This is a genomic window from Pseudoduganella sp. GW821-FHT12E03 (assembly GCF_058807115.1).
Genome location: NZ_JBXAQJ010000002.1, coordinates 459291 through 516787 on the forward strand (window position 1 = coordinate 459291; position 57497 = coordinate 516787).

Annotated in this window: 48 protein-coding genes and 1 pseudogene (2 of these 49 cut by a window edge); 25 read left to right on the forward strand and 24 right to left on the reverse strand. The window is 64.6% G+C overall.

Annotated features, from left to right (window positions below):
- Positions 1-499 carry the 5' end (the start) of a S10 family peptidase gene (locus AC1RRC_RS05745; protein ID WP_493054305.1) on the reverse strand. Its footprint begins 1061 nt before the window's first position, so only the first 499 of its 1560 coding nucleotides appear in the window; the start codon lies at positions 497-499; the stop codon falls past the left edge of the window.
- A 154-nt stretch (positions 500-653) separates the two neighbouring features.
- Here AC1RRC_RS05745 and AC1RRC_RS05750 point away from each other — a divergent pair, with 154 nt between their 5' ends.
- From AC1RRC_RS05750 to AC1RRC_RS05775, 6 genes are all read left to right on the forward strand, one after another.
- Positions 654-1223 (forward strand): DUF6622 family protein, encoded by a 570-nt coding sequence (locus tag AC1RRC_RS05750; RefSeq protein ID WP_493054306.1) that lies wholly within the window; start codon positions 654-656, stop codon positions 1221-1223.
- A gap of 43 nt (positions 1224-1266) precedes the next feature.
- A complete protein-coding gene (locus tag AC1RRC_RS05755) occupies positions 1267-1515 on the forward strand; it encodes a hypothetical protein (protein ID WP_493054307.1) in 249 nt (82 codons plus the stop codon).
- Between the two features lie 52 nt (positions 1516-1567).
- The gene (gene trxC, locus AC1RRC_RS05760; protein ID WP_493054308.1) at positions 1568-2023 is read left to right on the forward strand and encodes a thioredoxin TrxC; all 456 of its coding nucleotides are present in this window, start codon (positions 1568-1570) and stop codon (positions 2021-2023) included.
- Between the two features lie 261 nt (positions 2024-2284).
- The gene (locus AC1RRC_RS05765) at positions 2285-4279 is read left to right on the forward strand and encodes a TonB-dependent receptor plug domain-containing protein (RefSeq protein WP_493054309.1); all 1995 of its coding nucleotides are present in this window, start codon (positions 2285-2287) and stop codon (positions 4277-4279) included.
- The gene (locus tag AC1RRC_RS05770) at positions 4279-4842 is read left to right on the forward strand and encodes a YfiR family protein (RefSeq protein WP_493054310.1); all 564 of its coding nucleotides are present in this window, start codon (positions 4279-4281) and stop codon (positions 4840-4842) included. Before AC1RRC_RS05765 ends, AC1RRC_RS05770 begins: the two co-directional genes overlap by 1 nt.
- The gene (locus AC1RRC_RS05775; protein ID WP_493054311.1) at positions 4839-6719 is read left to right on the forward strand and encodes a putative bifunctional diguanylate cyclase/phosphodiesterase; all 1881 of its coding nucleotides are present in this window, start codon (positions 4839-4841) and stop codon (positions 6717-6719) included. The genes AC1RRC_RS05770 and AC1RRC_RS05775 overlap by 4 nt, the downstream gene beginning before the upstream one ends.
- 218 nt (positions 6720-6937) lie before the next feature.
- On the opposite strand, the gene AC1RRC_RS05780 is transcribed toward AC1RRC_RS05775, so the two are convergent.
- The 7 genes and pseudogenes from AC1RRC_RS05780 to mdcA form a co-directional block, all read right to left on the reverse strand.
- On the reverse strand, positions 6938-7912 hold the full coding sequence (locus AC1RRC_RS05780) for an acyltransferase domain-containing protein (protein ID WP_493054312.1): 975 nt from the start codon (positions 7910-7912) through the stop codon (positions 6938-6940).
- Positions 7909-8808: a triphosphoribosyl-dephospho-CoA synthase MdcB gene (mdcB, locus tag AC1RRC_RS05785; protein ID WP_493054313.1), complete on the reverse strand. Its 900-nt coding sequence runs from the start codon at positions 8806-8808 to the stop codon at positions 7909-7911. The genes AC1RRC_RS05780 and mdcB overlap by 4 nt, the downstream gene beginning before the upstream one ends.
- 2 nt (positions 8809-8810) lie before the next feature.
- The gene (gene mdcG / locus AC1RRC_RS05790) at positions 8811-9476 is read right to left on the reverse strand and encodes a malonate decarboxylase holo-[acyl-carrier-protein] synthase (RefSeq protein WP_493054314.1); all 666 of its coding nucleotides are present in this window, start codon (positions 9474-9476) and stop codon (positions 8811-8813) included.
- A complete protein-coding gene (gene mdcE, locus AC1RRC_RS05795; protein ID WP_493054701.1) occupies positions 9460-10323 on the reverse strand; it encodes a biotin-independent malonate decarboxylase subunit gamma in 864 nt (287 codons plus the stop codon). The genes mdcG and mdcE overlap by 17 nt, the downstream gene beginning before the upstream one ends.
- Positions 10312-11190: pseudogene (locus AC1RRC_RS05800) on the reverse strand (biotin-independent malonate decarboxylase subunit beta); the annotation flags it as partial. The pseudogene AC1RRC_RS05800 and the gene mdcE, both read right to left, overlap by 12 nt.
- Entirely contained in the window at positions 11187-11540 is a 354-nt protein-coding gene (gene mdcC / locus AC1RRC_RS05805; protein ID WP_493054315.1) for a malonate decarboxylase acyl carrier protein, read from the reverse strand. The gene mdcC and the pseudogene AC1RRC_RS05800, both read right to left, overlap by 4 nt.
- A 5-nt stretch (positions 11541-11545) precedes the next feature.
- Positions 11546-13219: a malonate decarboxylase subunit alpha gene (gene mdcA, locus AC1RRC_RS05810; protein WP_493054316.1), complete on the reverse strand. Its 1674-nt coding sequence runs from the start codon at positions 13217-13219 to the stop codon at positions 11546-11548.
- 146 nt (positions 13220-13365) lie between these two features.
- On the opposite strand from mdcA, the gene AC1RRC_RS05815 reads away from it, so the two are divergent.
- Genes AC1RRC_RS05815 through AC1RRC_RS05825 form a run of 3 tightly spaced genes read left to right on the forward strand, consistent with a single transcriptional unit; the run spans position 13366 to position 15573 of the window.
- Positions 13366-14616: an MFS transporter gene (locus tag AC1RRC_RS05815; RefSeq protein ID WP_493054317.1), complete on the forward strand. Its 1251-nt coding sequence runs from the start codon at positions 13366-13368 to the stop codon at positions 14614-14616.
- 15 nt (positions 14617-14631) lie between these two features.
- Entirely contained in the window at positions 14632-15258 is a 627-nt protein-coding gene (locus AC1RRC_RS05820; protein WP_493054318.1) for a helix-turn-helix transcriptional regulator, read from the forward strand.
- Between the two features lie 60 nt (positions 15259-15318).
- Positions 15319-15573 carry a hypothetical protein gene (locus AC1RRC_RS05825; RefSeq protein ID WP_493054319.1) on the forward strand — a complete coding sequence of 85 codons (255 nt, stop codon included), beginning with the start codon at positions 15319-15321 and terminating at the stop codon, positions 15571-15573.
- A 37-nt stretch (positions 15574-15610) separates the two neighbouring features.
- Here AC1RRC_RS05825 and AC1RRC_RS05830 read toward each other — a convergent pair whose 3' ends face one another.
- Positions 15611-16243: a succinate dehydrogenase/fumarate reductase transmembrane subunit gene (locus tag AC1RRC_RS05830; protein ID WP_493054320.1), complete on the reverse strand. Its 633-nt coding sequence runs from the start codon at positions 16241-16243 to the stop codon at positions 15611-15613.
- Between the two features lie 116 nt (positions 16244-16359).
- Here AC1RRC_RS05830 and AC1RRC_RS05835 point away from each other — a divergent pair, with 116 nt between their 5' ends.
- Positions 16360-17211, forward strand: a complete 852-nt coding sequence (locus AC1RRC_RS05835) for an AraC family transcriptional regulator (protein WP_493054321.1) — start codon at positions 16360-16362, stop codon at positions 17209-17211.
- A gap of 29 nt (positions 17212-17240) precedes the next feature.
- Here AC1RRC_RS05835 and AC1RRC_RS05840 read toward each other — a convergent pair whose 3' ends face one another.
- On the reverse strand, positions 17241-17792 hold the full coding sequence (locus AC1RRC_RS05840; protein WP_493054322.1) for a DUF1877 family protein: 552 nt from the start codon (positions 17790-17792) through the stop codon (positions 17241-17243).
- A gap of 21 nt (positions 17793-17813) precedes the next feature.
- Positions 17814-19001 (reverse strand): multidrug effflux MFS transporter, encoded by a 1188-nt coding sequence (locus tag AC1RRC_RS05845; protein ID WP_493054702.1) that lies wholly within the window; start codon positions 18999-19001, stop codon positions 17814-17816.
- A gap of 144 nt (positions 19002-19145) precedes the next feature.
- On the opposite strand from AC1RRC_RS05845, the gene epsC reads away from it, so the two are divergent.
- Together epsC and AC1RRC_RS05855 are read left to right on the forward strand one after the other, a co-directional pair.
- Positions 19146-20075, forward strand: a complete 930-nt coding sequence (gene epsC, locus AC1RRC_RS05850) for a serine O-acetyltransferase EpsC (RefSeq protein WP_493054323.1) — start codon at positions 19146-19148, stop codon at positions 20073-20075.
- Between the two features lie 111 nt (positions 20076-20186).
- On the forward strand, positions 20187-20753 hold the full coding sequence (locus AC1RRC_RS05855) for a YceI family protein (RefSeq protein WP_493054324.1): 567 nt from the start codon (positions 20187-20189) through the stop codon (positions 20751-20753).
- Between the two features lie 109 nt (positions 20754-20862).
- Here the strand turns inward: AC1RRC_RS05855 and AC1RRC_RS05860 are convergent, their stop codons facing one another.
- Positions 20863-21438: a chromate transporter gene (locus AC1RRC_RS05860; protein WP_493054325.1), complete on the reverse strand. Its 576-nt coding sequence runs from the start codon at positions 21436-21438 to the stop codon at positions 20863-20865.
- Positions 21435-22016 (reverse strand): chromate transporter, encoded by a 582-nt coding sequence (locus tag AC1RRC_RS05865; RefSeq protein ID WP_493054326.1) that lies wholly within the window; start codon positions 22014-22016, stop codon positions 21435-21437. The genes AC1RRC_RS05860 and AC1RRC_RS05865 overlap by 4 nt, the downstream gene beginning before the upstream one ends.
- An 84-nt stretch (positions 22017-22100) precedes the next feature.
- Here AC1RRC_RS05865 and AC1RRC_RS05870 point away from each other — a divergent pair, with 84 nt between their 5' ends.
- Positions 22101-22325: a hypothetical protein gene (locus AC1RRC_RS05870; protein ID WP_493054327.1), complete on the forward strand. Its 225-nt coding sequence runs from the start codon at positions 22101-22103 to the stop codon at positions 22323-22325.
- 336 nt (positions 22326-22661) lie between these two features.
- Here AC1RRC_RS05870 and AC1RRC_RS05875 read toward each other — a convergent pair whose 3' ends face one another.
- Both AC1RRC_RS05875 and AC1RRC_RS05880 read right to left on the reverse strand, forming a co-directional pair.
- On the reverse strand, positions 22662-23372 hold the full coding sequence (locus AC1RRC_RS05875) for a response regulator (RefSeq protein WP_493054328.1): 711 nt from the start codon (positions 23370-23372) through the stop codon (positions 22662-22664).
- A 412-nt stretch (positions 23373-23784) separates the two neighbouring features.
- Positions 23785-24384 (reverse strand): phosphohydrolase, encoded by a 600-nt coding sequence (locus AC1RRC_RS05880; RefSeq protein ID WP_493054329.1) that lies wholly within the window; start codon positions 24382-24384, stop codon positions 23785-23787.
- Positions 24385-24562: 178 nt separating this feature from the next.
- Here AC1RRC_RS05880 and AC1RRC_RS05885 point away from each other — a divergent pair, with 178 nt between their 5' ends.
- On the forward strand, positions 24563-27673 hold the full coding sequence (locus AC1RRC_RS05885; protein ID WP_493054330.1) for an NAD(P)-binding protein: 3111 nt from the start codon (positions 24563-24565) through the stop codon (positions 27671-27673).
- Between the two features lie 15 nt (positions 27674-27688).
- A complete protein-coding gene (locus AC1RRC_RS05890; protein ID WP_493054331.1) occupies positions 27689-28078 on the forward strand; it encodes a DUF1801 domain-containing protein in 390 nt (129 codons plus the stop codon).
- A 135-nt stretch (positions 28079-28213) separates the two neighbouring features.
- Here AC1RRC_RS05890 and AC1RRC_RS05895 read toward each other — a convergent pair whose 3' ends face one another.
- Positions 28214-28498 (reverse strand): hypothetical protein, encoded by a 285-nt coding sequence (locus AC1RRC_RS05895; RefSeq protein ID WP_493054332.1) that lies wholly within the window; start codon positions 28496-28498, stop codon positions 28214-28216.
- Positions 28495-28869 carry a YbaN family protein gene (locus AC1RRC_RS05900; protein ID WP_493054333.1) on the reverse strand — a complete coding sequence of 125 codons (375 nt, stop codon included), beginning with the start codon at positions 28867-28869 and terminating at the stop codon, positions 28495-28497. The genes AC1RRC_RS05895 and AC1RRC_RS05900 overlap by 4 nt, the downstream gene beginning before the upstream one ends.
- A gap of 137 nt (positions 28870-29006) precedes the next feature.
- On the opposite strand from AC1RRC_RS05900, the gene AC1RRC_RS05905 reads away from it, so the two are divergent.
- Positions 29007-29933 (forward strand): NAD-dependent epimerase/dehydratase family protein, encoded by a 927-nt coding sequence (locus AC1RRC_RS05905; protein WP_493054334.1) that lies wholly within the window; start codon positions 29007-29009, stop codon positions 29931-29933.
- Positions 29934-29946: 13 nt separating this feature from the next.
- Here the strand turns inward: AC1RRC_RS05905 and AC1RRC_RS05910 are convergent, their stop codons facing one another.
- Entirely contained in the window at positions 29947-30273 is a 327-nt protein-coding gene (locus AC1RRC_RS05910; RefSeq protein WP_493054335.1) for a hypothetical protein, read from the reverse strand.
- Between the two features lie 86 nt (positions 30274-30359).
- Positions 30360-33374, reverse strand: coding sequence for a hybrid sensor histidine kinase/response regulator (locus tag AC1RRC_RS05915; RefSeq protein ID WP_493054336.1), 3015 nt, complete (start codon positions 33372-33374; stop codon positions 30360-30362).
- 102 nt (positions 33375-33476) lie between these two features.
- On the opposite strand from AC1RRC_RS05915, the gene AC1RRC_RS05920 reads away from it, so the two are divergent.
- Complete coding sequence (locus tag AC1RRC_RS05920; RefSeq protein ID WP_493054337.1) at positions 33477-34106, forward strand: LysE family translocator; 630 nt, start codon at positions 33477-33479, stop codon at positions 34104-34106.
- Here AC1RRC_RS05920 and AC1RRC_RS05925 read toward each other — a convergent pair.
- Positions 34103-34729, reverse strand: coding sequence for a YceI family protein (locus AC1RRC_RS05925; RefSeq protein WP_493054338.1), 627 nt, complete (start codon positions 34727-34729; stop codon positions 34103-34105). The genes AC1RRC_RS05920 and AC1RRC_RS05925 overlap by 4 nt on opposite strands.
- A gap of 568 nt (positions 34730-35297) precedes the next feature.
- Between AC1RRC_RS05925 and AC1RRC_RS05930 the strand changes: the two genes are divergently transcribed.
- Genes AC1RRC_RS05930 through AC1RRC_RS05940 form a run of 3 tightly spaced genes read left to right on the forward strand, consistent with a single transcriptional unit; the run spans position 35298 to position 37344 of the window.
- Positions 35298-36023 (forward strand): ribonuclease T2 family protein, encoded by a 726-nt coding sequence (locus AC1RRC_RS05930; RefSeq protein WP_493054339.1) that lies wholly within the window; start codon positions 35298-35300, stop codon positions 36021-36023.
- Positions 36020-36724, forward strand: a complete 705-nt coding sequence (locus tag AC1RRC_RS05935; RefSeq protein ID WP_493054340.1) for a glutathione S-transferase family protein — start codon at positions 36020-36022, stop codon at positions 36722-36724. Before AC1RRC_RS05930 ends, AC1RRC_RS05935 begins: the two co-directional genes overlap by 4 nt.
- Complete coding sequence (locus AC1RRC_RS05940) at positions 36721-37344, forward strand: glutathione S-transferase family protein (protein ID WP_493054341.1); 624 nt, start codon at positions 36721-36723, stop codon at positions 37342-37344. Before AC1RRC_RS05935 ends, AC1RRC_RS05940 begins: the two co-directional genes overlap by 4 nt.
- A gap of 113 nt (positions 37345-37457) precedes the next feature.
- Here AC1RRC_RS05940 and AC1RRC_RS05945 read toward each other — a convergent pair whose 3' ends face one another.
- The 3 genes from AC1RRC_RS05945 to AC1RRC_RS05955 all read right to left on the reverse strand — a co-directional run bounded on the left by AC1RRC_RS05945 (position 37458) and on the right by AC1RRC_RS05955 (position 45565).
- Positions 37458-38303, reverse strand: a complete 846-nt coding sequence (locus AC1RRC_RS05945) for a CheR family methyltransferase (RefSeq protein WP_493054342.1) — start codon at positions 38301-38303, stop codon at positions 37458-37460.
- Positions 38304-38328: 25 nt separating this feature from the next.
- Positions 38329-43224, reverse strand: a complete 4896-nt coding sequence (locus AC1RRC_RS05950; protein ID WP_493054343.1) for a HAMP domain-containing protein — start codon at positions 43222-43224, stop codon at positions 38329-38331.
- A 319-nt stretch (positions 43225-43543) separates the two neighbouring features.
- Positions 43544-45565 (reverse strand): prolyl oligopeptidase family serine peptidase, encoded by a 2022-nt coding sequence (locus AC1RRC_RS05955; RefSeq protein ID WP_493054344.1) that lies wholly within the window; start codon positions 45563-45565, stop codon positions 43544-43546.
- Between the two features lie 225 nt (positions 45566-45790).
- Here AC1RRC_RS05955 and AC1RRC_RS05960 point away from each other — a divergent pair, with 225 nt between their 5' ends.
- Positions 45791-47863: an NHL domain-containing protein gene (locus tag AC1RRC_RS05960; protein WP_493054345.1), complete on the forward strand. Its 2073-nt coding sequence runs from the start codon at positions 45791-45793 to the stop codon at positions 47861-47863.
- Positions 47864-48123: 260 nt separating this feature from the next.
- On the forward strand, positions 48124-51384 hold the full coding sequence (locus AC1RRC_RS05965) for a CHASE domain-containing protein (protein WP_493054346.1): 3261 nt from the start codon (positions 48124-48126) through the stop codon (positions 51382-51384).
- Positions 51385-51410: 26 nt separating this feature from the next.
- On the opposite strand, the gene AC1RRC_RS05970 is transcribed toward AC1RRC_RS05965, so the two are convergent.
- Entirely contained in the window at positions 51411-52043 is a 633-nt protein-coding gene (locus tag AC1RRC_RS05970) for a LysE family translocator (RefSeq protein ID WP_493054347.1), read from the reverse strand.
- A 104-nt stretch (positions 52044-52147) separates the two neighbouring features.
- Here AC1RRC_RS05970 and AC1RRC_RS05975 point away from each other — a divergent pair, with 104 nt between their 5' ends.
- The 3 genes in view from AC1RRC_RS05975 to recB are tightly spaced (at most 60 nt apart) and all read left to right on the forward strand, a layout consistent with a single transcriptional unit that may run on beyond the window.
- Complete coding sequence (locus AC1RRC_RS05975; protein WP_493054348.1) at positions 52148-53092, forward strand: LysR family transcriptional regulator; 945 nt, start codon at positions 52148-52150, stop codon at positions 53090-53092.
- 60 nt (positions 53093-53152) lie between these two features.
- Entirely contained in the window at positions 53153-56629 is a 3477-nt protein-coding gene (gene recC / locus AC1RRC_RS05980; RefSeq protein ID WP_493054349.1) for an exodeoxyribonuclease V subunit gamma, read from the forward strand.
- On the forward strand, positions 56626-57497 hold the start of the coding sequence (gene recB, locus AC1RRC_RS05985) for an exodeoxyribonuclease V subunit beta (RefSeq protein ID WP_493054350.1). The gene runs 3031 nt beyond the window's last position; the window shows 872 of its 3903 coding nt (coding positions 1-872); it begins with the start codon at positions 56626-56628; its stop codon lies off the right edge, out of view. Before recC ends, recB begins: the two co-directional genes overlap by 4 nt.

A 57497-nucleotide genomic window follows, 5' to 3' on the forward strand; every position in this document is an offset into this window, starting at 1 on the left:
CGATGAACAGGATGTCGGCCACGTCCAGGATCGAGTGCGGGTTGTCGCGCACGCCGTACGGTTGCAGCGGATAGCCCTCGTCGTCGATGTTCAGCATTTTCGGGCCGGTGTAGGCCACGTGCATCCACACCGAGGCCGAACCGGGGCCGCCATTGAACGACAGCACCAGCGGGCGCTTGCCCTTGTCCGCCACGTCGCTGCGCTGGTAATACGTGTAAAACAGCGATGCGATGACCTTGCCATCCTTGTCCCAGACCGGCTGGGTGCCGGCCGTGACTTTATACGGCACCACCTTGCCCTTGATGGTGACTTGGGCGGTTTTCGTGACGGCCGATTCCGCCTTCAGCGCCCGTTCGAACGGCGCCGCTGCGGCCGGCTTGGCGTTGGCATCGGCCTCGGCCTTGGCCTTGGCGTCAGGCTTGGGTTCGGCGGCTTGCTGCGCATGGGCGCAGGACAGGGCCAGCAGCAGGATCGGGGCGACGCGGGCAATTGGTTTCATCGGCGGACAACTTCAAGTTGGGAAGCTGCGTAGTATTTCATAACAGAAATGCCGAAGGATGCCGATTTACACACCCGATACAAATTTGTTGTATCGCCAACGCGCCGGGTTTCGCTCCCTGTTTTCCCGGTTTCGTCGCATCCGGGTGGCCGCAATGGCCGGCCGCGGGCAAAGTGTCTCCATCGCAACCAACACCACGGAGCACGCCATGCTGCAGCAAATCGTCAGCCACACCCCAATCTATGTCTGGATCATCCTCGGTGTCCTGGTGGTGCGCGGCGTGGCCCTCAGCCGTGGCCGCGTGGTGTCGTACCGTAGCCTGTTCATCATGCCGGCCGTGATGCTGGCGCTGGGTTTGACCAGTGTGGCCGGGCGTTTTGACGGCGGCGGCATGCTGGCCGTGACGTGGCTGGCGGCCATGGTGGCGGGGGCGGCGCTGGCCTGGCGCTGGTCCGATCACCAGGTGGCCGGGGTGGACCGCGCCGCCCGCACCGTGCAATTGCGCGGCAGCTGGACCCCGCTGGCGCTGATGATGGCGGTGTTTGCCGGTAAATACGTGGTGGGCGTCGCATTGGGCGTCAATCCGGCGCTGGCCCACAGCACCGGCTTCGCGCTGTCGGCGTGCGCCTTGTTCGGCCTGTGTAATGGCGCGTTCAACGGCCGCCTGCTGCGCTGCATCGCGGATTACCATGGCGCCGCGGCGCCGGTGGCGCGCGCTGCATGACCGGATGAACCGCTAGACTTGCCGTCAAACCAAGGGGGCGGCGATGGCGGAGGGACTGGAATGGTTACAATGGCCGGCAATGGCGGCGTCCTTGCTGGCGGCATGGCTGGTGGCGTCCACCGTGGCGCGGCGGCGAATGGCGGGGTTCTGGATTTTCCTGGCCAGTAACGCCATGTGGATCGCGTGGGGCTGGCAAGATGGCGCCTGGGCGCTGGTGGCGCTCAATGCCTGCCTGGCCGCCACCAATGTGCGCGGTATCGTCAAGAATGACGCGGCAGGCCAGCGCTGCTGAAATAACATTTCTGTTACATTGGCGGCATTTTGTAACAGGAAGCCGATCCATCATGGAACCCCAAGTCCCCGAGAATGTGCACATCGTTTGCCCCCATTGCGATGCGGTGAACCGAGTCCCTGCCGTGAAACTGACCCACACGCCGGCCTGCGGCGCCTGCCACCGCGAACTGTTTGCCGGCAAGCCGGTGGATTTGAGCAGCGCGCGCTTTGACAAGCACATCAGCCGCAGCGACTTGCCGGTGCTGGTGGATTTCTGGGCGCCGTGGTGCGGCCCGTGCCGCCAGATGGCGCCGTTCTTCGAACAGGCCGCGATGGGGCTGGAACCGATGTACCGCGTGGTCAAAGTCAACACCGAGGAAGCGCAAGACCTGGCCGCCCGCTATGCGATCCGCAGCATCCCCACGGTGGCGCTGTTCAAGGGCGGGCGCGAAGTGGCGCGCCAGCCGGGCGCGATGGATGCGCGCAGTATCATGACCTGGGCGCAGCAAGCCAACCGGACCCAGTAACGTCCTAGCATATCCGGGTCGGAAATGCATCTTTGCCACAGTACCGAGGGTAATTGGATGCTTGCAAGCAACACTTGACACCATTTCCACGCGTTCCCGTGTAACATGCATTCGCTTGCGGCGGTCCGGCCTGCAGCCCGGCCGCCGATGCGACGCTGCATCGTGAAGACACCTGCGGGGCGCGCCCAGGGCCGCCAGCTTTCCGCAAACCCTGAAAGAATGGTCATGGTCACGAGGTTGCATTCATGGCGGGCCGCCCACTTGGCGCTCGCGCTTACCGCCTGCGCGGCCGCCACGTGCGCGGCGGCGGTTGCCATTCCCCCGCAAAAAATCAATCCCGACAGCGGCAGCGATGAACTGGCCGTGCTGCCGCTGGAACAATTACTGGAATTGCAGGTCGTCACCTCCGCTTCGCGCTTTGCCCAGGCGATCGCCGAAGCGCCTTCGGCGGTGGTGGTGCTGACGGCGCAGGATATCCGCGACCATGGCTGGCGCACCTTGGGCGATGCGCTGGCGTCGCTGCCGGGCCTGTATGTGACCAGCGACCGCAATTACTCTTACCTGGGGGCGCGCGGTTTCCTGCGTCCCGGCGATTACGACAGCCGTTTCCTGCTGCTGATCGATGGCATGCGTATCAACGACGCGGTGTATGACCAGGCGCTGGTCGGCACCGACGGCGTGCTCGATATGGACCTGGTGCAGCGCATCGAATATGTGCCGGGGCCCGGTTCGGCCATCTATGGCGCCAATGCGCTGTTTGGCGTCATCAACGTGATTACCCGCACCGGCAGCGGCAAGGCGGGGACGCAGGTGGCGGTGGCGGCGGCCAGCCATGGTGAAAGGCGGGCCCGCGTGACGCAGGGCTGGCATGGCCAGAATGGCGCCGACCTGCTGCTGTCGGCCAGCCTGTATACGCGCCGCGGCGAAGACTTGCATTTCCCGGAATTCGATACGCCGGACCAGAATCACGGCGTGGCCCGGCGCCTCGATTATGACCGCAGCCGCAGCTTGTATGCCAAAGGCGCCTATGCGGGATGGACCATGTCGGCCGCCTATGTGTCGCGCACCAAGGGCGTGCCGACCGCCTCGTTCGGCGCCGTCTTCAACCTGCCCAACTATACGCGCGACACCCAGGGCTTCGTGCGGGCCGGCTACAGCGCCGACATCACTCCCGCGCTGGCCGCATCGGCGCAGGCGTATTGGGGCCGGGCCGATTATTTCGGCATCGGCAGCTATCCCGATGACGCGGGTGTGCCCTATGCCAGCGGCGACGGCGACCATGCGGCTTGGTATGGCGCCGCCGCCCAGCTGACCTGGAGCGGCTGGACCGGGCAAAAAATCGTGGCGGGCGCCGATTTCCAGCGCAACCGGCGGCGCGACCAGTTCAATTACGAACTGCCCTATACCGTGCTGCTCGACGACCGCCGCGCCGATTCCCGCGCGGGTTTGTTCATCGAAGACGAAGTGCGGCTGGCGCCCGGCTGGATCTTGAACGCCGGTGTGCGCTATGACTGGGACGACACCACGGGATCGAACACCAATCCGCGCGTGGCCTTGATCTGGCATGCCAATGCGGTTGACACGGCCAAGCTGATTTACGGCACCGCGTACCGGGCCCCGAATGCCTATGAACTGTATTACGCCTTCCCCGGCGAGGGCGGGCAGGCCGCCAATCCCGGTTTGCAGGCCGAGCATATCGCCACGCGCGAACTGATTTTGGAACACCGCTACGGCGATCCGGGCTTTGCCCGCCTGTCGCTGTTCCGCTACCGCACGCGCGACCTGATCGCCCAGAATGTGCGGGATGACGGCATGCTGCAATTCCAGAATACCGACCACGTTATCGCCAACGGCGCGGAACTGTCGTTCGAGCGCCAGGTTGGCAATGGTGTGCGCCTGCGCGCCAGCCATTCGTGGCAGCGGGTGCGCGACAATGCCGGCGTCACGCCGGTCAATGCGCCACGGCGCCTGTTCAAGCTGAACGCCGCCATGCCGGTGCTGGGCTATCGTGCCCGGCTGGCGGGGGAGTTGCACTGCATGACGGCGCGCCGGACGGAAAACGCGGCGGTCGGCGGCTATTGCGTGGCCAACGCCACGCTGGGGTCGGTCCGGTTGTTGCCGCAGGCGGACTTGTCTTTCAGCGTGTACAACCTGTTCGATGCGCGCTACGCCGATCCGGCCGGCGTGGCCTTCCGGCAGGAAGCGCTGCAGCGCCAGTCGCGCACCGTGTCGGTGAAACTGGTGGGAGGTTTTTGATGACCGCGGCCATCCCGCAACCAGTCCGCCAGGGGCGCCAGCGCGCGCCGGCGGCATGGTGCAGTGCGGGATGGGTGGCCCTGGCTTGCGCGCTGGGCACAGGTTTGTCGCCTGCAAGCCACGCCCAGGCGCCGGTTCAGGGCGGGGCGCTGAAGGCGGCGTATATTTACAATATCGCGCTGTTTACCACGTGGCCCGGATCGGCGCCGGCAGACCGGCCGTTCGCCGTCTGCGCCAGGCCGGCCCATGCACTGTGGGACAGCCTGCGCAAGCTGGAAGGCAAACCGGTCAACGGACGGCCCTGGACCCTGCTCGATGCCGGGGCGGGACCGAAAGTGTGCGACATCACCGTGTTGCCGGTGGAAGCGGCGCCCAGCCGGGCGCCGGAGGTGGCGGCCACGCTGTTTATTGTCGATGGCAGTGCGGCCGGCAAATATGCGGGCGCGGTGACCCTGGTGGATGAGGAAGAGCATGTACGGTTCGACATCGATACGCGGGAGGCGGCGCGCATGGGATTGAAGTTCAGTTCGCGCTTGCTGCGGCTGGCAAGGAATGTGCTGTGAATCAGAAGGTAAATTCAAAAGACACGTTGCACCTGGCGTCGATGCTGGGCGCCGGCCAGATGCTGGCCGCCACCGCCGCCGTGGTGGTGGCTTGCTGCATCCTGCTGGTGTACCAGTTGCTGGCGCAGCGCCAGGCGCTGGTCACCGAGAGCCACGTCCAGGCCGCCATTGTGGCCGACAATATTTCCGCGTCGCTGATGTTCCGCGACCGCGATGCCGCCGCCGACATCTTGCGCGCCTTCCGCTCGGCGCCGAACATGCTGCAAGTGGCGGTGTATGACGCCAACGGCCAGTTGTTTTCCGAATACAGCGTGGAAGGCCACGCGGCGCCGCCCCGGCTGGCGCCGCCGGGCGATGCCGGCTATGCCGAAGTGCGGGTCACGTCCGACATCGGTTACAAGGACACCCGGCTGGGCAAGGTGGTCTTGATCAACAGCACGCAAGGCATCCGCGACATGATGGTGCGTTATGTCGCCCTGATGCTGGCGGCATCGGCCGGCGCGCTGTTCGTGGCGCAGCAATTGATCCGCAAGACGCGGGCGAGGGTGGCGCAGGCCGAGCGTGAACTGGACAGCCTGGCCCACACGGATTCGGTTACGGGCTTGCCGAACCGCCGCGCCAATTACCGCATCCTGGAACAAAAACTGGCGCAGCAACCGGCGTCGAGCGGCAGTGTGGCGCTGCTGCTGATCGACCTTGACAACTTCAAGGTGGTCAACGACACGGCGGGCCACCACGCGGGCGACGAATTGCTGCGCAAGGTGGCGGCGGAACTGCAGGCGCTGCTGCGCCCCGGCGACGTGGTGGCGCGCATTGGCGGCGATGAATTTGCCGTGGTGGCGGCGCCGGTGCAGCGCGAGATGGCCCATGAACTGGCCGCGCGCGTGACCGAAGCGCTGCGCAAGCCGTTCCATATCGAGGGCAGCGATATCTTCGCCACGGCCAGCGTCGGCATGTGTTTATATCCGGATGATGCCGACACTCGCGAAGCGCTGGTGTCGGGGGCCGACACGGCGCTGTACCACGCCAAGAAAACCGGACGCAACCGCCTGGCCGAATATGTGCCGGAAATGACCTTGCGCACGCAGCGCCGCATCCGGCTGGAACGCGAATTGCGCCGCGCGCTGGAAACCGGCGGGCTGGAAGTGCATTACCAGCCGCAGTTCGATTGCGGGACCGAACAACTGGTGGGGGCCGAGGCGCTGATGCGCTGGCGCCATCCGGAGCAGGGCTTTATTTCACCCGCCGAATTCATTCCGGTCGCCGAAGACAGCGGCCTGATCGTCGCGCTGGGCGAATGGGTGCTGCTGCAGGCGTGCGCCGAGGGCGCGCGCTGGCAGCGCATGGCGGAACAGGCGGGCACACCGCCGCCCAGCATCGCCGTCAACGTTTCCGCGCGCCAGTTGCGCGAAAAAGGTTTCCTTGACGTGGTATTGCACACGCTGGCGTCGACCGGCTTGCCGGCCACGCAGCTGGAACTGGAGCTGACCGAAAGCATGCTGATGGAAGACGTGGAGTCAGCCGTGCAATTCATGCGCGAAGCGCGCGCCCAGGGCATCCGCCTGTCGATTGACGATTTCGGCACCGGCTATTCGTCGTTGGCTTACCTGCAACGGTTCCCCATCAACCAGTTGAAAATCGACCGCAGTTTCACCTGTTCGCTGCCGGACGACGGCACCACCATTGTCAGCGCCGTGATTTCGTTGGCGCGCGATTTTCAGTTGGCGGTGGTGGCGGAAGGCGTGGAAAGCCGCGAACAGCTGGAATGGCTGCGCCGCGCCGGCTGCACCTATGCGCAGGGCTACCTGCTGGGCAAACCGATGCCGCCCGAAGCGCTGCGCCAGCTGATCGAAGCGCAGCGCCAGCCGGTGCATTAAGCGCCGGACCCAGGGTCCGTCACTCCGTAGGGCGGTTTTGCTGAAAGCAAAGCCGCCATGCGTGCGCTGCCGCCAGCGCGGCCAGTACCTTCGTGCGAGCATGGCGGCTTCCTGCGGAAACCGCCCTACACATTGAGCGTCTGCTGTACTGTAAATGGCGCGGTGGGCGCCCGGGCTTCCGATTTATTCAAAACCTCGTAGCCACCCCGGCCACCAGCTCAGCCATGCCGCGCCAGCCAGCCGAGTATGCCCTCCACCGACCGGAAATCCGCCACCGAGCGGCACGCGATTTGCGGATGCCGCGACTGCATCATCCGGGCCAGCGCATTGCCCGGCCCCAGCTCCAGCGCCACGGTGATCCCCGCTTCACTGCACGCATCCATGCAGTCATCCCAGTAAATGGTGTGCGCCAGCTGGCGCGGCAGGTGGGACAGCGCCTGCGCCCGCCGGAACAGCCGTTCGGCGCTGGTCCCCGACAGCACCGGGCACGACGCGTCGCGCAGCGGCGATGCCGCCAGCGCGTCTTCGAAAGGTTGAACGGCGCCGGCCATATGCGGCGTATGCGAGGCCACCGCCACCGGCAGCCGCGTGACCTTGCCGCCCTGCGCCGCCAGTTGCGCCTGTAACGCATCGGCCTGTCCGGCGGGCAGCCCGATCACGCCGCTGTCCGCGCCATTCCGGATCGCCAGCCAGCCGCTGTGGGGCGCCGCCGTTGCCGCCGCGCGGGTGGCAGGCAGCCCGGCAAACGCCAGCATGGCGTGGCTGTGCCGCAATGCGCGGGAGCGGTCGCCGGCAAGTTCATTCCCGTCCGCCACGCACCGGTCCATCAACACGGCCCGCCGCGCCGCCAGCGCCACGGTGTCGAATGGATCGAGCGCGCCCGCCACGCTCCACGCGGCCAGTTCGCCGATGCTGTAGCCGGCCACCAGCGCCGGGGCCGGAGCGGCCTCCGCGAGGGCCGCCCACATGGCCAGGGTGGCGGCTGCCACCAGCGGCTGCGCATGGCGGTTGGCATGCCAGCCGGCATCCGGTTCCGTATTCGATTCCGCATCCGATTTCGCATCCATGGCGGGCAGCAGGGGCGCCAGCCGCGCGAGGAGCGCCGCGCCGGCCGGATGCCCGCGCGCCAGGTCGAACATGGCGGCATGCTGGCCGCCCTGGCCGGGACACAGCAGCGCCAGGCGCGCGTTCATGGCCGCTCCGTCACCGCGTGGACAAAGCTGGCGGCCGCCAGCAAGTCCGCAGCGCCACCGGGCGACAGCCGGCGCCGGACGAACAGGATGTGGCAGCCATGGGCAAAACCGCGCCAGTGCGGGTTGGCGGTGCCGCCCAGCGCAATAAATCGCCTTGCCTGGATGCGCACGAAGCGGTCGCCGTCGGCGCCGCCGCGATGCAGCACATTGGTGTCTTCGAGGTCCGCCATCAGCGCGAACAGCGCTTCCGTATGCGCCTCGTGCAGGTTGCCGCCACGCGCCAGGGTGGCGCGCAACGCGGGCAGGGCGGTGTCAAACACCGCGGGCAATCCTTGCGCCGCCTGTTCCCGCGCGCCGCCCGCGCCATACAGGCGCGCCGCGCGCAGGCCATTCGATTCAGGGACGCCGATGGATGGCGTGGCGGGCCGCGCCATGTCCGGTGCGGCGGTTTCCGGCCAGCCGGTGGTGACGCTCATCGCCGCCGGCGCATCCCGGTGCCGCGCCAGGTCGTCGCCCCAGCGCGCCAGCATCGCCGCGCGCAATGCCTCGGGGGTAATGGCGTCGCCATGGCGCCTCAGCCAGCCATAGGCGGCGCACAGCAGGCCCAGGCTGAAGATGGCGCCACGGTGCGTATTGACGCCGTTGGTCGCCGCCAGCATGCGCGCTTCGGCGGCCATGCCGAGCGTGCGCAATTGCCCGAACGGGGCGCCGTCCATGCCGGCGGCCTCGATCGCGGCAAAGTAGTGGCGCAGTGAAAACAGGCTGCGCATGAAGGTGGCGGCATTCATGTCGGTATGGCTGCCGCTGTCGCGCGGCGACACCAGGCCGGGCTTCGGATACAGCATCAGTTCCGTATGTAGCGCGCGCAGCGCCAGGCGGGCGGTGGCGGCGTGCATGGTCACGGCTTGAGCATGGCCAGCAAGTCCGCCGGATCGGCCAGGCGCACCTCGGCAATGGTTTTCACCAAGACCCGCGCCTGGACGGCGCCGGCGCCGAGCCACTCTTTCCATGACACGGCGTCGCCGTTGGGGAACATGATTTCGCCGTCGAGCGGCAAGCCGTGGTCAAGGCCGGACAGCAGCGCCAGGCCGGCCTGCAACTGGTTGCGGCTGACGGGGCGGAACAGGATGTCGATGTCGGAGCCGGGCGTCAACGATGGCAGCGACGTCAGCGCTTGCCATGCCAGCGAACCATAGACACGCAAGTCCAGGCCCACGCCCAGTTCCTGCAGCGTGGAATAGCCGGGCCGCCATGGCGCCGGCAAGGCGGAACGCGCCGCCTTCAGGGACAGGGGCGCACTGCCGCGTTCCACATGGGAATGCGCCACGCGCCAGCCGATGCGCTGTTTGCGGCCATTGGCATCGGGCGGCAAGGACAGGCCGATAGACACTTCCCGCGTGGTATCGGCGCCGGCGTCATGGCGGCGCACCACCACCGGCCATTCTTCGCGGCGCCAATAGTCGAATACCGGCTGGTGTTCCGGATGGCCGTCGAGTGTGGCTTGCCACCCGGCCGGGGTCAGCCACAGCAAATCATGACGCCTGAGGTCATGGGGCTTGAACATGGCGGTCCTCCACGATGGCGTCGATGACGGCGGCGGCCAGTTTGCGCCCGCCGCGTTTTGCGCCCAATGCCGCGCGGAAGTCCTGTTGCGGGCAATCGTGCAGCGCCATGATCAGGGCCGCGTGCATGGCGGGCGCATCCCAGATCGCCGTCAGGGCGCCCATGCGCAGGTAATTCTCGGGGCCCGGCGCAAACACCGGGTGTTCGGCGGCCAACTGTTCCAGCCGCGCCAAAGGCACCTTGGTGATGCGGGCCATGGCGGGCAGCGCCATCACGCGGATGGTGGCCTGCGGCAGCGCATAACAGGCATTGGCCATCAGGCCGCTGGTGACGAAGCCGCCCGACAGCGCCTGGCCGTACACCAGCGCCAGCACCTTGTGGCCACGGCGGCGCGCCAGGTCGATGCTCTTGCCCAGGTGCGCCATGTAACTGTTAATGCCCAGCATTTCATCGCGGTGGCGCAGGCGCTGGCCTTGCGTGTCCACCAGCAGGATGATGGGACGGCCCGGCTGGCCGCGCACGGTGTCGAGCACGGCGCGCGCTTGCGCCAGTGCGATTTCGATGCCGATCGCCGCGTGCCCGCAAGTGCCGACCACGGCCACCGGCTTGCCATTGACCTGGGCGCTGCCGCTTAGCACCGCGCCGTGCTGTTCGATGCGGTGGCCTTGCGGGAACAGGCCGGCGGCGACGGCTTGCCAGTTGTCCGCGTTGCCGGTGTCTTGCGGACCGGCGTCCGGCGGATCGTCATTGGGCACGCCTGCATCGGCGGCGCCCGGCGGTTCGGCAACGGCCGGGCCGGCATTCGCCGACGCCGCGCTGTCCGGCGCCAGCGCCAGTGCATCCACCATTGCATTGAACGCTGCCGTATCGAGCATCGGCACCGCGCCCGCATCCGGCACGCCCAGCGCGGTCCAGATATCGCGCGGGTCGGGCAGGGCGCCAAAGCGGGCGATGCGGGCGGCCAGCATGGCGTGTTCGCGTTCCAGCGTGGCCAGGGACAGTTGCGCGCCGCCTTCATTGCGTACGGCATCGATCATGGCCAGCGCCGCCGCGCGGAATGCCGCGATGTCGTCGTCGACCAGCGCGTGGCAATCGCCCAGCAGGCGGCGGTGCTTGCCGCCCGTGGTGCGCCACACCAGGGCGCGATCGCGCGCATCGAATTCCTCGACGCCATGGGCCGATTCGATGACTTCCGGGCCCGACATGGCGAGGCGCGCTTCTTCCGACATGATGACGGCGTTGGCGCAGCGCGCCACGATGCCCATGCCGCCGAAGGCGCCGTTGGCGCCGCCCACCAGCGCGATCACGGGGATGCCGGCGGCGCGCACGTCCAGCACGGCGCGCAGCACTTCCGCCACGCCGATCAAGCCGGCATTGGCTTCATGCAGCCGCACGCCGCCCGACTCGGCCAGCAGCAAGACCGCCTGTGGCTGTTCCACCAGCGCGCGGCGCAGCATGCCGGTCAGCTTGGCGCCATGCACTTCGCCCACCGCGCCGCCCATGAAGCCGCCTTCCTGGGCCGCCACGAACACCGGCCGCCCATCCAGCCGCGCACGGCCCACGGCCACGCCGTCATCAAATGAGGCAGGGGCGCCCAGCAGCGCCAGGTGGGGGCTGGTGATGCGCTCGGCGGGGCCGACGAATTCGTCGAAAGTGCCGGCATCGAGCAGCCGGCGCAGGCGCTCACGCGCGGTGGCTTCCTGGTAGCTGCTCATGCGTCTCTCTGAGTTGAGGGGCCCCGGCCTGAAGGCCCTGCACCCGTGGCCAAATAGGTGCGCAGCGCCTGGTCCAGCCGCAGGCTGACCACGGCCGGGGTGGCACCGACGTCGTTGATGGCGACACGGATACCGGTCCATGGCCAGCGCGCGTAAAAGTCTCGCAGCACGGCTTCCCAGATCGCCGCAAAGCCCACGGCGGCGGTGGTGACGGTAATCTCGCAGGCGCCGCTGCCCGGCGCCGGTTCGACCAGCACTTCCAGGTTGCCGGAGCCGACCACGCCCACCAGCAGGGGCGCGTGGACCGGCGCCGGCTGGCCCTGTTCTAAGCGGAAGTTCAGTGTTTCCATCGTGGTTACCAGTTCCTGTATCGTTGCGGCGGGTTGTACAAGCCGCCGGAGGCGCGCACCAGGTCTTTCATGCTGCGCGCCGCCAGCAGGCCGCGCGTGGCCTGGCGCGCATCGATGCCGAGGTCGTCCGCGCGGCGGATCACGCCCCGGGCCCGCAATTGTTCCACCATTTGGCGGTCGCGCGCCAGTCCCACCGGCGTATAGCCGGCCACGCCACGGATGGCCTGTTCCCGTTCTTCCGGTGTGCGGCACAGCAGCAGGTTGGCGATGCCCTCCTCGGTCAGGATATGGGTGACGTCGTCGCCATAAATCATCACCGGCGGCAGCGCCATCTTCGCTTGTTCGGCCAGCTCCCAGGCGTCGAGTTTTTCCACGAACGCGGGCTGCATGTGTTCGCGGAAGGTTTCCACCATTTGCACCACCAGCTTGCGCCCGCGCGGCATGGCGCCATGCGCGCCGCCGCCATGCGCCTGCCGGCCCGCCTTCAGCCACGCGGGGCTGGCGTGGCGCCGTCCGCGCGCGTCGGCGCCCATGTTGGAGGCGCCGCCAAAGCCGGAAATGCGGCCCAGGGTGGCGGTCGAGGAATTGCCCTGCAAGTCGATTTGCAAGGTGGAACCGATAAACAGGTCGCACGCGTAGTGGCCGGCCGCTTGGCACAGCGCGCGGTTGCTGCGCATGGAACCGTCCGGGCCGACCGCAAACACATCGGGGCGGGCGCGGATATAGTCTTCCATGCCCAGTTCCGATCCAAACGAATGGACCGATTCCACGAAGCCCGCCTCGATCGCGGGGATCAGGGCCGGGTGTGGATTCAATGCCCAGTGGTGTGCGATCCTGCCTTGCAGGCCCAGTTGCGCCGCATAAGTCGGCAACAGCAGTTCAATCGCGGCCGTGTCGAAACCGATGCCGTGATTGAGGCGCTGCACATCGTATTCCGCATAAATGCCCTTGATGGCCATCATCGCCATCAAGACCTGGATATCCGATATCTGCGCCGGGTCGCGGGTGAACAGCGGTTCGATGTAATACGGGCGCGGCGATTCGATGACGAAGTCGACCCAGTCGCCGGGAATGTCGACCCGTGGCAGGGTGTCGACGATGCGGTTCACTTGCACGATCACGATACCGCTTTTAAACGCGGTGGCTTCAGCCAGCACCGGCGTGTCTTCGGTATTCGGCCCGGTGTACAGGTTGCCGTGCCGGTCCGCTGCTTCCGCCGCCAGCAGGCACACGCGCGGCGGCAAATCAATGAAATAGCGGCTATACAGTTCCAGGTACGTGTGGATGGCGCCGATTTGCAACTGGCCGGCGCCGACTAGCTTTGCCACGCGCGCGGCCTGCGGACCGGAAAACGAAAAATCGAGCTTGCTGGCGACGCCCCGTTCAAACACGTCCAGGTGTTCCGGCAGGGCCAGCACGGATTGCAGCATGTGCAGGCCGTGGATGCGCTGCGAATCGAGCTTGGCCAGCGCCTGCGCCAGGAAATCCGCCTGTTTCTGGTTATTGCCTTCGATGCAGACCCGGTCGCCCGGTTCCAATACCGCATGCAGCAGATCGCCGATGCGTGTGGCGGGCACGGCTTTGTGCCGCAAGTCGTTGCCGATGCTGTCGGCCGCGCGCTGCAGGCGCCGCCGGCGGTTTTGTTGCAGGGTGTCCCACGCACGGGGCGGCATGGCCATGAACGGACTCCGGTTTTTGAATTGCCCGTAGGGTAGCATGGCTGGCCCGGGGGGATGCGCCGTGCATTCTAATAAATAAACAATTGTGTTTACTTATTGTCGGGTGGCGCGTATATTTCCACGATCTTGTTGATTTCATATCCGCCATGAAAAATCTCCTGCTGATTGCCGCCGCCTGTTTGCTGGCCTTGCTGTCCACCATCGGGGCGTCGCTGTCGTATCCGATCCTGCCGCCACTGTTTGCCTCGGGCGCAGTTAACGGCCTCAACCAATTCATGGGCATGCCGCCCAAGCTGCTGTTTGGCGTGGCGCTGATGATCAACCCGCTGGGCTTGCTGATCGGCTCGGCGGTGCTGGGTTCGATGTCGGACCGCTATGGCCGCCGCCCGGTGCTGCTGGCGACCGGCCTGGGCGCGGCGGTGGGCCACGCGGCCACGGCGCTGGCGATGATGGTGGAATCGTATCCGCTGTTTATCCTGGCGCGCTTCGTCACCGGCCTGCTGGAGGGGAATGGCGCGGTGGCGCGCGCCATGCTGGCCGAGCGGCTCGACGGCTCGCTGCGCCAGCGCGCGCTGGGCTGGCTGAACGGGTCGTTCCACCTGGGCTGGCTGGCCGGACCGCTGCTGGGGGGCGTGACCGTGGGCTTCGGTGTGACCGTGCCGTTCTGGATTGCCGCCGTCGCGATGCTGAGCGTGGCGCTGCTGGTGGCGCTGGCCTTGCCGCGTGAAGAAGCCGCGCAGCCGGGCGCGTTGCAGGCGGCCGGTTCGTGGTGGCAGGTGGCGCGCGAACGCCATGCGCTGAACCTGGTCAAGCATGGCGAACTGCGCCAGCTGTTCATCCTGCACCTGGCGATGACGTGCGGCATCACGGCCTTTTATGAGTTTTATCCGCTGTGGCTGGTGGAAGTCGCCCATTACGATGCGCAAAGCATTGCCGCCGCCAACGTCGGGCTGTGCGGCGTGATGACCCTGGCGGCCGTGATGGCGGGCCGCGCGGCCGAAGCGCCGCCGATGCGGCGCGCCGGCCGCCATGCGCTGGCGCTGGCGGTGGCCGTGGGCTCGCTGGGACTGGGGCACTTGTGGGTGGGGCTGGTTGGTATCGTCCTGTTCGGCATCCCGAACGCCTTTTATAACAACACGGTGCAGCACTGGGCGGCGGGCCGTTTTGGCAGCCATGGGCAGGGCGCCGTGATGGGTTTGCTGTCGACGACGTTCTGCCTGGCGAATATACTGATGGCGCTCGCGGGGTCCGTGCTGACCTTGATCGATACGCGGCTGATCCTGGTGCTGGGCGCGGCATTGTCGGCCTGGTCGGGCTGGAACTGGCTGCAGTGGGGGCGGCAGGCGCTGCCGCCGCTGCCGCCGGTAGCCGCCGCGCGCGCCGAGCTGACCGATTGACCGATAGCCTCATGCATGAATACCTCTGACCACGTCCTGTATCTACTGAAAACGCGCGGACCGCAAAGCGCGCAAGCCCTGGCGGAATTGCTGGGCTTGACGTCCATGGGCGCGCGCCGCCAGCTGGAAGCCGCTCAGGAAAAAGGCCTGGTGGAATTTGCCGATGTGGCCGACAAGGTGGGGCGGCCGTCGCGCCGCTGGCATTTGACGGCGGCCGGCCATGCGCGCTTTCCGGACCGCCATGCCGACCTGACTTTGCAACTGATCACGCAAGTGCGCACCCTGTTTGGCGAGCCGGGGCTGGACCGGCTGATCGTGGCGCGCGAACAGGATAGCGAAGCGCTGTACCGCGCCGCGCTGGAGCGGGCGCCGCCGGGCCTGGCAAGCAAGGCCGGGGCGCTGGCGGCGGCGCGGGAAGCGGAAGGGTATATGGCCGAAGTCGAAGCACAGGACGATGGCAGCGTGCTGCTGATTGAGAACCATTGCCCGATCTGCGCGGCGGCCTCCAGCTGCCAGGGCTTTTGCCGCTCCGAACTGCAAGTGTTCCAGCGCGTGCTGGGCGAAGCGTGCACGGTGGAGCGGGCCGAACACTTGCTGTCCGGCGCGCGCCGCTGCGTCTACCGCCTGCGTCCGGTGCGCTGAGCATCCCGGTGCCGGCGTACACTGCTTCCCAAAGCCACCTTGGCAAGCCGGGAGGACACCATGCTGGACGAACAAATACGCCGCGAATTCGTCGCCGAAGCGTGGCGGCGCTATGAGGAATTGCAGAACTGGGCCATCAGCCATTGGCCGGACCCGGACAATCCGCTGAGCAGCTCGGATTTTGTCGAAGGCCGCAAGGAAATCCTGTCGCTGGGCCAGGGCCGCGCCCGCTGGCGGCAAGCCGTGCAGGCGGGGGCCGAGCCGGAAAACGGCGGCAAGCAATACGAGCAAGTGACGCCGATGCCGTGGCCGTAGGCGGCCATGCGCCGCGCCCGCCGGTGCCGGTATGCGGTCACCGCGACAGCGCCTGGAACGGCGCCATGTACTCCGGCGGGATCCGCACCGCATCGCCTGCCATGGCCGATACGATGACCGTGCCGATGGCCACGCCCGCGGCGAACGCGACCATGATGGCGGCCTTGCGGGCCGCGGGGCTGCGCATCCCCAGCCTGGGCGCCAACGCGCTGCCAAGGTGGACAAACACGGCCGTGACGGCCAGCACGTAGTGCGGCACGAAATACAGGGTATACGGCCACACGTGCAAGCCTGCGGCGGCAAAATACAGGTTGCTGTCGAGCTTGAACAGGCCGCGCGCGCCCAGGACCGCCAGCGTATGGGCGGCCAGGAAATACAGCAGATACAGGCCGGCCAGCCGCGCGGGTTTGGCCATTGCGGGCACTTGCGCGCCGGCGCGCTTGCGCAGGCGCAGGAAGCCGGTCACGATTTGCACCACAACGCTGGCCAGCAGCAAGGCTTCCACCGGTGGCCAGCGGTAGACCACCCGTAGCGCGTCCATGGCGGCCAAGTGGGTGGACGGCCCCAGGAGCAGCAGCATTTGGTTGGCAAGGTGGAACACCAGGAACAGGCCAAGCAGCGCGCCGGAATACCGGTGCAGCCTGGCGAGGCTGAGTGACGCGCCTGGCATTGAAACAGGCGGCGTTGCGGGGAAGTCGGGCGGTGTGGAGGAGGTCGGCATAGGGTGGCGGTAAATGGTAAGCTGTTGACGTATATGCAAGCCTAACTTTCGCCGAGGCCGCCGTCTTGAATAATTCCGACATTGCCGACACCCACCTGGTCTTGCCGCCGGCCGCGCTGCATGGCTGCGTGCGCGCCTTCATTGCGCGCGACAAGACACGGGACGGGGCCGCGCCCCGGTTTGCCGAGAACCATTTTCCTGCCGCGCCGTTTTGCGCCATCACGTGGTTCATCAAGGGCCAGGCGTGGCTGGGCGATGCCATTACCGGCGCCGGTCATTGCAGCGGCGCGCCGCTGGACCGGGTGGTGGTGAGCGGGCCGCTGAGCCATCCGCTGGTCACGTACAATCCCGCGCCGGTCCATGCCTTCATGGTGGTGTTTTATCCCGACGCCTTCCAGGAAATAACGGGGGCGGCGCCAGCGGCATTGGCGGACCGGCAACTGCCCCTGCGGCAAGTGCTGGCGCCGGCATGGCACGCGTTTGCCGATGCGGTGCTGCGGGCCGGCAGCGATGGTGAACGCCTGCGTATTGCTCAGGCGTTCTTGTGTGCGCAATGGCAGCCGGTGCGGCGCGCCCGGGATCCCGGCGCGCCGTGGCTGCAGGCGCTGCGGCAGCGCTTGCAAGGCGTGCGGGGGGCGATAGGCGAGCGCCAGTTCGAACGCAAGGTCAAACAGTTGACGGGGCAGTCGATGCAGGCGCTGCGCGGCACCGGCCGGCTGGAATCGGCGCTGCTGCAGGCGCGCGGCGAGGCGGACGAGGGAGCGCTGGACTGGTCGCGCGTGGCGTTTGACGCCGGCTATGCGGACCAGCCGCATTTATGCCGGGAAGTGCGCCGGCTGGCGGGCGCCGCGCCCAATCAATTGCTGCGGCGCAGCCAGGACGATGACGGCTACTGGCTGTACCGTTACTGGCGTTGAGTCAAGCCATATGCGTCACGTCATCCGCATCACGTCATGTGGATCACCGCGCCCAGCTGGTGGCGCGCGGTGAAGGCGGCGAAGGCCTGGAATTCGGCATAGCAATCCTTCAGGCAGGTGGCCACTTCATGGCTGCGGCTTTCCCACAGGTCACCCAGGTACACGCCTTCAAAATCGGCGGTCTTCAGCGCGGACACCACTTGTTCTTCGCTGATGGCGGCGCAGGCTTCGGCGATACGCGCCATAGCGTTGGCGCGGTGGTACAGCGCCGGCCCGTAGCCGACGTCGATATGGCCGAGCGGCTGGGCGTCATCGAAGAAGCCGGGCATGCGCGGGGCGCAACTGCGCAGGCAGGCGCCCAGCCCATCCCACAAGCGGTCCAGGTCGAGCAGGTAGCGCTCGTGGCCGGTGTACACCAAGGTGGGCACTTCCGGCGCCAGGGCAGCGTTTTCAAAGCCGATTTCAGCCAGGTAAAGTCCCCCGTCTTCCGGTTCGACCAGGCGCCACACGAGCGGCGGGTCGGCCAGGACGCGGCGGATATTGCCATCGCTGACGGCGTAAGCGACACATGAGATTCCCATGAGGAAATCCTAGCACGGCCTTCAGGATTTTGTGGAAAACTCTTCGCCCTGTTGCGCAATCAGCCACGCTAGCAAGCTGACAGCCAGGCAGCCCAGCACGCCGCACGCCAGGTGGAAGGCGCTGTCGAACAGCAGCGGCGCCAGCAGGCCGGACACCAGCGCAAACAGGATCATCTGGATGAACGATTGCATCGACGACGCCAGGCCGCTGTTATTGGGGAAATGGTTCAGTGCAATCAAGGTCATCGGCGGCATGGAAATCGCCAGTGCAAATGAATACAGGAACAGCGGCAGCACGGCCCACGGCACTTCGGCGGCAAAGAAATAGTTATAGGCCACGTTGGCAATGGCCGCCACCGTCATCAGGGCATAGCTGATCCAGATTTGCGCGCCCTGGGAATAGCGGTGCGCAAATTTCGAGGCCAGCGCGGAACCAATCACCATGCCGCTGATCAGGGGAATGAACAGCCAGGCAAACGCGGTTTCCGGCAAGTGCAGGATATGCATGATGAAGTACGCGGCCGAACCGATGTACAGCGCGAAGCCGCCGAACGCCATGCCGACCGCCACCGACAGCAGCAGGAACTGGCGGTGGCGCAAGACGTTCCAGTAATTGCGGGCGATGGCGCCGAAATGGAACGGGTGGCGCTGCTGCACCGGCAAGCTTTCCGGCAGACCGCGCTGCACCGCCACCATCATTACCACGCCGAAGGCGGCCAGGAACCAGAAGATCGAACGCCAGCCCAGCGACACTTGCAGCCAGCCGCCCAGGATCGGCGCGATCGCCGGCGCCAGGCCGAACACCATCATCACGTTGGCCAGGATCTTTTGTGCTTCGGCGCCGCTGAAGCGGTCTTGCACGATGGCGCGTCCCACCACGGAACCGGCGCCGGACGACAGCCCCTGCACGATGCGGCATGCCAGCAGCACCCCAAAGGTGGGCGCCAGCGCCGCACCGATGGAGGCCACCACATACAGCGCCAGCGACCACAGGATCACGGGACGGCGGCCGAACGAGTCGGACAGCGTGCCGTAAAACAGCATCATGAAGGCAAAGCAGAACAGGAACAGCGACAGCGTTTGCTGGATCGCCATCGGGCTGGCGCCAAAGGTTTGCGCGATGGCGGGGAACGATGGCAGGTAAGTGTCGATGGCCAGCGGACCGACCATCGTCAGGCCGGCCAGCAGCACGGTCAGCAGAATATTCATCATACGTGTATCGTTATGCGGACCGGTATTTTACGCCACCCTTTATATATGCGTTTTTCGCATATATAAGTTTGGAATTATTCTTTCGTGTAGCCGCATCGGCTCATTAAGCTCAACAATTGTTTGTCGAATTTTTATACTGCCATGACCATCGATACCTTTGACGGCACAGGCGTGCGTGCATCGCACTGGAACCTGGGCCCCGTGATTGAGCAACTGCGCGTGTCGCGCGAAGCGACCCATAACATCCGTCACCAGGGCAAGGTGCGCGAATTGCCGTCGCGTGAAGCGCTGGTGGCGATCGTCGACGGGATTTCCGCCGTGCTGTTCCCCACCCATTACGGGCGGCCGAACCTGACCGATGAAAGCATCGATTACTTTGTCGGCGACACCCTCAACACCACCCTGAACCGCATGACCGAACAGGTGCGGCGCGGCTTGCAGTTCGCGTCGGAATTCGACGGCCTCGATGAAGAAGCGCTGACGCAAAAAGCATATGAAATCACGCGCGACTTTGCCGCGGGCTTGCCGCAAGTGCGGGCGCTGCTGGTGTCGGACGTGCACGCGGCCTTTGCCGGCGATCCTGCCGCCACCTCGATTGCGGAAATCATGCTGTGCTATCCGGGCACCATCGCCATCCTGCATTACCGGATTGCACACATGCTGCACAAACTGGGTTCGCCGTTCATTGCGCGCCTGATTTCCGATATCGCCCACACCAAGACCGGAGTCGATATCCACCCGGCCGCCACCATCGGCGCCAGCTTCTTCATCGACCACGGCACCGGCGTGGTGGTGGGCGAGACCGCGATCCTGGGGCAGGGTGTGCGCCTGTACCAGCAGGTGACCCTGGGCGCCAAACGCTTCCCGGCCGACGCCAGCGGCGCGCTGATCAAAGGGACGCCGCGCCATCCGATAGTCGAGGATGATGTGGTGATTTACGCGGGAGCGACCGTGCTGGGCCGCATCACGATCGGCGCCGGGTCCACCATCGGCGGCAACGTGTGGCTGACGCAGAGCGTGCCGCCGAACAGCAATGTTTCCCAGGCCCAGATGCGCAATGAATGTCGGTAACTATCGATTTTCTCGATTGTAATCCAGGAAATTTTTGGTTTTACAATCGAATAATCGATGGCCATAATCACTCCCACGTAAATCGTTCCCAACTATTGAACTGGAGTGAATATGAAGAAGATTGTTGCCCTGCTGATCGCCGCCGGATTCTCGATGGCCGCCACCGCCGCGCCGGAAACCTATGTCATCGACAGCACCCACACGGCGCCCCGTTTCGAATACAGCCACTTCGGCTATTCGAACCAGGTCAGCCGTTTTGACACCACGTCCGGCAAGATCACCATCGACAAGGCCGCCAAGACCGGCTCGGTGGACGTGACCATCGACGCAAAATCGGTCAACACCGGCTACGCCACGTTCAACAACCACATCCAGGGCGAGGACTTCTTCCACACCGCCAAGTTCCCGTCCATCACCTACAAATCCACCAAGGTGCATTTCAACGGCGACAAGGTGGCGTCGGTGGACGGCAATCTCACCATCAAGGGCGTGACCAAGCCCGTCTCCCTGACCGTGACGTCGTTCCAGTGCATGCCGCACCCGATGCTGAAGAAAGACGCGTGCGGCGCCAACGCCGTGGCGAAAATCCTGCGGTCGGACTTTGGCGCCGGCAAATACGCACCGCACGTCAGCGATGAAGTGACCCTGACGTTCGCGATCGAAGCGGTCAAGGAATAATGTCACACCCTGGGGTCAGACCCCGAATGTGACAAAAGTGGACATATGATCCCAAGAAATGTCTACTTTTGTCATAAATGGGGTCAGACCCCAGGGGATGACAGAGGGGCTACACCAGCTGGAACCAGCCGAGTACGGCCCCGGCGCCCAGCAGCCACAGCAGGTGGAGGCTGGTGCGCCAGATCACGATGCCGGCCGCCAGCGACAGCGCCCACAGCGGCCAGTGATCGATGGTGGCCGCGCTGGTGGTGGCCAGGATGATGCCGGTCGAGACCAGCATGCCGACCACCACCGGCGACATCCCTTGTTTAAAGGCCCGCACGCCGCGCATCTCGCGGTTGCGGTGCAGCCATTGCGACGCCATGTAGGTCAATGTCGTGCTGGGCAGCATGATGCCCGTCATGGTGACCGCCACCCCCAGCACGGCCGCCGTATAACTGCCGGCATTGAGCCCGACTTTCCATCCCATCAGCGCGACAAACAGCACGTTCGGACCGGGCGCCGCCTGGGCCAGGGCAATCGCATCGTTGAATTGCTGCGGCGTCAGCCAGTGGTGCTGTTCCACCAGCAGGCGGTGCATTTCCGCCGTGGTGGAAATCGCGCCGCCCACCGACATCAGCGACAGCAGCAGGTAATGGCCAAACAGGCTGAGCCAGTCGCTCCAGGTCAGTACGATGGTGGTCATGCTTTCAGCCTCCGGTAAGTCAGCAGGCAGCACAGCATGCCCAGTCCGCCCAGCACGTACAGCAACGGCAGCCGCAGCCACGCCAGCAACAGCACCGCCACGACAGCCACCCCCAGGCCCAGCGCCAGCGGCAGCGGATGCCGCTTGAGCGAGGCCGCCAGCTTGACGCCGGTGGCGGCGATCATGCCGGCCGACACCGCCGCCATGCCGCGCAGGGCGCCGGCCACGCCCGGATGGTCGGCGAATTGCGAATGCACCAGCGCCAGGGCAATGATCAGCAGCAGGGGAATGGCCAGCATGCCCGCCAGCGCGGCCGCCGCGCCCGGCATGCCGAAGTAACGCGCGCCGATCACCAGCGACAGGTTGACGACATTCGGGCCCGGCATGACTTGCGCGACGGCCAGTTCTTCCGTGAATTCTTCCTGGGTCAGCCAGCGCTTGCGTTCGACCAGTTCGCGCTGCACCACCGCCAGCACGCCGCCAAAACCCTGCAGGGCCAGGATGGTAAAAGAGAAAAACAGGTCGGCCAATGATTGCGGCCGCCGGCGATTGTCGAGCGGATTGTCTTCAGGAATCATCCCGCCATTATCCTTGACTTCCACATTTATTGTTCGATACTCCCTTCACGGCCGATAGTGGCCCGCCACTGTGAAGGAACCGCAATGGAAGCACACACTGTTTTAGACCGGCCCGTGCCGGCCCTGCAGCCACCCCATCAGCAGCGCAGCGACGCGCGCTGCAGTGAAATCGTCAACAAGGGCATTGCGGTGCAAGATTGTTTTTCCACCCTGTGTGCGATCGAATATCTCAAGTCGAACAATGTGCGCGCGGATGTGATTGAGCGGGTGTTGCTGCACCCGGATTTGCGGCGCCGCGTACCCCATTGAGCCGGACCGGTGCGCGCACAAAGTCAGCCGTACTTATGCACAAAAATTGTCTGCCCGTAAACCTGCAAAAAATTTTCACGCGGATTTCACTGCTTTGCTAAGTGCTTGATTTTGAAGGAGGTAAATTCTGCCATTTGAACGGGCAGTTTGTTGGAACCCGCATGGTTACAGGCCGTGCGGGCTGTCAAGAGGGGCTTTTCCACAAAGATATCCACACACTTTGTGGATATCGGAAAAAGCGCTTAACAATCCGCCACTTAGCTGCAACCTGGCGGCCCCGGCAAGGCAAATGACGGCATGATGCGGGGACGATGCCGGCAAAATCGCGGGAAATAACTACTGTATGCGTATCCAGTGCTTTGCCGGCGCGGCGTCGCCGGCGGCATCCGGCGCGGCGGTGGAAACTTGCGCGCCCAGCAACTCTTCTTTGGTGGCGTCCAGCAGGGCAAGCGCCTTCGCGCTGGCGTCGACGATGCGGTTGTCGCCATCGAGCGTGAAGCCAAGCTGGCGGCCCAGTTGCGCCTGCAAGGCCGCGATGCGCTGTTCCTGTTCCGCCAGGCCCGCATAGCCGCGCAGCGACGAAATCACCGTGGTGAACAGCTTGCGGGTGGTGAGGTCGCTCTTGCACCAGAAATCATTGATGTCGTAATCGAGGATGATGCTGTGTTCCAGCGCCTGGCCAGGCTGGCCGGTCCGCAATACAATGCGCACCAGCTTGTTGTGCAACTCGTCGCGGATCTGGCGCGCGACTTTCAAGCCCGCTTCGCTGGTCTCCATGATGACATCCAGCAACACCAAGGCCACGTCGGGGTTGTTGCGCAACACCGTCAGCGCTTCACCGCCACTATAGGCGTGCAGGAAGCTGAGCCGGCGGCCCTGGAAGCAGGCATTGCTGAGGGAGAATTTGGTGACCACATGGACGTCGACATCGTCGTCAACAATCAGCACCCGCCATGGGGCCGGCACGGCAGCGCCATTCGGGTCCGCGCCGGCAGGCGCATCTTCTTCAATCATCCAGTCCGGGCTACTTTCTTCTTTCACGTTCATGCACATTCCTGTGGCTAATCAATCGTCGGCGCGCACTACATCAAGACACGGGCCGCCCATTCGTGCATCCGCTTCAGCAACACTATTCCTCGGCTGAATATTTGTCAAAGGGTTCCGGGACGCGGCGCCCGGGGCTGCCCGTTCTGGAAGCAAATGCCGAACTTTTTTTTTCAATCGGCAAAAAATTATTTTTGGTGTTGCTTCAAGCGATTTGCAAGTAATTGATTTTTTTGATGAAAATTTTTGCCTGCGAAATCAGCAATTTGTTGAAACCCGCTTCAACACTACGTCTCCAGCCTGTCAAGGGGGTGTTTTCCACACGCTTATCCACAGACGATGTGGATAACGCTGAAAAGCGCTTTAGAAACGCCCTGTTAGAACAGCTTGATAAGGCAAACTCTGTCGTGCGGCGTTATAGCTGCCGTTTCAATTTCTCCAACATCTCCAGGAAGCGCTCGCACGCCAAGCCCGGCGGCCACGGTTCCCACGGCTGGCCGCCATAGACGGCTTGCAGCGGATCCGTGTCCAGCGGCTGCGCCCGTATTTTCAGCGTTTGCCGGACTTCATTGCGCGACCAGCCCACCACGTGCACGGCTTCGCTGGCGGCGGCCAGCCGGTCGGCGCGCTTGTGGATGCGGTGGCCATCGCGGGTCCAGCGCGGCAAGCCATAGCGCAGGAAGACCGCCTGTTCGAGCCGCCGGCTCAGTTCCCTGAACTGGTCACCCAAAAAAGGTTTAAGGACGGAAATGCAGTCGAAGCCCAGCAAGCCTTCTTCCGCGTCATGCAACAACTCACGCAATTCCACCTCGGGCGGCAAGGTTTCGCCGTTGTTCCCGGCCCAGGTGCGCCGCAACTGCATCACGGTCAGGGAATGCTGCGCCACCGATAACGGCAGCGGCCACGCGGAATGCCCGCCCCAGCGGTAGGTGCGCGCCAGGCCCAGCGCCAGGTCGGCATCGTCCCAGTCGAACGGGGTCGGGTCCAGCAAATCCAGCCGTTTTCCCGAAGGCATGCGGACCCAAGCCCGCGCATCGCCGCGCATTTGCTTCCTTTTAACCATTTATTTTGTGCGCATTGTATTACAAGCATGATAGCGACTCCAACATGGTGGAAAATTCTATTCTTATGAGCAACATTACTTGAATTTGCAATACACTATTCGGACGCGGCCCACATCTTTTGGAGATTCCATGGCGACACGTCCTTCCTACCTGTATCCCGGCGGTTCGGTGATGATGCACTCACCGCTGCAATTGAAGAATTCCGACATGTATGGCTATTTCGTCAAAGGCGATGTGGCCAAATTGCAGCACACGCTCGATACCAGCCTGAATGCGGTGGCCGGACAGCGCATGCGTTTCAAGGCGCTGTCGCCCTACGTGATGGTGACGTTTACCCGCGTCAACCACGCGGACTCCGCCGCGCCGGTGGACCATGCCAAGGGCTGGATCACGGAAATCGATATCGTCACGTGGGTCATGACGGGGGCGATGGACCCGGACGGCAAGCTCGATCACATCTATTGGTATCCTTGCCACATCTTTGTCGATGACGCGATGGCGCTGATCAACGGCCGTGAATTGTTCGGCTATCCGAAATACCTGTGCGAATACGAGATCCCGCAAGATGGACTGCCGCCGCTGCGCTGTTCGGTCTCCGCCAAGGGCTTTAAACAGTTTTCGCCGGAGACCCGCATTGCGCTGCATCCGCTGTTGGAAGTCAATGCCGTCAACCCCAACCAGCAAGAGAAAGTCCTCGATGATATCGGCGACCTGATCGAGGAAGCCATCAAGCTGTTCCTGGCGGTGCCGGACTTCTTCAACATGGACAAGGAGGGATGGGAAGATATCGGGTCGCTGCTGCGCAACCCGCGCATCGACCAGATCTTCCTCAAGCAATTCCCGGACAGCGCGGGCATCAAGGCCGTGTACCAGGCCATCGTGGCGGCGCCGGCCACCATCGACAAGCTGCACAGCGTGAAGTTGCTGGGTTATGACTATGAAGCGACCCTGCATGCCTTCGACAGCTTCCCGCTGAACGACACGCTGGGCTTGCAACTGGGGCCGCAAGCGGCGATTTTGCCGTTCCACGTGAATTTTGATTTCACCGCGCAGCCGGGGGAGGAACTGGTCGACAACTCGCGGGTGAACCCGGAAAAAATCGCGATCCTGGGCGGCGGCGTCGGTTCCATGACGGCCGCGTATTACCTGACCAACCAGCCGGGCTGGGAAAACAATATGGAGATCACCGTGTACCAGCAGGGCTGGCGCCTGGGCGGCAAGGGCGCCAGCGGACGCAACGCGGCACTGGGGCAGCGCATCGAGGAACACGGCCTGCACATCTGGTTCGGTTTCTACGCCAATGCCTTCAAGATGATCAAGGAAGCCTACGCGGCGCTGGGGCGTCCGCCGGGATCGCCGCTGGCGACCTGGGAAGACGCGTTCAAGCAGCACGATTACGTGGCGTTGTCGGAAGACGTCAATGGCGAATGGCGCAACTGGTCGATCATGTTCCCGAGCCTGCCGGGTGAGCCGGGGACCGGCACCGAAGAGATCACGCTGTGGCAAATGGCGGTGGCCATGATTGCGTGGATCGAACAGTGGCTGAAAAACCTCAAGGACATCGCCGACGGCCTGGAGGAAAAGAAGGCGCCGGAACACGCCAGCGGCCCGGGCGGCTGGCTGCGCCGGCTGGCCGACGACGTGCGCGAAGATATTGCCGACCTGGCGGACGACGTGGTGGTGTCGGCCGGCGCGCTGGCGGCGCTGGTGTCCAACCTGGCGCCGGATTCGTCCAGCCACCAGCAATCCGAGCATGACATGCTGGGCGGGACGCTGGGCGGCATCCGCCAGTGGCTGCACGCGCGCTACCGCGACAAAATCATCAGCAACGATGACTTGCGCCACATGTTCATTTGCCTGGACCTCGGCATCACGGTCATGAAAGGCATGTTTGAAGACGGCGTGTTCCGCCACGGCTTTGACGTCATCAACGACATCGATTTCCGCGACTGGCTGCGCAAGCATGGCGGCGATGAGGATTACTGCGTCAATTCCGCGCCGGTGCGCGGTTTCTACGACCTGGTGTTCGCTTATGAAAATGGCGACTTCGACAAGCCGAACGTGGAAGCCGGCACCATCCTGCGCTCGATGATGCGCATTGGCCTGGCGTATAAAGGCGGCATCATGTTCAAGATGCAGGCCGGCATGGGCGACACCATCTTCACGCCGATGTATGAAGTGCTGAAGGCGCGCGGCGTGCAATTCAAATACTTCCACAAGGTCGATGAACTGGTGCCGGACGGCGACACCATCGGCGCCATCCGCATGACGCAACAAGTGGCGCTGGCGGGCGCGCAATACGATCCGCTGGTCGATGTCAAAGGCCTCGGCTGCTGGCCGTCCGCACCGCTGTATGAGCAGATCGACCCGGCCCAGGCCGCGCTGCTGCAACAGGAAAACGTCAACCTGGAATCGTACTGGACCAACTGGCCGGAGCTGTACCGCGAAGCGTTCGGCAAGCCGCTGCCAACGGTGACATTGAAGAAAGGCGTGGACTTCGACAAGGTCGTGTTCGGCATTTCCATCGGTTCCCTGCCGGCGCTGTGCCCGCAATTGCTGGCGAAAAGCGACAAGCTGCGCGCCGCCTCGGAGCAGGTGCAAACCGTGGCGACCCAGGCCTACCAGGTGTGGCTGAACAAGGACCTGGCGCAAATGGGCTGGACTTGCCAGCCGGACGGCCAGCAGCCGGTGCTGTCGGGCTTTACGGAACCGTATGACACGTGGGCGCCGATGGACCAGTTGCTGTGCCGTGAAGACTGGCCGCCGGCCGTCGATCCGAAAAACGTGTCGTACTTCTGCAGCGCGCTGCCGGTGGCGGCCTACCCACCGCCGTCCGACCACGCGTTCCCGGACCGCATGAAAGCCGTGGCGAAAGAGGGCGCGGTCAACCAGTTGCGCAAAGAAATCGCGTATTTGTGGCCCGCGGCCGGCCCGGCGGGCGCCTTCCCGTGGAACTGGCTGGTCGATCCGGCCGAAGGCACGGGCGAAGCGCGCTTCGATGCGCAATACTGGCGCGCCAATGTCGATCCGTCCGAACGCTACGTGCTGTCGGTGGTCAATTCCACCCGGTACCGGCTGGCGACCGATGAATCGGGTTTTAATAACCTGTTCCTGACCGGGGACTGGATCAAGACCGGCCTCAATGCCGGTTGCGTGGAAGCGGCCGTGATGGCGGGCATGCAGACTTCGCGCGCCATGACGGGGTATCCGCAGGTGATCCAGGGCGAGAAAGACTTTTAAACGGGCGGACTTCCGATGCCGATGAAAAAAGCCGCGCCAGCCGCCAGTCCGGACGCCTATGTGGCGGCGCTCGATGGCTGGCGCCAGGCCCAGGTGGCCGCGCTGCGCGCGGCGGTGCTGGAGGCGGCGCCGTTCGATGAAGTCATCAAATGGGGCCACCTGGTGTATTTCAGTAACGGCCCGGTGCTGCTGATCCGCGCCGAAGACGAACGGGTCTTGTTCGGCTTCTGGCGCGGCAAGCGGCTGGGCCATCTCGAGCCGCGCCTGAAAGGAGGCGGCAAGTACGAGCTGGCGACGATGGCATTGACACCGGATACGCCGCTGGAGCGGGAGACGGTGCTGCGGCTGGTGCGGGAGGCCGTGGCGTTGAACGCCACACTGGGCAACCCAACGTCTATCCATTGATCGGCGCCATTGGCCGCGTAGGGCGGTTCTCTTGCGAGCCGCCATGCGTGCGTCGACGCGACGCATGCAGGCGGCATTGTAAATGCCGCCCTACGGGTTATGCGCCCCGTGTCTTCGGCAAGTTCAGCGGCAAGTTCAGCGGCGCAGCACCAGGGCCCGCAGTGAAATCACCGCCATGCCACCGGCGCTGACGGCCAGGGTGACGGCGGCCATCACCGGCCCGAGGTCCCAGTGGCCGGTGTAGTCGGCCGCCACCGTCAGCACGATGGCGGTCACCAGTTGCGCGGGCAGCAGGGCGCGCAGCCAGCCATACAAACCATAGACGCCGCGCGCCAGGAACCGGTTCGCCAGGTACAGCACGGGCCCCCACAGCACCGTCAGGAACACCAGCACGGCGGCCGCCAGGATGACGATCCTCATGGCTTGTCCCTGGGTTCGCGCGGCGTGGTGGGCAGGCGCAGCAGGTAGACCGTGACGGCGCAGGCAATCGCGGCCAGCACGAATTTCACGGCCAGCGTGACTTTCCAGATCGAATACAGCATCGAGGCCCACATCATGACCAGCGCCAGGATCTTGCCGCGCAGCGGGATGCCGCGCCCGTCTTCGAAATCGCGCAGGAACTTGCCAAACGTGCGGTGGTTGCGCAGCCATAGGTGCAGGCGCGGCGAACCACGCGCATAGCAGGCCGACGCCAGCAGCAGGAATGGCGTGGTGGGCAGCAGCGGCAGGAAGATGCCGAGGACCGCGAGGACCAGGGCGAAGCTGCCGAGGATATTGGTGGCGATTCTCATGTGTGGGTGAAACGCAATGACGTAAGGCCTATCATACCCTGCATTGGCGCCGCGATTGCAACGGCGTGCGGGGTGGCCTATGCTGGTTGTCCCGATGTTGTGAATGTTGTGCATATTGTGATCACTGAAAGGGTGTTATGCGGGTGGTGATGATCGGCGGCACCGGCCATATCGGCAGTTACCTGGCGCCGCTGCTGGTGCGGGCAGGGCACAGCGTGGTGACGATTGCGCGCGGCCTGAGCGCGCCGTATTTTGCCGATCCGGCCTGGGACCAGGTCGAGCGGGTAGCGGCCGACCGCGCGGAGCGGGACAAGGCCGGCACGTTTGGCGCGCTGGTGGCCGGATTGAAGCCGGACGCGGTGATCGACCTGATGTGCTTTACGCCGGACAGCGCGCGCCAGTTGCTGCAAGCGTTGTCCGGCAGTGGCGCGCACCTGCTCCATTGCGGATCGGTGTGGGTCTATGGCCCGCGCAGCGGGGCGCTGCAGGATGAAACCTCGCCGCGCGCGCCATATGGCGTGTACGGAGAGTGGAAAGCGCAAATTGAAACGCTGTTGCTGGCGCAGGATGCCGTGCCCGTGACGGTGATCCATCCGGGCCAGATCGCGGGCCGCTACTGGTGGCCGGTGAACCCGGGCGGCAACCTGCAGCCGGCCGTCTTCGCGCAACTGGCGCGCGGCGCGCCGCTGGCGCTGCCGGACGGCGGCGAGGCGACCCTGCACTTTGCCCATGCGGCCGATATTGCCGACGCCTTCCTGCGGGCGCTGGAAGCGCGTGCCATTGCCCAAGGCCAGGCGTTCAATGTGGCGTCGCCGGAACCGGTGACCTTGCGCGCGTATGCCGGGGCGGTGGCGCAGTGGCATGGCCGCCAATGGCGGCCGGCCGACGGCGACTGGCGCGGCGGCTACAGCCCGCAGGAAGTGCAGTTTGCCGAGTATGTCGTGAAATACAACACCGGCTGTTCCAGCCGCAAGGCGGAACGCCTGCTGGGCTGGCGCGCCACGGTTGACGGGCTGCAGGCCGCCGGCGAGGGCATCCTGCATTTGCTGGCGCCGCGCGCCTGAAGGTCATGAAAGGTCAGCGGTGCGGCACCACGAACAGCAGTATCGGCGGCAGGAGCAGCGCGGCCAGCACCACCCGGCGCAACACGCGGCCAGTCTTTAAGTCCGCATGGCGCCGCGCCACCAGCCACGACCAGAGGGTGACCGGCAGCGCCAGCAGCACGGCGAACGCCCCGGTATAGAGCATGGAAATGACCATGCTCAGCGCCAGCGCCTCATGCCGGGGATCCGCCTGCCAGTTGCCGGCCAGGGTCGAGACCACGAAGATTTCCGCGAGCAACAGCGGGGCAATACCGAGCGACATCAGGGCATTGGCGATGGTGAGTTGGCGTTGGGGTGTCATGCAGCCACTATAGCGGCTGCCACGGGATTTTGCAGCAGTTCCGGCAGCGCCTGTGCTTTTAGCGCCAAGGCGCTTCACCGGCAAGGCTAATTGGCGGCCATGCTCGCTTCCGGCGCCGTCGTACTGGCGCGCAAGTCCTGGCACGCCTGTTCCAGCGCTTCCTGCAATTCCGGCAAGTTGGCGGTGACCTGGTCCAGGTCGCCGGCCGCCGCCAGTTTTTCCAATTTGTGGCACAGCGTATGCAACTGCGCCGAGCTGAGATAGCCGGCGCTGCCTTTCAAGGCATGGAAGGCGGCCGAGGCGGTGCTGGCTTTGCCGCCCTGGACGGCTGTGCGGGCCAGTTCCAGGCGGCGCGGCGCTTCATCGAGGAAGGCTTGCGTGATGCGCTGCATGTGTTTTTGCGACAGGCCGGCCAGCGGCAGGATGCGGATCCGGCCATCGTTATTGACGGGCTGCGCCACCTGTTCCAGCGGCGCCACGCCGAATTGCGCGGCCAGCTCCGCGTCCGACGGCGCGGCCGGCTGGCCAGCCTGTCCGGCCGCGGCGCTGTCATATTGCGCGAACCCGGCTGGTTCCTGACCGGCATGTGCGCTGTCGGCCGGGGCGACGAATTGCAGGGTACGGCCACGCGACAGCAACTGGGCAATGGTTTTTTCAATCTGGTCGTACAGCAAGCGTTCATCGACCGGCTTGCTGAGGAAACCATCCATGCCGACCGCGAGGTAGCGTGCGCGGTCATGGTCGCTGGCATTGGCGGTCAGGGCGATGATGGGCACGCTGGTGTCCTTGACCCGGTAATCTTCGCTGCCGCCACGGCGGATCAGGCGCGCGGCCTGTTCGCCATCCATGGTTGGCATGCGGCCATCCATCAGCACCAGGTCGTATTCGTCCCGCGACAGCGCGGCCAGCGCGTCGACGCCGTTTTCCACGATGGACACCGCGTGGCCCATGCTTTCCAGCAGGGTACTGATGATGATCTGGTTGGTGCGCACGTCTTCGGCGCACAGGATGTTCAGGCGGTAGGCATGGCGCGCTTCGCGCGGTAGCGCCATCAAATCGTTTTCAGGCGGCATACCCAGCGCCAGCGGCAAGGTAAAGTGGAAGTTGGAACCGACGCCCGGGGTGCTGTCGACACCGATCACGCCCCCCATCAACTCCACCAGCTCCTTGCAGATCGCCAGGCCCAGGCCGGTGCCGCCAAAGCGGCGCGTGGTGGAAATGTCGGCTTGCTCGAATTTCTGGAACAGGCGCGACAGGGTGGTCGGGTTGATGCCGGGACCGGTGTCGCGGATACTGAACTGCACGTGGGTGAGGCCATTGCGGCCCTGCCGGGCGGACGCTTCGAGCCGCACTTCGCCCCGGTCGGTGAACTTGATGGCATTGCCCAGCAGGTTCAGCAGGATTTGCCGGATCCGGGTCGGGTCGCCCTGCACATAGCGGGGCAGGTCCAGCGCCAGGTCGACTTTCAGCAGCAGGCTCTTGGCATCGGCTTGCGCTTGCAGGATGCCGACCGCTTCATCGATCAGCGAACGCAAGTCCACATCCACGGTTTCAATCGACAGCTTGCCGGCGTCGATCTTGGAAAAATCCAGGATATCGTTGAGGATGGCCAGCAGCGCTTCACTGTTTTGCAGGCCGATGCGCAGGTATTCCTCGGTGCGGCCGCGCACGGTCTGGTCGCGCAGCGCGAATTTCAGCATGCCGATCACACCGGCCAGCGGCGTGCGGATGTCATGGCTCATGGCGGACAGGAAATCGATGCGGTGGCGGCTGACGATTTCCGCGTGCTCCTTTGCTTCCGTCAATTCCGCGGTGCGTTCCTGCACCCGCTGTTCCAGGTGGTTGCGCAGCAGACGGATCTGGTCGGCCAGCGCAAACGCCAGCAACACGCCATCGAGCGTCCCGCCCAGCAGGGTGAACAGCTGGGCGTTTTCCACGGCGGCCGGAATCAGGCCGACATTGGCCGGCAAGATCAGCACGCCCGGCAGCATCAGGGCAACGAAGCCCAGGATAAAGAAGCGGGCCGGCTGGTAGCCGTTGCGCCACACCACGATGCCGCTGATCAGCGCCAGGGTCATCCAGATGGAGATCGCGATGGTGGCCAGGGTGTGCGCATACGGCAGCGCGATAAAGCAGCTAGGCAACAGCAGCAGCGGCAAAATAAAGTTGATGTTGCTGATCTTGTGCAGCCGCGGCGCATTGTGTTCCAGGCGCAGGAAGGCGCGGTAAAACAGCGTGCTGAGGACCGGCAGCAGGAAGAAGGGCACGTAATGGAAGCGCAAGTCATGCCAGCCAAACAGGTCGGTGGGCAGGTGGAAAGTCAGCCCCCAGCCGGTCGCATAGCACAGCACGTACAGCGAGTAGTACAGCGGCGAATGGTCGCGCGTGTAGGTATAGATGAAGAAATTGAAGATGGCCAGCGCCACCAGCGCGCCGATCGAACCAATGACGAGGAAATTTTCACGCGCCACCAGGGTGCGGTAAGCGTCTTGCGGTGTCACGGCAAACACCGGCGTGCGCGCGTAATACGGGCTGGAAAAGCGGATCAGCACCTCATAGGTTTCACCCGGCTGCAGCGCCACGTCCTTGCCATAATGGAGCAGGTATTCGTGCGGCGCGCGGTAGCCGGTGGACAGGTGCTGCAGCGCGGTGTCGGGGCCATACAGGCGGGTATCGACCAGGTCGATCAGCGTGTCGTTGGGGTCGAGGACCCAGGCCGACTGGCGCGTATCGTTGCGCAGCCGCGCATGCAGCCAATAGCCGCCGCCCAGCAAATCCACTTTGGCGGCGGGCTTCAGCTTGGCAATGAACGCGGGCAGATCACCCGGGTCGGAGGGAAACGCCTGGCCCGCGTCATGGTACAAGGCGCCGTGCTTCAGCAAATCGATGGTGGCCGCTTTGGTCAGCACGGCCTGGCCGGCACGGGTGTCGGCGGCGGGGCCCGCTTCCGATGCCAATCCCGGCGCCGCCAGCGAAGGCGCGCCGGCCAGGGCCAGCGACAAGAGCAGGCATGCGGTCAGGCACGCGCCCAGGTAGGTGGTCAGACGGACAGGCAGGCGACGGGGCACGCTGGCGAACAGGGCGATGAATTGTAAGAACATCGTGGGGTCCGGACTGATTTTCCTGGCCGCTGGGCGGCAGCGTGAAGATAGTAAAATATGATACTTGCCATATTCTAATCGACTCTAGACGGAATCCCTATCTTGCTGATCTCACCTGAACAATTCTTTGGATTTCTCGCGGCCGCCGTGGTCATTACCGCGTCGCCCGGGCCGGACAACCTGATGGTGCTGGGGGTCGGCATGTCCAAGGGCCGCGCGCGCGGCATTGCCTTCGGCCTCGGATGCGCGCTGGGCTGCCTGACGCACACGGTGTTGGCCACCCTCGGGGTCAGCGCGCTGATCGCCGCCTCGCCGATGGCGTTCACGGCCCTGAAAGTGTTTGGCGGGCTGTACCTGATCTGGCTGGGATGGGGTGCGCTGCGCAGCAAGGGCGGAGCGCAGGTGGCGGCGGAAGGCTTGCCGGACGAATCGCTGGCCCGGCTGTTCGGCAAGGGCTTGTTCGCCAACAGTATCAATCCGAAGGTGGTGCTGTTCTTCCTGTCGTTCCTGCCGCAATTCGTGGTGGCGGAGCGGGGCGGCGTCAGCTGGCAGACCGCGCAATTGGGCCTGGTGTTTACGCTGCAGGCATGCGTGCTGTTTGGCTTGCTGGGTTATTTCTCGGGCGGGATTGGCAAGTGGATCAACCGCAGCCCGCGCGCGGGGCTGTGGCTGGACCGGATAGCCGGGACGATTTTTGTGGGACTGGGCGTGCGCCTGATCGCGGCCCGCTAAGGGGACGCGCTGGCCCTGATCGCGAAGCGCAATTCCAGGCGGTCCTGCACCGCCAGCGCGCCGCCGAAGACGGCGAATGGCTTGATGCCGAAGTCGGTTTGCAAGATCGTGAACTGGCCGGTGGCGGCGATGCTGTTGCCGGTTTTGACGATGTCAGCCGGGAACGTATAGCGGCGCGTGACGCCGTGCAAGGTGATGTCCGCATTGAGCGCGCCGGCGCTGCTTTGTTCGGCCAGGACCAGCACTTCCGGATAGCGTTCCGCATCGAGTACTTTCACCAGCATGTTGTGGCGCGTACCGGCAATCGCATCGGCTGCCGGCGCCGCCGGCAAACCGGCCTGCCGGCGCAGCGCGTCGTCATCGACCACCATCGTATCGAGCCGGAAGCGGAATTCCGCGCGCGCCGGGTCGCCCGGGGCGCCGGGATAGGCCACGCCGGTCAAGGACCGGGCGGCCACCACATGGTCGTGGCCCAGCCGGGCCAGGGCGCCACCGCGCCGTACCGTCACGGCGATCAGGGAGTCCCCGTCCAGTTTCCACAAGGCGCCGCCCCGTGCGCGGACCTGCTCTTGCCAGGGCAGCGGCGTGGTTGCCGGCGCCGCAGCGACTGGCGCCGGGGGCACGGGTGTTGCTTTTTCCACTACTGGTGTTGGCAAACGTACACACGCACCGAGTAGTAGCAGGAGGGAAATGCCTGTTAGCCGCGAAAAATGACCCATTGTGATTATTGGTGAGAATTAAGTCTGTTTCTTTGTACTAATCTACGCCTGACAGCAAGGATTTAGAGCAACACCAAAGCAATGAATGACCGTATCAGACCCGGTCACCCATCAGTGCGATGATACCGCTCTTTCAAATCTCACCCGATTTGAATCCCTTCGCCCGCGACATGTCGCGGGTTTTTTTTTGCCGCAACCCGCCATCGCATGACTGAAACAATTGTTACAGATGTGATGGCCAACCTTAATCAATCCCTAAGCTTACCCCAAAGGAATACTGGCACAGTACCACCTGTAGCGCGCAGTCCTCACTGCGCGCCAGGTTGCCGTATCCCTCAGACGCGGCACGATTATCCCCGCGCTCTTAAAAGCGTTTTGACCGGCTCCCTCCTCCAAGATCGCCGGTCTTTTTTTGCCTGTCGTATTCGTGATTTTCCCCTACACTGGCATTTTTTCGCACACGGGATATTTTATGCGCATTTTAAATCAGGCCGGCATGGCGCTGGCTCTGCTGGCGTTGGCGCCGGCACAGGCGCAGGCCGCCGATGAGCCTTACTGCCATATCGATCCGTCCAAACCCAAGTTTTATCGGCTGGAATTGTCGGTGCCCACCACGTTTTGCATGAATCCGGACAGCCGGTCCGATCCCAGCTGTAAGAGTTTCCCCAAACCGGGGCTGCAATTACATGGCTTGTGGCCGAATTACCATAGCGGCTTTCCGTCCGGCGACTGCGACAAGAAGGTATGTGCGACGCAATCGGACGCCAAGGGTAAATTCTGCGCCTATCCGCAACCGCCCGGCTTATACCAGTCCGCTGAATGGAACAAGGGCAAGCAATATATGGCGGGCCTGGAAAAATGCCTGGAACGGCATGAATGGGTCAAGCACGGCACGTGCACCACGATGCAGCCGGCCGCGTATTTCGGCTGGGCGTTGAAGCATACGCAAGCCTTTGCCGACGCCGTCGCGCCGCTGTTGGACCGTCCGGTCACGCGCAAGGAATTCGACCAGTTGATAGCAAAGAAATTCCCCGCGCTCGATGGCGCGGTGCGCCTGAAATGCCGGGGCGCCTATGTGGATTCGCTCAACGTGCAATTTGAATGGGGCAGTGAACCGGGCGCGCCGATCAAAACCAAAGGCGGTGACAATGGTTATGGCAATTGCGGCAAAGAATTCACGTTCCCGAGCAAGTTATGATTGACCTCTACACCGCCGCAACCCCGAACGGCCACAAGGTGTCGATTGCGCTCGAAGAACTGGCGCTGCCGTATACCGTGCACGCGCTGGATCTGGCGGCCGGCCAGCAAAAGGAACCGTGGTTCCTGGCCATCAATCCGAATGGCCGCATTCCCGCCATCATCGACCGCGCGGCGGACAATTTCGCCGTGTTTGAATCGGGCGCGATCCTGATCTACCTGGCGGAAAAGACCGGGCGCCTGTTGCCGCTTGATGCCAAAGGGCGTTCGCAAGTGCTGCAATGGCTGATGTTCCAGATGGGCGGCATCGGCCCCATGATGGGGCAGGCCAATGTGTTTTACCGCTACTTCCCGGAAAAGCTGCAAGCCGCCATCGACCGCTACCACGGCGAGTGCAGCCGCCTGTTCCGCGTGCTCGATGGCCATTTGCGCCACCATGACTACCTGGCGGGCGATTACTCGATTGCCGATATTGCCAACTGGGCCTGGGTGCGCACGCACAGCTGGTCCGGCGTGCCGGTTGATGGCATGCCGCATTTGCAGCGCTGGCTGGCGCTGGTGGGCGAGCGGCCCGCGGTACGCAAGGGCATCACCATGCCGCCATCGAAGCTGGACCGCCATGCCAGCGCCGACCAGGCGGAACGGTTTGCACAGGAAGCACGCAAGATGCTGGAAACCGGACAATCCAGGGAGGCCCGATGAAGTTGTATACCAGCGCGAAAGCGCCCAATCCGCGCCGCGTGGCGATGTTCATTGCCGAAAAAGGCATCAGCGGAATCGAGACGCAATTGATCGACCTGGGAGCACTGCAACACCGCAGCGCGGAATTTTTGGCCGTGAATCCGTTTGGCCGGGTGCCGGCGCTGGAACTCGACGATGGCCGCGTCCTGTCGGAAACCCGCGCCATTTGTACTTACCTGGAAGGGGTCTATCCGGAACCGAATTTGATGGGCGATGGCTATGATGACCGCGCCTTTATTGAAATGGCGGACCGCCGCATCGAGCTGCACCTGTTTGGCGGCTTCGCCAACTGTATCCGCCACACGCATCCGGGCCTGGCGGCGCTGGAACAGCCGCAATTCGCGGACTTCGGCGCGTCGCAGGGGGACAAGGTCCGGGCGACCGCGCGCTGGCTGGACGGCGTGCTGGCGCAGCAGCCTTACGTGGCGGGGCAGCGTTTTACGGTCGCCGACATCACGGCCTTTTGCGCGGTGGAATTCGCGCGCGGGTTGATGAAATTCCGCCCGGCGGCGGAAGGGCTGGAACATTTGCAGGCCTGGCGCGACCGCATTGCGCAGCGGCCCAGCGCCGGCGCAGGATGACAAGCGTGCGCCGCCTGTAAAAATGGCGCGGCTGAATGTGTCGGGCGGTTCGCTGCCGGCGCATGGGGTAGTGGCGGTGCGGGCATGGCGGCTTCCGCTGCGCGGAAACCACCCTACGCAATGCGGCGGCGCCAGCTTGGCTGCGGCAACTCCGCATAGTGCGCCGCCAGCGTATCGGTGGCGTCGATCGGCTTGTCCAGGCCCAGGATGCCGAACGGCGCCAAGCTGGCATGGAACAGGTTCACCACGCGCTGGTGCAGCAGCGGGCCGAAATCCGGCGGCGCGCGGCGGCACACGATCAGGTTGAATTCATTGAACGACGCATCGGTCACCAGGTTGTATTGCGCCCACGTGATGTGCGAACGCAGGGCGGGCGCCAGCACCAGGCGCTTGCCGCTGGGGACGAAGTAAGCGGACAGGTCTCCCTGGCCGCCGCTGCGCGCATACGCCCCTTGGCATTGCGCCAGGTGTTCCTGTGTCACTGACGCATCCTGCGCTTCGGCCAGCTGTTCGTCGCTGGCCACGGTGGCGTGGATTTCCGTTTGTTCCAGCAGACCTTCTTCGGCCAGAATAATTGCCAGCGTCCACGCCTGTTCCGCGCCGGCGCAATCGGCCAGCCACACGCGTGGCAGGGCGGCGCCGCGCAGGCACCCGCCCACCAGCTGGCGCAATTGGCGCGCCTCATCCTGGTCGTCAAACAACGTGGCGGGCGGCACGTGCAAGGCGCGCAAGGTGGCCGACGCGGCGCCGGGATCGTGCAGCACGCTGTCCTGCAACAGCGACAGCGTGCGCAAACCGCGCTTTTGCATCACGCCGCGCAGCTTGCGCCGCAGCGCCGCCCGCTCATGGCCACGGAAGTCATAGCCATAGCGCTGCAGCAATGCTTCGAGCAGCAATTCCAGTTCCAGCGCCTCGACTTCAGGCGCCGCTTCCCGCAGCATCGGCGTCACATTCCCCATGCGTGTCGTCACCTTGGTGTCAGCATTAATGTAACCAGACGCGCATCAGCGACAGCAGCTGGGCCACGTCCACCGGTTTGGTGATGTAGTCGGACGCGCCGGCCGCAATACACTTGTCGCGGTCGCCCTTCATGGCTTTCGCCGTCAAGGTGATGATGGGCAGCGACTTGAATTTCGGGATGCGGCGGATGGCCCGCATCGTATCGTAGCCATCCATCTCCGGCATCATGATGTCCATCAGGACGATCTCGATGCTGGGGTCGCGCTCCAGCACTTCAATGCCGTCCCGGCCGTTTTCCGCGAACTGCACGTGCATTTGCTGGCGCTCCAGCAGCGACGACAGCGCAAAGATGTTGCGCAAGTCATCGTCGACGATCAAGACCTTGCGCCCGGCCAGGCCGGAATCGGCGGCATGGATTTCTTCCAGCATGCGCCGCTGCAGTTCCGGCAGGCTGGCCTGCGAACGGTGCAGGAACAGCGCGGTTTCATCGAGCAGGCGTTCCGGCGAGCGGGCGTCCTTGATGACGATGGTTTTCGCGTAGCGTTTGAGCTTGGTGACTTCCTTGCGGTTCAATTCCTTGGCGGTGTTGATCACGATCGGCAAGTCGCGCAGGCTGGAATCCTTGCCGATGATGTCGAGCAGGTCGAAGCCGCTGATATCGGGCAGGGTCAGGTCCAGCACCATGCAGTCGAAGTGGCCTTCATGCAATTCCTTGAGCGCCGCCTCGCCGGTGCCGACCGCCACGATGTGGATGTCGGCGTCGCCGATCAGGTGGACGATGGCTTCGCGCTGCGGTTCTTCGTCATCGACCACCAGCAGGCTGCGTTTGCCGCCCAGCAGGAACTTCTGGATGCGGGTGAATTCTTCCTGCAAATCGTCCTTGCTGACCGGCTTGTTCAGGTACGAGATCGCACCCTGGCGCAGCGCGCGTTCGCGCTCGCGCAGGCTGGACATCACGTGCACCGGGATGTGGCGCGTGCTCGGGTCCCGCTTCAGGCGGTCCAGCACGGTGAAGCCGTCGATGTCCGGCAAATCGATGTCGAGCAGGATCGCGGACGGCAGATAATCGCGCGCCAGCGACAGGGCGGAATCGCCCTGGTGCGTGACGATGCCCTTGAAGTTCTTTTCACGGGCAAATTCCAGCACGACCTTGGCGAAGCGTTCATCGTCTTCGATGATCAGCACCGACGGATCGCCCGGCGCCACCAGGCCCCGGTCATCGAGCGTGGAACTGTATTCCACCAGTTCCCCATCGGCATCCTGCGCCGCTTCATGCAGCGCCACCGGCGCCGGTTCCGGCGGCGGGGTGTAGACGATTTTCGGCGCTTGTTGCGGGGCGCGGGTCGGCGCCTGGCGGCCCAGGTCATAGTTGATGAAGCCGGCGCGGTTGTACGGCAGGAACAGGGTAAAGGTCGAGCCGCTGCCGACCACGGATTCCACGCGGATTTCACCGCCCAGCAGGCGGGCCAGTTCGCGCGAAATCGACAGGCCCAGGCCGGTACCGCCATATTTACGGGCGGTGGAACCGTCGGCTTGCTGGAACGCCTCGAAGATCAGCTGCAGCTTGTCGGCCGCGATACCGACCCCGGTGTCGGACACGGCAAACGCCAGCACCGCGTCGGCATGCACCAGGTTCGGGTGGTCGCTGGTCCAGCCGGTGTTGACCAGGCCGATCATCAGTGCGACCTGGCCATGGTTGGTGAATTTAAACGCGTTCGACAGCAGGTTTTTCAGCACTTGCTGCAAACGCGTGACGTCGGTCATCAGCGCGGTCGGCAAGTTGTCGCGCAATTCCACCGAGAAGCCCAGGTGCTTGGCCTCGGCCATGTGGCGGAAGGTGCGGTCCACGTAGTTGCGCAGGTTGGCGAAGCGGTATTCGGACACGTCCAGCGTGACGGTGCCGGACTCGATCTTCGACAAGTCGAGAATGTCGTTAATCAGGGTCAGCAAGTCGGAACCGGAGCCGTGGATGGTTTTCGCGAATTCCACCTGTTTATTGGACAGGTTGCCTTCCGGGTTGTCGCCCAGTTGTTGCGCCAGGATCAGCAGCGAATTCAATGGCGTGCGCAGCTCGTGCGACATGTTGGCCAGGAATTCGGATTTGTACTTGGACGACAGGGCCAACTGCGTGGCTTTTTCTTCCAGCGCCAGCTTGGCCTGTTCCACTTCGCGGTTTTTCCGTTCCACCTCGATGTTTTGCTCGGACAGCAGGCGGGCTTTTTCCGCCAGCTCCTGGTTGGTTTGCTGCAGTTCCTGCGCCAGCGATTGCGACTGAGTCAGCAGCGACTCGGTCCGGCTGTTCGCTTCGATCGTGTTCAACACCACGCCGATCGATTCCATCAACTGGTCCAGGAAGGACAAGTGGGTTTCCGTGAAGCGGTCCAGCGACGCGATTTCAATCACGGCCTTCACTTGCTGTTCAAACAGGATCGGCAGCACCACGATGTTGTTCGGCGGCGCCGAACCCAGGCCGCTCGATACCACGATGTAATCGCGCGGCACGTCGGTCAGCCAGATCCGCACTTTCTCCAGCGCGCACTGGCCGACCAGGCCTTCGCCCGGCAGGAACGAGGTCGGCAGCTTGCGCGAAGAACGGTAGCCATACGAGGCGATCATGCGCAGGCGGGCGTCGGACTCTTGCGAATCCATCATGTAGAACACGCCGTGGTGCGCCGACACCAGCGGCGCCAGTTCCGACAAGATCAGCTTGGTCACGGCCTGCAAGTCGCGCTGGCCCTGCAGCAGGCGGGTGAAGCGCGCCAGGTTGGTTTTCAGCCAGTCTTGCTGCGCATTCTTTTGCGTGGTTTCCTTCAGGTTGCGGATCATCTCATTGATGTTGTCCTTCAGGTAAGACACCTCGCCGCGCGCTTCCACCTGGATCGAGCGGGACAAGTCGCCCCGGGTCACGGCGGTCGCCACCTCGGCAATCGCGCGCACCTGGTTGGTCAGGTTCGCCGCCAGCTGGTTCACGTTTTCCGTCAAGTCTTTCCACGTGCCGGCCACGCCGGACACGTTGGCCTGGCCGCCCAGCTTACCTTCGGTACCCACCTCGCGCGCCACCCGGGTCACTTCGGATGCGAACGACGACAATTGGTCCACCATCACGTTGATGGTGTCTTTCAGTTCAAGAATCTCGCCTTTCACGTCCACCGTGATTTTCTTCGACAAGTCGCCGCGCGCCACGGCGGTGGTCACCGCCGCGATGTTACGCACCTGGCCGGTCAGGTTGGACGCCATGAAGTTCACGTTGTCCGTCAAATCCTTCCAGGTGCCGCCGACACCCGGCACATACGCCTGGCCGCCCAATTTACCCTCGGTACCGACTTCCCGCGCCACCCGCGTCACCTCCGAGGCGAACGACGACAATTGGTCCACCATCACGTTAATGGTGTTTTTCAGCTCGAGAATTTCGCCTTTCACGTCCACCGTGATTTTTTTCGACAAATCGCCGTTGGCCACGGCCGTCGTCACTTCCGCGATGTTCCTCACCTGGCCGGTCAAGTTACCCGCCATCGAGTTCACGCCGTCCGTCAAGTCTTTCCAGGTGCCGGCCACGCCGGGCACGTTGGCCTGGCCGCCCAGCTTGCCCTCGGTGCCGACTTCACGCGCCACCCGCGTGACCTCCGACGCGAACGAGTTCAACTGGTCCACCATCACGTTGATGGTGTTTTTCAGTTCGAGAATTTCGCCTTTCACGTCCACCGTGATCTTTTTCGACAAGTCGCCGTTCGCCACGGCGGTGGTCACGTCCGCGATGTTCCTCACCTGGCCGGTCAGGTTACCCGCCATCGAGTTCACCGAGTCGGTCAAGTCTTTCCAGGTGCCGGCCACGCCTTTCACCTGCGCCTGGCCGCCCAGCTTGCCCTCGGTACCGACCTCCCGCGCCACCCGGGTCACTTCCGACGCGAACGACGACAATTGGTCCACCATCACGTTAATCGTGTTTTTCAGCTCGAGAATCTCGCCTTTCACGTCCACCGTGATTTTCTTCGACAAGTCCCCGTTCGCCACGGCGGTGGTCACCGCCGCGATGTTACGCACCTGGCCTGTCAGGTTGGACGCCATGAAGTTCACGTTGTCCGTTAAATCTTTCCAGGTGCCGCCCACGCCCGGCACATAAGCCTGGCCGCCCAGCTTGCCCTCGGTGCCGACCTCGCGCGCCACCCGGGTCACTTCCGATGCGAATGAGCGCAACTGGTCCACCATCACGTTAATCGTGTCTTTCAGCTGCAGGATTTCGCCGCGCACGTCCACCGTGATTTTCTTCGACAAGTCGCCGTTGGCCACGGCGGTGGTCACTTCGGCGATGTTGCGCACCTGCGACGTCAAGTTACCCGCCATCGAGTTCACCGAGTCGGTCAAGTCTTTCCAGGTGCCGGCCACGCCTTTCACTTGCGCCTGTCCACCGAGTTTCCCTTCCGTCCCGACCTCCCGCGCCACCCGCGTCACCTCGGACGAGAACGACGACAGCTGTTCCACCATGGTGTTGGCGGTCATGGCGGCCCGCAGGTACTGGCCCTTCAACGGGTGGCCGTCGACTTCCAGCGCCATGGTTTGCGACAGGTCGCCCTTCGCCACGGCGCCGATCACGCGCGCCATTTCCGTAGTCGGGCGCACCAGGTCGTCAATCAGCGTATTGACGGAACTGATGATGGTGGCCCAGCCGCCGGCCACGTGCGGCACCGAGGCGCGCTGCGTCAGCCGGCCTTCGCGGCCCACCACGCGCGACACGTCGGTCACGGCCTTGACCATTTTTTCCTTGGTCTCGATGATGTCGTTCAGGGTGTCGGCGATTTTGCCCGCCATGCCGGTCCAGTCGGACGGCATGCGCGCGGTGAAATCACCGCGCTTCAGCGCCATCAAGGTCTGCAGCAACAGCTTGACGTCGAGCTGGTCGGCTAGTTCAGTCATATCGTTCATCGGGACGTCCTCATGGGAAGGGGCATGGGCAGGTGAAGGTAAAAGATACTCTTACAAGCCGGTGAGTCAAGGTTTTCATTGAGAAAATGCATACTGTATGAAAAATGTTACTTTGCGCATTTAACAATAACGTTCAGCAACTTTTTTCTCTACGATACGACGATTATTATTTCCAGTGCGCACGATAGCCCGGGAAAAAAGTCCGAAAAAAAGCCCGCGGTACGCGGGCAAGAAGAGGGAGTAATGCCACTGGCGTTGGCTGGCGGCATCAACGACATTATCACAATAAAAACTTGTTAATTCAATCAATATTTCATTTTTAATATTTCAATTGTTGTAGCAAAAATGCATAGGTCAGCGCCCACATCAGCGCCTGCTGGTCATTGTTGGCGGCGCCGGCGTGGCCCCCTTCGGTGTTTTCCCAATACAACACGTCATGGCCCTGTTCCTGCATCAACGCCGCCATCTTGCGGGCATGGCCGGGGTGGACCCGGTCGTCGCGGGTCGAGGTGGTCAGCAGCACGCGCGGATAAGCGCGCTGCGGGCTGACGTTGTGGTAGGGCGAATAGCGGGCGATGTATTCCCATTGCACGGGGTCGTCCGGATCGCCGTATTCGCCGATCCACGAGGCGCCGGCCAGCAGTTTATGGTAGCGCCGCATGTCCAGCAGCGGCACTTGGCACACCACGGCATTGAACAGTTCCGGCCGCTGGGCCATGACCGCGCCCACCAGCAAGCCGCCGTTGCTGCCGCCCATCATGCCGAGCTGGCTGGCGGACGTCAGGCCCCGCGCGATCGCGTCTTCGGCCACGGCGATGAAGTCGTCGAACGCGTTTTGCCGTTTTTCCTTCAGCGCGGACTGGTGCCAACGGGGCCCGAATTCGCCGCCGCCACGGATATTGGCCAGCAAGTAAATGCCGCCGTGCGCCAGCCAGCCAGCGCCGGTGGCGCCGCTGTAATACGGTTTCAGCGACACTTCGAATCCGCCGTAACCGTACAGCAGCGCCGGCAGGGGGCCGGCGGCGTCGCGTGGCAGCACGGCAAAATACGGCACGGGCGTGCCGTCGCGCGACGTGGCGCTGAACTGTTCGACACAAAACGACGCCGAGTCGAAATACGCGGGCAGGCGCCGCAATTCAATGCGCTCGTCGCTGCCGGCGCGGCACAGTGTCAACGTCGTGGGCGTCAGGAAGTCCGTCAGTGTCAGGAAATACTCGTCGCTGTCGATGGCATCCACCGGCGTGGCTTCCAGCGAGCCGAAACGCGGCACGTCGACGTCGCGCCGGCGCCATTCGCCAGCCGTGTGCGTCAACTCCACCAGGCGGTTTTTGACATTGTCGAGTATGTTCAGCAACAGCGCAGAACGCGTCACGCAGACGCTGTCCAGCGATGACGTGGCCGATGGCTCGAACAAGATGGCGATGCGGCGCTCGCCCCGCATGAAGGCGCGAAAGTCCGTGGCCAGCAGCGCGCCCTGCGGGTAGACGACGCCGCCGACCGGCCATGCGGAACGCAGCTCGATGATCAGTTGGCCCTGTACCGTGTAGGCGTTGGCGTCGTCCGGCTTGGGCACGCGCGTCAGCGTGGCGCCTTCCCGCAGATACAGTTCGTTGCTGTAAAACGTCATCGAGCGCCAGATGAACTCGAACTGGTGGCCCGGCGTGAAGTCCATGCAGGCGCCCGCGCCCAGGTCGTCCGCCTGTGCTTCAAACAGGATCGGCGCGTCACCCAGCGCCGTCCCGCGACGCCATTCGCGGACGGTGCGCGGGTAGCCGGATTGCGTCAGCGTGCCAGGGCCGCAATCGGTGGCGACGAAGATACTGTCGCGGTCGCGCCAGGCCGCTTGGCTTTTCGCCTCGGGCAACACGAAGCCTCCCGAGACGAACGCTTTCGCATCGAGGTCATACTCGCGCAAAACATGGGCGTCGCCGCCGCCGCGCGACAGCGACACCAGGCAGCGGTCGCCATGGTGCAGGAACACGGCGCCGCTCCAGACCCAGTTTTCATCTTCGACGTCGGCCAGCGCATCGAGGTCGATCATGGTTTCCCAGTCCGGCGCGGCCGACCGGAACTGTTCCGGTGCGGTCCGCCGCCATATGCCCCGCACATGGCCGGCATCGCGCCAGAAATTGTAGTACCAGCCACCGTGGACCGTCACGTAGGCAATACGTTCCTGCGAATTGAGGATGGCCAGCAGGCGGTCGTGGATGGCGTCAAATTGCGGCTGACGCAGCAACTCGGCGGTCGCGGCGGCGGCCTGGCGCTGGACCCAGTCCATGGGCGCGCCGCCGGCCACGTCTTCCAGCCACAGGTAGGGATCATTTTCCGTGGTCACATGCATAAGCGTCTCCGTTTTTTCTATTGTGGCATGGATGGCACGAATGGCATGGATCGCACGGTGGCCCGCAGGGATATTCCGTCGCAGATTGCAAGTAATTAATTAAATTGCAATCAGAATGCGTCCCGCCTACGATAGGCGCTTCACGTTGTTGCCATGGAGACAAGCTTTATGAAAGTACCGCCGTTCCGCATACCTCGATCGTTGTGTCCGCTTATGGTGGCTGCCGTGCTAGGCGCCTGCGGCCAGCACGACACCACCGCGCCGGGCCGTGCCTGTGGGCCGCGCGGCATCCTGCTGGCGCAGGGCAGTCCGGCCGCGGTGGGTGGCGCCACGGCCGGCATTGCCGCCAGTGATGTGGTCGTCAACAAGCTTGCGCCCCTGTTCCTCGTAGCGGGCACGACGGAAAATGATGGCAACGCCGATGGCGATAGCGTGCTGTCGAATTTCCGTGATCCGGACGGCGTGGCGGGCGATGCCTATGGCAATGTCTACGTGGCCGACACGGGCAACCATACGATTCGGCGCATCTCGCCGGACGGCGTCGTCACCACGGTGGCCGGCAAGGCGGGCCAGGCCGGCAGCAGCGATGGCCACGGCGCCCAGGCGCGTTTCAATACGCCAAGGGGGATACGATTCGACGATGCTGGCAACCTGTATGTGGCGGACTCGAAAAACCATACGATGCGGCGGCTGGCGCCGGATGGCATGGTCACGACGGTGGCGGGCACGGCCGGGCAGCAAGGCGCGAACGATGGCGCACGGGGCGAGGCGCGGCTGACTGAACCACAGCGTTTTGCCGTGGGGCCGGGCGGCGTGCTGTATCTGGCCGCGCCCCTCGATGGCGCCATACGGAAAATAACGCAGGACGGGGCGGTGTCGACAGTGCCAACCGACGCGCCGCGCGTGCACAGCCGTGCCGGAGGCAATGCCGGATTGATCCAGTTCGGCAATATCAGCGGCGTTGCGGCCGACCAGGACGGTAACCTGTACGTGGCGGATGCCCGCGACAACACGATCCACAAGATTGTGCCCGGCGGCCACGCCACCCATGTCGCCGGCGCCGCCCATGCCACCGAGCCCGGGGCGGCCGATCAATACCAGGTGGACGGCACCGGGGTACAGGCGAAATTCAATGCGCTGGGCGACATCATCGCGAATCGGAATGGTTCGCTGACCGTGCTGAGTGACAATTATGTACGGCGGGTGTGGTCAACCGGGGTGGTGACGACACCCGCGCGGTTTTCCCCGGCAGCCTACTATAACTACCTGTCCGCGCTCGGTGCGGAGCGCGATGGCGGCACGCTGGTCACGAGGCAGAACGTGGAGGCTTATCACCAGCATACGAACGGCTTGTCGGCCATCTATCGGATGCCATCGGAAGGCGGGCTGGTTCGGGTTGCGCCGAAAGCGCTGTCGGCGCCGGTGCTGTGGCAGGACGGAAACATGATCCTGGGCACCTATAACGATCCGATGGCGTTTTCCAGCCTCGCATTCGGGCCCGGCGGCATGCTGTTTGCCGCGGACAGTACCCGTCGGCTGTTTTACATGGATCCCGTCGGACGCTTTGGCCAACGGGTGCTGCGCGCCGACGGCAAGGGCGGCGTGGAAAATCCCCGCCTGGACGCCATGGCGTTCGATGCGGCCGGCAATGCCTATACAGCGGATTTGCGCATCGTCTACAAGATATCGCCGGAAGGCGAGGTGTCGAAGCTGGCGGAGATTCCAGGCCGTGAAATTTCCGGCATTGCCGTGACCGCGGCGGGTACGGTATATGCAGCGGTCCCGGCCGAAGGTGTGGTGCACCGGATTGCGCCTGATGGACGGACCGAGGTTTACGCCGGGGCGGCCGGTGACCAGCGGCATGCCGACGGCAGCCGCACGCTTGCTCGGTTCGCTTCGCCGCTTGGCATCGCGGTCGATGGTTCGGGCAATGTGTACGTCAGTGATGGCGACAGCCATACGGTGCGCAAGATCGGCGCTGATGGCATGGTCTCGACCCTGGCGGGGAGGGCCGGCGTCATGGGCGCCGATGACGGCGCCGCTGCCGCCGCGACCTTCCGCCAACCCGGCAGGTTGGCGGTGGACCACCAGGGCAACGTTTATGTGGTGGAATTCAGTGGCCACAACCTGGTGCGCCGCATCGGCGTGGACGGCATGGTGTCGACGGTGGCGGGAACCCGCGGCGTTACCGGCATCACCAAAACCAGCCTGGACGGCGTGAGCGCACTGGCGGCGGCGCCGAACGGGGACCTTTATTTGACTTCCGGCAAGGCATTGCTGCGCCTGGCCAAGCCCTGACGGCCGGTTGGCATTGTAAAAATACTACCGTCGGCAACCGCGCCATCGATCCGGCGCGGCGCGGCGCGCCGCGCAGGCATTCCTAACACTGTTGTCTCCCGAATCACAGCATGGCTGGCCCTTGCGCGCCAGTGTATGATGCGGCCCGGTCACGGGCGTGGCTGCCCACTGTGGCGTGCGGCTTTTAATTCTGGTTGATGTGGGTGTTTAATAGTATGCTGCTGCAATGCAAAACTTCTCTGGGCGTGGTGTGACTGCCAATGCGTAAACTGGGTGCCTGGCTTAAAACCTTGTTCAACCTGCGGACCTTGCTCTGGGGCATAGGTTTGTCGCTGTCGGTCGCCATCGGCATGATCCTGTACGCCAATGCGGCGCGCATGGTGGAAGAAGATGACCGCCAGCGCTTCGATAACCTGGCGCGCAGTACCCAGTACAGCATTTCCGCGCGTGTCAAAGCATATTCGGACGTGGTGCGCGGGCTGGTGGCGCTGTTCCAGACCACCGACGACCTGACCCGCCTGCAATTTCACCAGTACGTTACCAGCCTGAACCTGCCGCTGCATTTCCCGGCGATCGAAGCGCTCAATTATGCGGTGCCGGTGACCGAAGCGGAGCGCGCCGCCTTTGTTGCCTCGGTACGGGCCGATAAAAGCCTGGATCCGGCCGGCTACCCGAATTTCGACATCAAGAAACCCGGCCCCAGCGGCAAATACACGGTCATGCTGTACATGGAACCGATGGAGATCGTCAAAGAGCGCTTCGGCGTCGATATTGCCGCGGTCCCGGCGATCGGGCGGGCGCTGGACCAGTCGCGCGATACCGGGCAGGTCAGCGCCTCCGGCCAGCCGATCCTGGTCAAGAAACCGGTGCCGCACATCGGGCTGGGCATGCGCCTGCCGGTCTACAAGCGCGGCATGCCGGTCAATGACGTGTCCAGCCGCCGCGCGGCCTATGTCGGCACGGTCGGCATCGGCTTTTCCGTGTCCAAGCTGGTGCAGGGCGCCATCGATGAAATGGCGATCCGGCAAGTGCACATGCTGCTGTACGCGGACAGCTCGACCGACGTGGAAAAGCGCCGCCTGACCATCGAAAAGAGCGACCGCCTGCTGTACAACGACAATGGCTCGATCGAGGGCACGCCGGCGCCGCCGGGGAATCCTGACGACTACCTGGAAACCGTGCTGCCGATCGATTTCAATGGCTCGCTCTGGAAAGCGCTGTTCCGCGTCAAGAAAACCGATATGCACACCGGCCTCGACGCGTATTTCCCGTGGATCGCCCTGGCGACCGGCCTGATCGGCACCATGCTGATTTACAGCTACCTGCTGACCCTGTATTTCTCGCGCCGCAACGCGGTGGAACAGCGCCTGTTGCTGGACAGTGTCCTGAATAATATCGATGCGCGGGTCTTCATGAAAGACCAGAACCGCCGCTACATTTATGCCAATGCCAAGATGGCGGAAGTCATGGGCCGCCCGGTGGAACAGATTGTCGGCCGCAGCGACCATGAATTGATGCCCCAGCAAGACGCCGACGCCGCCTGGGAAGAAGAGCGGCGCGTCTTTGCCGACGGCTTGAAGCGCGCCGGCGAGGAACGCTATGTGGACCGCCGTGGCGATGTGCATCACCTGTGGTCGGTGAAGGCGCCGGTGCGGATCGACAAGGAAGTGGCGGCCGTGATTTCGCTGGCCACCGACATCACGGAATTGCACAACCTGAAGGAACAGGCGCAGGCGGCCAACCAGGCCAAGAGCGATTTCCTGTCCAACATGAGCCATGAAATCCGCACGCCGATGAACAGCATCATCGGCATGGCGCACCTGGCGCTGAAATCCGTCACCAATCCCAAGCAGCGCGATTACCTGCAAAAGATTTTCCATTCAGGACAGCACTTGCTGGGCATCATCAATGACATCCTGGACTTTTCCAAGATCGAAGCCGGCAAGCTGGAACTGGAAGTGCTGGACTTTTCACTGGGTACGCTGATGAGCAATGTGGCCAACCAGCTCGGTGAGAGCGCCGGCCGCAAGAGCCTGGAACTGGCGTTCGAGATCTGGCCCGGCATGCCGCAGCAATTGCGTGGCGATCCGCTGCGGCTGGAGCAGGTGTTGCTGAACTTCACCAGCAACGCCATCAAGTTTTCTGAAAACGGCAAGATCCACATTCGTGCCCGTCCCATCGAGGACCGCGACAATTATTGCGTGGTGCGCTTTGACGTTCAGGATAATGGCATTGGCATGAGCAAGAGCCAGATGAACAGCCTGTTCCAGTCATTCCAGCAGGGCGACACGTCGACCACCCGCAAATATGGCGGCACCGGCCTGGGCCTGGTGATTTCCAAGCAGCTGGCTGAATTGATGGGCGGTACCGTGGGCGTCGACAGCGTGGAGGGGCAGGGCAGCACGTTCTGGTTCAGCGCGCGCCTGGTCAAGGGCACCAACCTGCTGGAAGCCGGCGTGGCCAAGGTGTTGCAGCCGGATGTCATGGAATCGTTCAAGGGCGCGGCGATCCTGCTGGTGGAAGACAATATTTTCAGCCAGCAGGTGGGGCAGGAATTGCTGGAAGACGCCGGCGCCACGGTTTGTATCGCCAACAATGGCAAGGAAGCCATTGACCTGTTGTTGAAAGAGCATTTTGATTGCGTGCTGATGGATGTGCAAATGCCGGTCATGGATGGCTATGAAGCCACGCGCCTGATCCGCGCCCATCCGCGCCTGGCCGGCACCCTGGTGATTGCCATGACCGCCAATGCGGGGCGCGACGACCAGGCGCGCTGTATCGCGGCCGGGATGGATGAATTCATCACGAAACCGATCGCGCCCAACCTGTTGTTTACCGTGCTGTCGCGCTGGATGAACCAGCGCGCGGGGCAGGGCCGGCCGCCCCGGCTGGGCAGCCGGCCGACCGTGTCGGCGGCCGCCGGCATTGAGCCGCTGCCGGCGCCGCAGGCCGCCGGCCAAGGGGCAAGCCCGTCCGCCGCGCAAGCGGCCATGCCATCGGCGGCACAAATGGCAGCGCAAACGGCAGGACAATCAGCGGCACAAACAGCCGCACAAACAGCCGCGCTGCCGGCGGCCCGCGCGGACGGCGGTGTGGGTGTCATCGACGAGCCTGCCGGTGCGGCGCCGGCGCCGGCGGCCGACGGCATGCCGGCCGTGTTGATCGCGCCGGCGGAAATGTTCGACATCAGCGCGCTGGCGCAGACGTTCAACAACAAGCCGGAAAAGATGCGCAAATATGCCGTGATGTTCCTCGATTCGGCACGCGAGGGCATGGTGGAAATCAATGAGGCGCTGGCGCAGGGCGACCTGGCGCGCCTGTCGGAACTGGGCCACCGCATCAAGTCGTCGGCCCGCGCCGTGGGCGCCATGCACTTCGGTGAATTGTGCCTGGCGCTGGAACATTTGCCACCCGACGCCGACCTGGCCCGCGCCCGCTATATTGTGGCGCAAATGCAGCCGATGCTCGATCACTTGCAGGGGCATATCGCGCAGGAACTCGATGCGCATGCGGCGGGTTAGTGGCATGCCACTGCTGCCGGCGTGACTTAATAGCGCGCCGCCGCCAGTAAATGACAGGCCAGGCCGGCAAACAGCAGCGCCAGGCCACGCTGCCCATGGCGCAAGGCCGCCGGATGGCGCCGGAACCAGGCGCCGAAGCGCGCGCCGCCATAGGCCAGCAACAGGTTGCCCAGCAAGGCATTCAGGGTCAGGACCGCGCCCAGCAATAAAACCTGGCGCGTGATATGGCCCTGCGTGCGGTCCACAAACTGGGGCAGGAACAGCATGAAGAACAGCAGTGCCTTGGGATTGAGGAGGCAATTGGCGAGGGCGCGCGTGAAGATGCGCAAGGCGGTGCTGGCCTTTGCGCCGGTGGCCGCTGCCGGCGCCGGCAGACCGGGGTGGCGCAACATGCCCCACGCCAGCCACAGCATGTAAGCCGCGCCGCCCAGGCGCAACAGGTCGAATCCGGGTGGCCAGGCCAGGAACAGGGCGATCAGGCCGGTGGCGGAAGCGCCGGTCAGCAGCAGGTCGCCCGCGCTGATGCCCAGTGCCGCCGCCACGCCGCCGCGCGGTCCATCGGTGACGGCATGGGCCAGCACGAAGGCCATGCTGGGGCCGGGGACCCAGAACAGCGCCTGCAGCGCCAGCAGATAAGTCAGGAAAGTCGGGAAGGTCATGTGTGCTCCACGCAATGTAAGGACGGTCCATTGTCGTGGTGGCACGCGGCGCGGCACTACCGATGGCCGCGATGGCGCGGCGGGACTTATGATAAATTTCGATAATGAGCAACATCAAACTCAACCAGTTGGCCATGCTGGTCGCCGTGGTCGATGCCGGCAGTTTCAGCAAGGCCGCCGCAGCCCTCGATTGCACCCAGTCGCGCATCAGCCATGCCATCGGGGAACTGGAAAGGCACCTGGGCAAACGCCTGCTGCTTCGGGCCCACGCGGGCAGCGCCGTCACCGACGAGGGGCGGCGCGTGTTGCAGCAGGCGCGCCAGATCCTCGCGCTGGTGGACGAACTCGACACCCCGGCAACCGATGCGCCGCTGGCGGGCGTGGTGCGGCTGGCCTGTTTCCGCAGCATCGGCACCCACGTGGTGCCCTATGTGCTGCAGGCGCTGGCGCGCCGTCATCCCGGCATCGAGGTGACGATGGTGGACGACTGCGACTCGGCCGATGACGTGCATGCGGCGGTGCTGGCCGGGCGCGCCGACCTGGGTATCGGCTGCGCGCCCTATGAAGAGGAACTGGTGGCACAGCCGCTGCTGGCCGACGATTATGTGCTGGTGCTGCCATCGGGCCTGGCGTTGAAGGAACCGTTTTCGTGGGATCAGCTGGCGGCGCTGCCGCTGATCGAACCGGCCACGCGGCGCGGCGCCGCCGTGATCGAGCGCATGCGGGCGGACGGCCTGCGCGCCAGCGCCGTGCAGCGCATGGTGGCGGACAGTTCGATCATGTCGCGGGTGGCGCTGGGCCAGGCGTATTCGGTATTCCAGCACCTGGCGGCGTTCCCGGCCCCGCCCGGGGTGCGGGTGGTGCCGGCGCCGCTGGCGGCGCAGCGCGAATTTGCCGTCGTGGCCTTGCCACACCAGGCCCGCAATCCGCTGGTGCGCGCGCTCTCGGCCATCCTGCGCGACTGGCGCATTCTCAGCCGCATGCCGGTGGCCATCCATGGCATTGTGCACTTGCGTGTGGCACCCGGCGCCGAACAAGGGTTGCGCTGACCGGCGGCCAGTGGCGATAATGCCGTTTCGCTTACTTCGCGGCTTATTTGGCGACCTACCATGTCCATCTCCCCCGGCCTTTTGATTTTGCACGGCAACCAGCTGGAACAGTTGCGGGCGGCCGTGTTCGGTTGGCTGCAGAGCCATCCGCTGGGGCCGCTGGAAACCGATACCTTTCTGGTGCAATCGAACGGGGTGGCGGAATGGCTGAAAATCGCGCTGGCCGAGGAAACCGGGATATGCGCCGCGACGCAATTGCGCCTGCCGGCGCGCCAGCTGTGGGAAGCCTACCGCGCCATGCTGGGCCGCGACAGCGTGCCGCCGCTGTCGGCGTTTGACAAGAGCCCGCTGACCTGGCGGCTGATGCGCCTGCTGCCGTCGCTGCTGCAAGACGACGTGTTCGCGCCGCTGCGCCATTTCCTTGGCGACGGCTGCCCAGAGCGCCGGCTGCAGCTGGCCACGCGGCTGGCCGACTTGTATGACCAATACCAGGTGTACCGCGCCGACTGGCTGGAAGACTGGACCGCGGGGCGCGACGTGCTGCGGAGCGCGCGCGGCGAAGCGGTGGCGCTGGGACCGGATCAGCGCTGGCAGGGCGCGTTGTGGCGCGCGGTGGTGGCCAGCGTGCCGGAAGCGGAGCGGCAGTTGGGCCGCGCCAGCGTGCACACCCGCTTCGTGCAGGCGGTGCAGCGGGGCGACGCGCCGCGTGGCCCGCTGCCGCGCCGCCTGGTGGTGTTCGGCATTTCATCGTTGCCATACCAAGTGCTGCAGGCGCTGGCCGCGCTGGCGCGCCATACGCAAGTGTTGCTGGCGGTGCCGAACCCCTGCCGTTACCACTGGGGCGACATCATCGATGGCCGCGACCTGTTGCGCGCCGCGCGCAAGCGGCAGCAATTGAAAAACGGCGTCGACCTGGCGCACATTCCGCTGGAAGAATTGCATGCGCACAGCCATCCGCTGCTGGCCAGCTGGGGACGGCAGGGGCGCGACTTTATCCGCATGCTCGACGAATTCGATGAGGCGGCCCAGGCCCGTGGCGAGGATGACGGCACGGCGCCGATGCGGGTCGACCTGTTCGGCGAAGACGCCGGCACGACCCTGCTGGAACAGGTGCAGGCCGCCGTGCGCGACTTGCTGCCGCCGGGCGAGCATTCGCACACGCCGCCGGACACGGGGGACGGATCGATCGAATTTCACATCGCCCACAGCGTGCAGCGCGAAGTCGAAGTGCTGCACGACCGCTTGCTGGCCATGTTCGCCGCTTCGCCGGGGCTGCGGCCGCGCGACGTGGTGGTGATGGTGCCCGACATCGATGTGTTTACCGCCGCGATCCACGCGGTGTTCGGCCAGCACCGCAAGAACGATGCGCGCCATATCCCGTTTGCCATTGGCGACGTCAACGACCGCAGCGTCAACCCGCTGCTGGTGGCGCTGGAATGGCTGCTGCGGCTGCCGCAGCAGCGCTGCCGCCAGAGCGAGGTGCGCGATCTGCTCGATGTGCCGGCGCTGGCGCAGCGTTTCGGCTTGACCGAAGACGATTTGCCGACCCTGGGTGTGTGGATCGAAGGCGCCGGCGTGCGCTGGGGCCTGGACCGCGCGCACCGCGCCGGCCTTGGCCTGGCGCCGGCCGGCGAACAGAATGCGTGGATCTTCGGCTTGCGGCGCATGCTGCTCGGTTACGCCAGCGGCGACGGCGTGACCTATAACGGCATCGAAGCCTATGGCGAAGTGGGCGGCCTCGATGCCGCGCTGGCGGGCTCGCTGGCGCAACTGGTGGAAGCGCTGCTGGCATGGCGCGCCATCCTGGCGGCGCCGCGCACGCCGGCCGACTGGGGCCAGCAGGCCCGCGCCCTGCTGGACAGCTTCTTCACGGCGGCCGGCGAAGACGACCGCCTGACCCTGGCGCAATTGCATGAAACGCTGAACCGCTGGCTGGAAACCTGCGAAGGCGCCGGCTTTGACGAACCGGTGCCGCTGGCGGTGTTGCGCGAATCCTGGCTGGGCGCGCTCGACGAGCCGACCCTCGATCACCAGTTCGTGTCGGGCGGCGTGACCTTCTGCACCCTGATGCCGATGCGTGCGGTGCCGTTCCGCGTGGTATGCCTGCTGGGCATGAATGACGGCGACTTCCCGCGCCGCGCGCCGCGCGCCGATTTCGACTTGCTGGCGCTGCCCGGCATGGCCCGCCCCGGCGACCGCTCGCGCCGCGACGATGACCGCTACCTGATGCTGGAAGCGGTGCTGGCCGCGCGCGACAAGCTGTATGTCAGCTGGGTCGGGCGCAATGTGCGCGACAACAGCGAGCAGCCGCCGTCGGTGCTGGTGTCGCAATTGCGCGATTACCTGCACGCGGGCTGGAACCTGGACCTGGCCACGCTCACCACCGAACACGCGCTGCAGCCGTTTTCGCGCCGCTATTTCGAACAGGGCGGCTTGCCGACCTATGCCGCCGAATGGCGCGAGGCGCACCGCGATCATGGCGGCGCCTATATCGGCAATGGCGTTGCCGATGCCGATGCCGATGCGGCCCTTATGGCCGTGGGGGGCTGCCCGGCGCACGGCGCCGACCTGCCGCCGTATGAACCGGACGAAGGCTTCCGTCTGCGCCTGGGCCAATTGGCCAGCTTTATCCGCCAGCCGGTGCGGTATTTCTTCCGCCAGCGACTCGGGGTCGTGTTTGGCGAGGCCGTGCTGGTCGGGGAGGACGAGGAACCGTTTGCACTCGATGCGCTGGAGCGCTTTGGCCTGGAAGGCAAGATGCTGGACGACAGCAGCGAGCCGGAACCGGTGGCCGAAGTGCGCGAGCGTCTGGCGGCGCGCGCGGAGCGGCTGGAGCGCGAAGGCTTGTTGCCGATCGGTTTGCCCGGCAAGCAGGTGCAGCGCACGCTGGTCGATGAACTGGTGCCGGTGCGCACCGAATGGCTGCACCAGCGCGCCCGCTACCCGCTGCCCGCACCCAAGTTGGCGGTCAGCCTGCGCTTCGCGGCGCAGGCAGGGGATGGCGACACCCCGCTGGAAGACTGGGTCGACCAGTTGCGCAGCAACGGCACCGAGACCGTGTGGCTGGCGCAGTTGGCGTCGCGCGTGGCGGACCGCAACGGCGCGCCGCGCGGCGACAAGCTGATTCCGATCTGGCTGCGCCAGTTGGCGGCGGCCGCGCAGGGATATCCGGTGGCGGGCATCCTGGTGGCGCGCGACGTGGTGGCGCACTTCGCGCCGCTGGAACCGGGCGCGGCGCGCGAACAATTGGCGGTGCTGGTGCAATGGTGGCGCGACGGCATGGACCGCCCGCTGCCGGTGGCTTGCCGCACGGCGCTGGCGCTGCTGGCCGAAGGCGATGCGCGCGGCACCTATGACGGCGACTATAACCGCGACGGCGAAGTCGTGGACCTGTGCCTGGCGCGGCTATGGCCGGAATTCGCGGCGCTGGCGCAGGAGCCCGGCTGGCTGCCGTGCGCGGAACAGCTGTATGGACCGCTGGCCGACTGGATGGCGGCGCACGTGACGATGACACCGCTGGAGGGGGCGCAGCCATGAGCAATCTGCTGCAACCGCTGTCGTTCCCGCTGCACGGCTCGCGCCTGATCGAAGCGTCGGCCGGCACCGGCAAGACCTGGACCATCGCGGCGCTGTACCTGCGCCTGGTGCTGGGCCACGGTGGCGCCGATGGCTATGCGCGGCCGCTGCTGCCGTCCGACATCCTGGTGATGACCTTTACCCGCGCCGCCACCCGTGAATTGTCGAACCGCGTGCGCGAGCGGCTGATCGAGGCGGCGGGGTATTTCCGCCGCGACGCCGGCGATGACGCGGGCAAGGCCGATCCCTATCTCGACGCCTTGCTGGAATCGTATCCGGACGATGGCGCGCGCAGCCAGGCCGCGCACCGGCTGATGCTGGCGGCGGAAACCATGGATGAGGCGGCGATCTTCACCATCGATGCGTGGTGCCAGCGCATGCTGCGCGAACACGCGTTTGACAGTGGCAGCCTGTTCGACGAGGAACTGGTCAGCGATGAAGCGGCGCTGTTCGACGATGCGGCGCACGATTACTGGCGCCAGCAAGTGTATCCGCTCGATGCGCGCCTGCTGGAGCCAATGCTGGCCTGCTGGGCCGATGTCGGGCAATTGAAGGCTTCGGTGCGCGCCCTGGCGGGACGGCGGGAATGGCTGGAGCGCGAGGTGGAACAGGCCGGCGCAGGGCGTGAAACGCTGGGTGCGCTGATCACCCGCCTGCAGCGCTTCCAGCGTTCGCGCGTGCTGGAATTGAAAGAGGGCTGGTGCGAACGCGCCAACCGCATGGAACAGTGGATCCTTGCCGAGCGCGAAGCGGCGCCGAAGTGTTTCCACGGCGCGAAGATGAAGCCGGAATCCGTGGCCAAATGGTTCGAGGCGCTGCGCACCTGGGC

Bases quoted from the DNA above. Each gene is read 5' to 3' on its own strand.
- AC1RRC_RS05855 (WP_493054324.1), top strand. From the start codon at position 20,187: ATGAAGAAGATTGTTGCCCTGCTGATCGCCGCCGGATTCTCGATGGCC.
- AC1RRC_RS05905 (WP_493054334.1), top strand. From the start codon at position 29,007: ATGCGGGTGGTGATGATCGGCGGCACCGGCCATATCGGCAGTTACCTG.
- AC1RRC_RS05870 (WP_493054327.1), top strand. From the start codon at position 22,101: ATGGAAGCACACACTGTTTTAGACCGGCCCGTGCCGGCCCTGCAGCCA.
- AC1RRC_RS05750 (WP_493054306.1), top strand. From the start codon at position 654: ATGGCCGGCCGCGGGCAAAGTGTCTCCATCGCAACCAACACCACGGAG.
- AC1RRC_RS05875 (WP_493054328.1), bottom strand. From the start codon at position 23,372: ATGAACGTGAAAGAAGAAAGTAGCCCGGACTGGATGATTGAAGAAGAT.
- AC1RRC_RS05880 (WP_493054329.1), bottom strand. From the start codon at position 24,384: ATGCCTTCGGGAAAACGGCTGGATTTGCTGGACCCGACCCCGTTCGAC.
- AC1RRC_RS05830 (WP_493054320.1), bottom strand. From the start codon at position 16,243: ATGCCAGGCGCGTCACTCAGCCTCGCCAGGCTGCACCGGTATTCCGGC.
- AC1RRC_RS05940 (WP_493054341.1), top strand. From the start codon at position 36,721: ATGAAGTTGTATACCAGCGCGAAAGCGCCCAATCCGCGCCGCGTGGCG.
- AC1RRC_RS05820 (WP_493054318.1), top strand. From the start codon at position 14,632: ATGAATACCTCTGACCACGTCCTGTATCTACTGAAAACGCGCGGACCG.
- AC1RRC_RS05890 (WP_493054331.1), top strand. From the start codon at position 27,689: ATGCCGATGAAAAAAGCCGCGCCAGCCGCCAGTCCGGACGCCTATGTG.
- mdcG (WP_493054314.1), bottom strand. From the start codon at position 9,476: ATGTTCAAGCCCCATGACCTCAGGCGTCATGATTTGCTGTGGCTGACC.
- AC1RRC_RS05970 (WP_493054347.1), bottom strand. From the start codon at position 52,043: ATGACCTTCCCGACTTTCCTGACTTATCTGCTGGCGCTGCAGGCGCTG.
- mdcA (WP_493054316.1), bottom strand. From the start codon at position 13,219: ATGGCCATGCCGCCCCGTGCGTGGGACACCCTGCAACAAAACCGCCGG.
- recC (WP_493054349.1), top strand. From the start codon at position 53,153: ATGTCCATCTCCCCCGGCCTTTTGATTTTGCACGGCAACCAGCTGGAA.
- trxC (WP_493054308.1), top strand. From the start codon at position 1,568: ATGGAACCCCAAGTCCCCGAGAATGTGCACATCGTTTGCCCCCATTGC.
- mdcB (WP_493054313.1), bottom strand. From the start codon at position 8,808: ATGCACGCCGCCACCGCCCGCCTGGCGCTGCGCGCGCTACATACGGAA.
- AC1RRC_RS05930 (WP_493054339.1), top strand. From the start codon at position 35,298: ATGCGCATTTTAAATCAGGCCGGCATGGCGCTGGCTCTGCTGGCGTTG.
- AC1RRC_RS05865 (WP_493054326.1), bottom strand. From the start codon at position 22,016: ATGATTCCTGAAGACAATCCGCTCGACAATCGCCGGCGGCCGCAATCA.
- epsC (WP_493054323.1), top strand. From the start codon at position 19,146: ATGACCATCGATACCTTTGACGGCACAGGCGTGCGTGCATCGCACTGG.
- AC1RRC_RS05770 (WP_493054310.1), top strand. From the start codon at position 4,279: ATGACCGCGGCCATCCCGCAACCAGTCCGCCAGGGGCGCCAGCGCGCG.
- AC1RRC_RS05860 (WP_493054325.1), bottom strand. From the start codon at position 21,438: ATGACCACCATCGTACTGACCTGGAGCGACTGGCTCAGCCTGTTTGGC.
- AC1RRC_RS05755 (WP_493054307.1), top strand. From the start codon at position 1,267: ATGGCGGAGGGACTGGAATGGTTACAATGGCCGGCAATGGCGGCGTCC.
- AC1RRC_RS05955 (WP_493054344.1), bottom strand. From the start codon at position 45,565: ATGCATGTGACCACGGAAAATGATCCCTACCTGTGGCTGGAAGACGTG.
- AC1RRC_RS05900 (WP_493054333.1), bottom strand. From the start codon at position 28,869: ATGAGAATCGCCACCAATATCCTCGGCAGCTTCGCCCTGGTCCTCGCG.
- AC1RRC_RS05915 (WP_493054336.1), bottom strand. From the start codon at position 33,374: ATGTTCTTACAATTCATCGCCCTGTTCGCCAGCGTGCCCCGTCGCCTG.
- AC1RRC_RS05935 (WP_493054340.1), top strand. From the start codon at position 36,020: ATGATTGACCTCTACACCGCCGCAACCCCGAACGGCCACAAGGTGTCG.
- mdcC (WP_493054315.1), bottom strand. From the start codon at position 11,540: ATGGAAACACTGAACTTCCGCTTAGAACAGGGCCAGCCGGCGCCGGTC.
- AC1RRC_RS05825 (WP_493054319.1), top strand. From the start codon at position 15,319: ATGCTGGACGAACAAATACGCCGCGAATTCGTCGCCGAAGCGTGGCGG.
- AC1RRC_RS05780 (WP_493054312.1), bottom strand. From the start codon at position 7,912: ATGAACGCGCGCCTGGCGCTGCTGTGTCCCGGCCAGGGCGGCCAGCAT.
- AC1RRC_RS05845 (WP_493054702.1), bottom strand. From the start codon at position 19,001: ATGAATATTCTGCTGACCGTGCTGCTGGCCGGCCTGACGATGGTCGGT.
- AC1RRC_RS05945 (WP_493054342.1), bottom strand. From the start codon at position 38,303: ATGGGGAATGTGACGCCGATGCTGCGGGAAGCGGCGCCTGAAGTCGAG.
- AC1RRC_RS05965 (WP_493054346.1), top strand. From the start codon at position 48,124: ATGCGTAAACTGGGTGCCTGGCTTAAAACCTTGTTCAACCTGCGGACC.
- AC1RRC_RS05815 (WP_493054317.1), top strand. From the start codon at position 13,366: ATGAAAAATCTCCTGCTGATTGCCGCCGCCTGTTTGCTGGCCTTGCTG.
- AC1RRC_RS05950 (WP_493054343.1), bottom strand. From the start codon at position 43,224: ATGAACGATATGACTGAACTAGCCGACCAGCTCGACGTCAAGCTGTTG.
- AC1RRC_RS05910 (WP_493054335.1), bottom strand. From the start codon at position 30,273: ATGACACCCCAACGCCAACTCACCATCGCCAATGCCCTGATGTCGCTC.
- AC1RRC_RS05885 (WP_493054330.1), top strand. From the start codon at position 24,563: ATGGCGACACGTCCTTCCTACCTGTATCCCGGCGGTTCGGTGATGATG.
- AC1RRC_RS05840 (WP_493054322.1), bottom strand. From the start codon at position 17,792: ATGGGAATCTCATGTGTCGCTTACGCCGTCAGCGATGGCAATATCCGC.
- mdcE (WP_493054701.1), bottom strand. From the start codon at position 10,323: ATGGTGGATGCACTGGCGCTGGCGCCGGACAGCGCGGCGTCGGCGAAT.
- AC1RRC_RS05975 (WP_493054348.1), top strand. From the start codon at position 52,148: ATGAGCAACATCAAACTCAACCAGTTGGCCATGCTGGTCGCCGTGGTC.
- AC1RRC_RS05895 (WP_493054332.1), bottom strand. From the start codon at position 28,498: ATGAGGATCGTCATCCTGGCGGCCGCCGTGCTGGTGTTCCTGACGGTG.